Origin of the sequence: Halohasta litorea, assembly GCF_024494645.1 — an archaeon.
Classification (GTDB): domain Archaea; phylum Halobacteriota; class Halobacteria; order Halobacteriales; family Haloferacaceae; genus Halohasta; species Halohasta litorea.
This window is the reverse complement of sequence record NZ_JANHDJ010000009.1, coordinates 1-56,577: the sequence shown is the minus strand read 5'-3', so window position 1 is coordinate 56,577 and position 56,577 is coordinate 1. Positions and strand designations below refer to the sequence as shown.

Genomic DNA, 56,577 nt, shown 5'->3' with positions numbered 1-56,577 from the left:
ACGCTGTCACGAGCATCTGCGTTGAATGTGGAGGTTGGCCGATAAATAGTTTCTGCGGGAGATGATCCGATGTTACTAATCAGTCAAGTGTTTCTTCTTCACCATGACGACGATTACGCTTACCGAAGAAGACGGGTGGTGGGTGATCACGGACGAAGAATCCGGGTGACCACGCAGGGCGAAACCAAACTGGAAGTGCTTCTCATGTTGGCTGCAAGCGATGCTGGAAAGATCGATAAAATCGGCTACTAAGTCCCGTACCGAACGATTTCGGAGCCCCGGTAGCTAACTCGTTCAGGGACAATATCGACCATCTACAGACAACACACAACCTCGGAGGATATATTTGATGCGTGCCTTCGAATCAGTTCGAAATGAACTGGAAATAAATCATAGTTGACCTCTTGTACCCCGTCAATATCGACGGCACCGACAGGGCGCTCCGACGACTCATACAACGGCATAGATGTGTCCGTAGACGTTGCCGCAGATTATGACTGATGGGTCACGGTCGGTTCTCCAACGACTTCAGAGGCTGTGGAGATCGATATCGACCATTGGAAACACGATTACCTTGCTCCATATGGCAGTTGACGCGGGATGGGCGAGATTCTTGTTTGAGTATTTGGGTTGGCGGTTGTAGCTCGATACTTGGACAACTCTGAGGGGATGGTTTGCGTGGGGTACTCTCATATCGATGTCGGCGAGTTAGGTGATGGCGCTACCAAGGTACCCAAGGAGCCCAACAGTATATCGCGGTAACTCTCATTACGAGTGTGAGGGGTACACCGCCGCGTTCATACCCCTTCGACGGAGAATAGGGTGGCGTCTCTGAGAACAGCCTGCACGCGGCGGTGCCAAGCGTCAGCGAAGGCCTCCCGTTGCTGGTCGCTTGCCGATCCGTCGAGAATCCTCTGGAGGTTCCCGATTGCGGGTCCACCGCTAGGAACGTCGCTGACGTGGTAGGCCACTTCGACGGTCTCGTCCGTGTCGGTTCGCCGGAACCGGAACGTCGGGTCCGCCGTGTCCGGGTCGAACCCGTCGAAGCACAGGAGGTCGCGGCGGCCGCCATAGCCGCCGGCGAGCCCGCTGAATCCGTCATCGCCGGTCGCGCCAGTCACGTACGAGATGATACGGCTCATCACGCCGTACGCAGCATCCTCCTGCGGGCCGGCCGTCTGGACCTCGATTTCGCTCCGGACTGGATAGTCGTCGGGATACAGGGCGTCGAGCCCGAGCTGGACGATCCGGTAGGCGCCCGAGGCAGTCGGACAGGAGTGTCCTGCCTCTTTCACCGCGTCCCGGTAGGTGACGACGAACGGCTCGCCCGGTTCGAGGACGCCGAGGGCCTCCGCGACGGGGTCGCGGATTTCGATCGGGTCGGCGTCGTAGTCGACCTGCCAATTGGTTCTCGTCTGGGTCGTGTCAGTCGCAGTCGAATTCGATGTCATGAGTTGTGGTTGTGATCGTGTCTCGTGGTCAGTAGCGGAGCAGTCGCATCCCGTTGAGGATGACGAGGAGGACGCTGGCCTCGTGGACCAGCATTCCCGACGCGAGGGTGACGTAGCTGGTGAGCACGCCCGCGAGGAGGACGGTCACGGTCAGCACCGCGAGCCCGACGTTCTCGAGGACGTTCCAGCGCGTCGCCTTGCTGAGTTTGACCGCGTACGGGATGCGTTCGAGGTCGTCGGCCATCAACGCCATGTCAGCCGTTTCGATAGCGGTGTCCGTTCCCGCAGCACCCATCGCGATGCCGACATCGGCAGTGGCCAGCGATGGCGCGTCGTTGATGCCGTCGCCGACCATCGCGACGACGTGGCCGTCGGCCTGGTAGCCCTCGATGACGGACTGCTTGTCCTCGGGGAGGAGTTCGGCACGGTACTCGTCGATACCGACCTCCTCGGCAACGGCAGCGGCCGTCCGCTCGTTGTCGCCGGTGAGCATCACCGTCTCGATGCCAGCGTCTTGGAGCGCCGCGACGACCCCAGGAGCGGCCTCCCGGAGCTCGTCCCGCATCGCAATCGCGCCGATGATGTCCCCGTCCCGAACGACGTGGACGACTGTCTCGCCGCGCCCCTCACGCTCGCGGACGTAGTCGGCGACCCGATCGGGGACATCGACGTCGCGGTCGTCCAGCAGCGCGCGGTTGCCGACGACGACTTCCTGGCCATCGGCATGGGCGATGACGCCCTTGCCGGCGACCACGTCGAAGTCGTCGGGATCGGGGACCGACCTGCGCCCCACGTCCGTATCGTCCGCTTGGGCGACCGTCGCTCCACCGTCCGTCGCAGCCGTCTGGCGTTCGCGGGCCATGTCGACGATGGCGTCCGCGAGGTGGTGTTCGCTCTTCTTCTCGGCGGTCGCTGCGAGCGAGAGGACGTCGGCGGCGGCGACGCCGAACCCCTCGATACCGGAGACGGTGGTCTCGCCCTTCGTGAGCGTCCCCGTCTTGTCGAAGGCGACGAGATCGATCTTGCCGGCGCGTTCGAGGTGTTCGCCGCCCTTCATCAGCACGCCCGACCGGGCGGCGTTACCGATGGCCGAGACGATGCTGACCGGTGGCCCGATGACCAGCGCGCCCGGACAGCCGATGACCAGCAGCGTCAGCGACAGGATCGCGTTCTGCGTGACCGCGTACGCGCCGATAGCCAGGGCAATGACGGCCGGCGTGTAGTACTTCGCGAACCGGTCGATGAGACTCTCCGTGGGCGACTGAGCCTCCTGGGCCTCCTCGACGCGACGGATGATCCGTTCGAGAGTCGTATCCGATCCCGCTCCCGTCGTCCGGATTTCTAGCGCGCCCTCCTGGTTGACCGTCCCGGCGTACACCTCGTCGCTGTCGGCCTTGTGGACGGGCGCGCTCTCGCCGGTGACCGGCGCCTGGTTGACTGCGCTCTCGCCGTCGACGACGGTTCCGTCGACCGGGATCTTCCCGCCCGGCTTTACGACGACGACTTCGCCCTCTTCGACATCGCGGGCGGAGACCTTTTGGAGTGTCCCGTCGCGACGGACGGTCGCCGTGTCGGGCGTCATCTCCAGTAGCTCCTGAAGTGCCGTCCGGGTCTTCCGCATCGTCCGGCCTTCGAGGTAGCTGCCAAGGCTGAACAGGAAGACGACGGCGGCGGCTTCCCAGTACTCCCCGATGACGATAGCACCGATGGCGGCCAGCGTCACCAGCGTCTTGATGCCGAGCGTCCGGTTGGTGACCTCGTGGTAAGCGGTCTTGGCGATGTCGTAGCCACCCACGACCGTCGCGAGGACGAGGATGGCGGCGCTTGCCATCTCGAAACTCGTGAGGTAGCCGAGACTCCAGCCACCGCCGTACAGCAGGCCGCTTGTCGCCGTGACGATGGCCTTCCGGTGGTTCCGGTAGTACTGCGTGATCGATTGTTTGTTCATAGTGTTAGGCGGGCTGGGGAGTGTACCCCTGGTTTTCGATGGTCTCTGCGAAGGCGTCGGGGTCAGTGACGCTGTCGTCGTACTCGATCTCGACGCGGCCGGTCGCGTAGTGGACTTCGACGTGCTGGACGCCGTCGACGTTCGACAGGGCGCGTTCGACGGTACTCGCGCAGGTCGGGCAGTCGAAGTCGAGGACGCGGAATTGGGTTGTGTCGCTCATTACAGTTTGAGATAGTGCCCGTACCTCAATAAGTATTTTTTAGATGATATGTTTGAATTCGGATACGGGTCGTTGGAACAGTCAAACGGGTCGTCTAGGGCTTTCGCTATCGCGGGTCCATCCTGTACTGGATACCTCGACAGACACCTACCCGACTCCTGCCCCGCTACCTTTTCCCGCGTGCTCGCGCTCAGTTCTCGTATGAGTGATTCCGATACCGACCACCGTCTCGACGACATCGCGGTGCGAGACACTCGGATTTCGGACGCCATCGACGAGCCGATGCGGGCGATGGTCCTCGACATTCTGTCCGAGGAAGCCCTAACTGCGACCGAGGTCCACGAACGCCTCGACGATCGCGGCATCGACCGGACGGAGAACACGGTCCGCCATCACATCAACGAGCTCCGGGATGCGGGCCTCGTCGACGTCGTTCGCTTCGAGGAGGGGCGTGGTGGGACGACGAAGTACTACCACGCGAACACGATCGTCCTCTCGTACTCACTACCAGATTCGGCCGACGCCGCCGTCGAGGAGATGATCGACGCTGCCCAGCCCCAGATCACGGACGCGCTCACTACGCTCACCGACGAGTACGACGACGCTATTGAGGAGATCGTCGAGGATATGCAGCCCTGCGAGCACTGCCAGACCCAGAAGTACGAGACGTACGTTCTTCTGACCGTCCTGCGACGTGCGTTCGTTCGCGCCCACAGAAATTCCTGAGGGGGAACCACCCCTACGCTGGCAGGGTCTTAGAAGGAGAACCGATCACGCGCGGATTGCATCGCGAGGCGAGTCAGGAGTCGCGCAGGGCCACGCTTTGGGAGGTCCCGTACAGTCTCGATGCTGGTCGGCGGTTCACTACCACCAATGTCTAACTCCCAGCCTGTCTCGTCCATGAAGCGTTCGACAGCCTGATTTACTCGCTGTCGCACGTCGTCCGAGTCCATTGTCTCGGGCACACCATTCCGGAGGACGACGTCGCCGTCAACGATCACTGTCTCGACGTCGGCCGGCACCGCGTTGTTCACGACCTGTGCAGGAATATTGGTCCGTGGCGTGAACTTCGGTTTGTCGACGTCGAGGAGGATAATATCCGCGCGCTTTCCCGCTTCAATACTGCCGATCTCGTCGCCCATCCCCAGCGCGCGTGCGCCTTCAATAGTGAGCATTCGTATCAGTTCCATCGAGTCGAACTGCCCGGCTGAACGCTTGAGATTTGCCGCCAGCCGAGCTTGCCGCGCTTCACCGAACATGCTGTACGAGTCGTGCCAGTAGTGGTCGTCAATCCCTACTCCGACGTCGACGCCGGCGGCTCGAAGCTCGGGAACGGGCGTCCACTGCGTCTCCCCGTCCGGATTCCAGTAACAGAAGACGGACGGGCAGTGCGCAACAGCCGCGTCCGCCTCGGCGGTTCGCTGGATGTCCTCTTCGTCGGCGAGGCGGAAGTGAGCAGCGACCAGTCGGTCGTCCAGGAGTCCAACGTCGTCGAGCAATCCCACCGAGTCCTCGCCACCGTTCGCTCGTGCCATCGTGTTACTCTCCTCGAGTTCGAGCAAGTGCGTGTGGACGAGCAGGTCCGGGTACTCTGCGGCGAGGGACGCGGTCCGTTCCCACAGCTGCCTGGTACACGACCAGTCGTCGTGCGGGCAGATCGTCGCCCTGATTCGGCCCTCGTACGTGTCGTGGTACGTTTCGACGAACTCGCGAGCACGGGAGAACTGCTGATCGACTGGTTGGTCCCAGAAGAGGTCCGAGATCGCCGGGCCGAAAAATCCGCGGAGCCCTGCTTCCCCGAACGCCTCTGCACCTGCGGCAGGCCGTGCGTCCATCGAGTTCACGGTCGTGACACCGCCCAAGAGGAAATTGAGCGCTGCGAGCTCGACGCCTGCCTCGACGAGGTACTCGAATTCGCCGTTCCCTAATCTGTTAAACAAGGCCGTCCCACTCCCAAGCATCTCCGTCAGCTCGAGTTCGCTAAACGCACCGATGAGCGGTGTCATCTCCAAGTGCGTGTGGGCGTTAACCAACCCCGGCATCACCAGTTTCCCGTTCCCGTCGATAACGGTGGACGCTTCTAATTCTCCGTCTCCTGCACGTGATGGTCGGACTTCTTCGATACAGCCATCGGTGATGCATACTGTGCCGCGCTCGTACAGGCGGTTCCGCTCGTCGGCTGTGAGAACGAGTGCATCATGGATTGCCAGATCGACAGCCATCGTAAATTAGGAAGTGGATGTGACAGTTACCGTACTGGACAACCGAGCAGGCCGGCGAAGGCTGTTCTTCCAGGTGGTGTTCCCCTCATTTGGGATATCATCGGTCTCTACTGGTCCCATTAGCCTCTAATACGTCGGCGTGATTTAATCAGATTCCCCTTTTGAATCTGAAGTCGGATTCCGTGGAGCTTGTGGAGGTTTGCAATGTTTTCCCCTCTTCACGATAGATCATCTATGGCCGACGGTTACGATGCCATAGTACTGATACCCTCATAGGCAGTATATTCTAATCAAAACCGCAATAGATGATCCCTACAATGATACACCTATGCAGGCGACGATAATCGACGGAGTTCTTGAATCCCTTCGTATCGGTGTCGGATTTCTCTGGACGGCGGCGTGGGCGATCATCATGGGCCTCACGATTACGAGTCTGGTCCAGGTCTACGTCTCGAAGGAGCGGATGGCACAGGTGCTGGGTGAGGGCGATCTAACTGGACTTACCAAGGCGACTGTGTTCGGAGCAGCAAGCAGTGGCTGTAGCTTCGGCGCCGTCGCCATCGGGAAGGGCCTGTTCAAGAAGGGGGCGCACGCGGTGAACTTCCTCGCGTTCATGTTCGCGTCGACGAACCTCATCGTCGAACTAGGGCTGATGATTCTCATCCTGCTTGGCTGGGAGTTCCTCGTCGCGGAACTGCTCGGCGGCCTGATTCTCATCGCCGTCATGGCCGCCATCGTCCACCTTACGCTTCCCGAAAACCTGTTTAACGAAGTCCGCGAGAAGCTCAACGAGCGCGACCGCCAGGCGGGCGTCACGGAAGATCCCACCTGCGGGATGGAGGGGAAAGACGAGTACACGCTCACGACCGACGGCGGTGAGACGCTCAAATTCTGCTCGGAGGGCTGTATGGAGACCTATCGCCAGGAGACGTCGAGTAGCGGCGGGTGGCGTGACGAGTTGCTGTCGTGGGGTGGCTGGTACAAGGTCGGGAATCAGTACCGCAAGGAGTGGTCGATGATCTGGAAAGACATCGTCGCCGGCTTCCTTATTTCTGGGTTCGTCATCGTCTTCGTCCCGCAGTGGGTGTGGAACACGCTGTTCATTCAGGGCGACGGCCTGCTCGTGACTGCCGAGAACGCCGTCATGGGCGTCATCATCGCCGTCCTCAGTTTCGTCGGCAGTATGGGCAACGTCCCGTTCGCCGTCGCGCTGTGGGGCGGTGGCGTCAGCTTCGCCGGGATCATCGCGTTCGTCTACGCCGACCTCATCACCGTGCCCGTGCTGAACGTCTACCGGAAGTACTACGGCTGGAAGATCATGCTGTACATCCTTGGCGTCTTCTTCGTGACGATGGCGTTCACTGGCTTCCTCATGGAGTTGCTGTTCGACGCCCTCGGCATCGTACCAGATCTGGCCGGTGGCGAGACGGCGACCGAACAGACGTACTTCGAGCTCAACTACACGTTCTACCTCAATATTATCGCCTTCGCGCTCTCCGGGTTCCTCCTGTATGTCTACCGACGTGGAATCGGCGCACCAGGTCAGTATCGTGATCCGGTGTGTGGCATGCGGACCGACGATGAGGGGCCGAGTGCGTCCAATGATGGGATGACGTACTATTTTTGCTCGAAGACCTGTAAGCGGGCATTCGAGGAAGAGCCCACGGAATTTGCTGATCAAAGCCCGCAGATAACAAACCACGATCACGATCACTGATAGATGTACTGTGGTTCATCCGCTGTGAAGCACTTCATCATCACAGTTTCAATCCGCAATTGTCACACCTACTGCGCTCAAATAGACGGTATGAATAGTCAAATCCCGCAACTCGGGGCTGTCATATGAATCGCCGTCGAGCAGATACTGTCGTCGGTGTGCTTCTCGGGTTCGTTCTCCTGGCCGGCGGGGTACTCAGTTGGCGGGCCTATCAACAGCGTCGGGCTATCGAGCAATCGATGGGGTCAATGATGGGTTCATCTATGGGAACGATGCACGGCCCAGACCCCCTCTGGTACGTGGTTGGAACCCTGCTGGTTGCTGGCGTTATCGGTGGCGTCTATTACGTGGTCCGGGGAGAACTCACCGATCCAGAAGTGGCCGACACAACGGCGCCTGTCGATCCTGCACAGACATCGGCGGCAACAGCTACGTCGATGGATGATGACGCTGCACCGGCGACGTCTATCAATCCTGAATCGGACCCCCAAGCACGCGTTCTCGATCTCTTACCGGATGATGAACGACGCGTCCTCGAACCCGTCCTGAACTCCCCCGGAATCACGCAGATTGAACTTCGGGATCGATCTGAGTTCTCGAAGAGTAAAGTAAGCCAGACCGTGAGTTCACTCGAGGAGCGAGGTCTGCTGTATCGGGAACGACAGGGTCGGACCTATCGTGTGTATCCGAGTGATGACCTTCGGCAGCAACAACCGGGAAAATAGTCGCTATCTATCGGGCGCTCTCCCTCTCGAATTCCGTAGGTATGAACGGTCTCCCTCGAGCAAAACGGTTAGAAGATGTTATAGACGTTCTCGAACGTTCTCCTGTATGGATTCACACCCATGTCGATAACTCCCGAGCAGGCCTACGAGTAACCGAGGAGAGAGACAATGACCAACTTCAAACTCGGCCGGTGGCTGCTCGTGGCGCTCGCGATTGTCGGACTCGCGTTCGCCGCACCAGCAGTCAGCGCACACGACAACGCAACGACCGCTGACGACGCGCCTACGGACAATGCCACCGCAGATGAATGGGCCACTTGGATGGAGGCACAGATGACCGAACACATGGGCCCGGGTAGCGTCGAGTGGATGGAGTCGCACATGGGTGTGACCGTCGACGAGATGGCCCAGGACATGGCTGACGGGGAATACCACGACGGGGCTGACGACGGCTACAACGGCGGGATGTACGGGCAGGGCCACTGCTGACGGCTCTGGCCGTTTCGATCGCTCCAATCGAACACCACAACTCACCAACGCAAGATAATGACGCAACTCACCACTCACATCGGACGCACTGCTCGGCGACTCGCGATCCTCGCCGTCCCGCTGCTAGTTGCGGCGACTGGACCGGCTGTTGCCCACGGTAGTGGGAGCTACGGCGGCGGCATGATGGGGGGCGGCTGGGGCCTCTTCGGTGGAGCGATGGGGCTCTGGGGGTTCCTCTGGATGGGGCTCCTCATCGCCGTTCCGCTCTACATTGTCTATGCGCTCCTCAATCGAGGCTCCGGTGGGAACGAAGAGCAGTCGCTGTCGGTTCTCCGTGAGCGCTACGCCCGCGGAGAGCTCTCGGATGACGAATTCGATCGGCGGCGAGAACAGCTCGAACGCACCGGATGACTGGAGCAGCTGCTGTTCCAGCCGATACATCATATTCCCAACGGCCGCCGTTGCGGCACCCAACCGTTAACCCCGTAGACGGGGTATGATACTTCATGGAATACACAATACAGACTTCAGTCACCGGTGAGTTCGACGACGTCGTCGACACGACGATTGCGGCGCTCAAAGACGAAGGATTCGGCGTCCTCTGTGACATCGACGTCCAAGCGACGCTCGAGGAGAAACTCGGCGAGGAGTTTCGACAGTACTGCATCCTCGGTGCGTGCAACCCGGGGCTGGCACACGAGGGCCTGAACGAAGAGATCGAACTCGGCGCACTCCTCCCGTGTAACGTCATTGTCTACGAAACCGACGGCGGCGAGGTCATGGTGAGTGCCGTCGACCCACAACAGCTCGTCGGCATCGCCGACAACGAGGCACTCGACTCGATCGCGAACGAGGTCCACGACCGGTTCGAACGCGTTCTCGCCAGCGTCGCGGACGAACTCGAATCATCGACCGAGATCTGAACCATGACATCATCAAACCAACTCGACACCACAACCATCGTCCTCCTCATCCTCGGGGCGATCATCGTCCTCCCCTTGCTCACGATGGGGATGGGATTCGGCGGGATGATGGGATACGGTGGAATGATGGGTGGATACGGGACGACCAGCGGCTGGTGGCCACTCGTCGGGATGCTCGTCCAGCTGGTCTTCCTCCTCCTCCTGCTCGGTGGCGGATATCTCGTCTTCCGTCGCGTGACGGCATCGCAGTCGTCGCGGAATCCCGCAATGGAGGAGCTGCGTATGGCATACGCCCGCGGAGATCTCACCGAGGAAGAGTTCGAGGCGCGTCGGAACAAGCTCGAACGCTCGGAGTGACGGCCCGACCACCAACCTCCGGCGTTACTCACGTCCGGCCCCTTGGAATCCGAAATCTGTGACCCTCACAGCTTTCGGATGTGAATAGAAGTGTGCTAAAAGCATAAGACCATACTAGCTACTATGACGGAAGTTATCCTGTTCACACAGGAGACTTGTGGAGCGTGCGCAACGCAGCGAGAGAAAAACGAGGGTATCGAAGATGCGTATCCGGATGTCGAGTTCCGGGAGGTCGACATCCAGACCGATCTGGAGACGGCCGAGGAGTACGGTGTCCGAAAGACGCCAACGACGCTCGTGTATGCAAACGGGGAACAGACGGCCGAGTTCATCGGCATCGTCGACCGGGACGAATTGGAGGCTGCCATCGAGAGCGCCGGCCAGCAATCGCCCGGACTCACGAACCGGCTCGCCAGCATCATCCGTGGATAACAGAAGCCAACCAGCTACAATGACAGACTACAGTAGACGCCAGTTCCTGGGAGCGCTCGGTGCTGGCACAGTCGCGAGTGCGGGATTCACCCAACCAGTCGCCGCACAGGAGACGCCCGTCGTGAAGATGGGCAACAACTACTTCGACCCGATCGGGCTCCACGTCGAACCTGGCACGACCGTCCGCTTCGAGATAGCAGCCGGAGCTCACTCGGCGACGGCCTATCCGGACCGCGTTCCCGCCGACGCCACCGCCTTCGACAGCGGGACCATCTCGCAGGGGAGCTTCGAGCACACGTTCGAGGTGCCCGGAACGTACGACTACTACTGCATCCCTCACAAGACGGTCGGCATGGTCGGTCGCATCGTCGTTGGTAGCCCTGGCGGTCCAGCTGAAGACAGCCCGATCCCGGACGGCGAGGTCCCAGACAGCGAAACGATCGTCCAGAACGGCGCCGTTGCCGTCGGCTCGGACGTCGACGGCAGTGGGAGTACCGATGGCGGAATGATGGGTCCAGGGATGATGCACGGCCGGAACGGTGGATGGTTCGGTGGGCTGCCGTTCGTCGGCGGGGCACTCGGGATGCTGGGGCTGGTCGGCGGCTTCCTCTACTGGGCAATGGGTCGAGGCGATGCACCTCCAGAGAGTGACGATTCCGCTATGGAAACCCTCCAACGTCGTTACGCACGAGGCGAGATCGACGAAGAAGAGTTCCAGAAGCGTCGTGAACGGTTGGAGACTGGGAGTGAAGACCCATCTCGGTAAGGCGCGGTGTCGTCGCCATTTCTACACGCCTGAGGTCCCTCGCTCAGGAGTCCTTCGAAGACCTGTTCCTACGCCGCGGCACTTCTCCGCGGAACGTAAGCCGCACTCATCGGTGCCCAGAGAACGAGGGACACAGCAGCAACCAGAGTCCACCGAACCGTTTGCCCGATCAGACGGTCGTAGTGAAATCCGAGTCAAACTATCCAATTGAGCGAAGCTGGATATAGTGCTGTTTGGCTCTGTTGAAATCCTCAGAGAGTTACATGTTCGCCGTGTAATTCGACGAGATGAAGGCCCTCCCGAAGTCGCAGATTCTCCGGTTTACTGAGAAGGCGATCCATTTGGCACGCCGAGCGGTTTCTCGATACTCCTCAAAGTTCTCCAAACATCGCTATACACTTCCCCAGCACGTTGTTTTGCTGTGTCTCAAAGTTCGGAAGAACACGACCTATCGTGGCCTGCTTGACGAACTGATCGAGATGCCACGCATTCGTCACGCCCTCGGATTAGCTGAACTTCCTACGCCATCAACGCTTTGTAAGGCGTTCAACCGGCTTGATATGGCTGTCTGGCGTGCCATATTGACTCTCTCAGCGACGCTACTTCCGACGAGCGGTGTCGTTGGAGTTGATGCGTCAGGATTCGACCGCAGTCACGCCTCAAAACACTACACGAAACGAGCCGAACTCACGATTCAGCAGCTCAAAGTGACGTTGCTGGTCGATACGAAAGTGAACGCAATCCTCGATCTCCACGTGACGACAACACGAAAACACGATAGCCAGATTGCGCCGTCGTTGATCAAGCGCAACCCCAAGGATATTGGCATTCTACTCGGTGACAAGGGCTACGACGACCAGAAGATCAGGCAACTTGCCCGGCAACACGAGGTTCGGCCACTGATAAAGCATCGTGAGTTTACATCGCTCCACAAGGCATGGAACGCGCGCTTAGACGCTGATCTCTACGGCCAGCGGAGTCAATCCGAGGCGGTCAACTCAACGCTCAAGCGGAAGTACGGTGCGTTTGTTCGCTCCCGACGATGGTGGAAGCAGTTCCGTGAACTCACTATTGCTTGTCTCAGTCACAACATTGACCGATCACTCTGAACGGTCAATACAGGTAATTAAGTGGGTTCGCTAAGATTGTACTGCTACCCTCACCCAGATGAGCTGGAACATTGCTGATCTTTTTAAAAATGAGGACAGGAATCATCCACCAGTAGATATTCTCAGCTTTGTAGCTGGATTAGTGGTGTTCGCAGTCATTTCGTTTTGGTTAGCCTTTCTGGTTCCATTCTCAGGGCCGGCCATTGAAGCGGGAAGCAGCTATCAGGTACTTGCCGGCTTACAATGGGTTGTCGCAGGGGCTATATTCATTTTCTTAGCAGTTCGAATATATCAGCAGAGGCGTATCGGTTGGTATGGGACGCTCGTAGTTGCGGTATTTACGCTAATTCGAGCGACATTTGACAGTTTTACTTTTGGGTTAGTCCCGGTAGTCTATATCGCAATACCGCTGGTAGCAATCGTATTCTTGCTGGTTCGTCGTGGTCTATTTTTGAACGGATAGATTCACACCCTTCAGCGACCGGCTGTTTCATGTGTGAAAATGTCTGAAGAATAGGATTTCAACAGAGCCGGTTAAGTTTATCCTCTGTCGAACACCGGTCTAATCGACGACTTTGGGTAGGAGAATACCACTCCGTTCGTTTCGTGTGTCTTGGATATATATGGCCATAGCTTACGAGAGTAATAGTTAAGACAGTACAGTGAGAATTTCCATGTATGTCTGAATCAGATCGGGATGGAGGTGGACGGTACTCACCATCGGTCACAGATGCTGACATTCTTGGAATTCTTGAACGCGCATCGGCACCGGTGATGACTGCCACTGAGATCGCAGATGAGCTCCCAATTGGGCGGAGTGCTGTTCGAAAGCGACTCGTCGACCTTCACGAACGGAGAATCATCGAGCGAAAAAGCGTTGGTGCTCGATCAGTCGTCTGGTGGATCGTCGACGAAGACGATGAGACTCCTGATTTCAAAAGCGGATTTGGATCATTCGCTGAAACTGATCTCGAAGAGCAGGTTGAGAAAGCAAGTGACGAGTTCGACCAGGGGGTCGAGGAGCGACAAGATGCTTTGTTTGGACACTAGCTTTCTCATTGACTACCTTCAGGGTCGAGATCACGCACTGACGTTTCTCGAAGAGCGACCAAATGCTGAGTATGGTGTTCCAACGTTGGCATTGTGGGAACTCTATGCCGGGGCAGAACGATCTGATAAGAAGGGAGATTCGATTGCAGCGATTGATGACTCACTCGATTGGATCGATGTGATCGGATTCAGTCGAAGTGCAGCCCAAGAAGGTGCTCGGATTCGCGCTCGGCTATTCGATCAGGGTACACAAATCAATGCAGTTGATGTCCTCATAGCGGGTGTTGCTCGAGATAGTGGTGCAGACCTTGTCGCGATGGATCGAGATTTCGACAATGTTGACAGACTCAATGTTCTCTATCCTAACGATCTGTATTCGAAGTAATTGACTTGGACAACTCTCTGTGTGTGCGTGCAAAATGGATGAGATGGATTGGAGATCTGTGTGCATGCAAAATGGAATTCAGTGATAGAGCTTCCAATACCGGGGTAAAACAGATTTGGTGAAAAAGATCGGTTCCGCGTGCGTGCAAAATGGATTAATTGTCTGTTACAGCTAGTTAATCTTAATATTAATAATAAGATTAGAGTCAGATTGGACGTAAGAGAGCTATTGGTCGGTTTTGTTATATCGACATATTTCTCATGTCGTGAGGAGGTTCTATCAGCTCACTCGAGGTAGATCTAAAGTACGTGAAATTCGGACTAGTAGGCATGGACGATCAACCGACACGTCACTTCGCCCAGACGGGGGCACTTCGTTCCCCCATACGCCACCGAGAGACTTCTTGAACGAGGAGACGCTCAGGCCGGAGTTCCTCGCCGAGAATGCACCTGGCCTCGAAACACTCGTGAAACTCCTCAACCAACCGGCTCTCGCTCGCGTCTGCGTCTACGTCTGTTACTGGGGCCCAGTGTCGCCACCAGAGGTCATAGCCGATCTTGATCTCTCGAAATCGACCGCCTATGATTACGTCGACCGGTTGGTCGATCTCGCTCGCCGTGGGTAACTGATCTCTGTCGCCGATAGATGTAGCTACAAAAATAAGGCAATCCATCGACGCAATAGAATTTCGTGTGAGAGAGTGCGCCGCAGCGGAGAGAGCACGGTCGCCAAGGAGAGCACTGCAAACCGCGCGGAGGAGAGTAACTATTCCTCGATCCGCTTTTCACCTGAGATACTTACAAAAATTAATCATCACCGTTCAGGGATTCGATGGCTTGGATATCTTTTTTGAGACCGGCGAGTTTGGCATTCGTTTCTTCACGCAAGTCATTGAGCTCTGATTCGAGATTTTCGATATGATTAATAACTTTCATAAAGTCCTTCTTTGTCGGCTCTTCTGGCACCTCGCCAGTCAAATCTACACTCAATACAATTGGTCGCATTGCTGGAATGCTACCCTTTGACAGTTGATAGTGTACTCCATTATCCTCCAAATGTTCGTTGTACTCCACATGGCCATCGTCTACAAGCATATCCATTCGGTATCGAACTTGGTCTTTTGATAGATTGGTCTGATCTGCTATTTCTTTTAATTTCAGCCAATGTCGGCGAGGACCCTCTGGCCACAGTGCGACCAGAATTTCTTCTGTTTTGTCTGGGTACTGACCAATGTCAAACTCATTGAAATACTCACTAGAGGCGAAGTCGTCAACCATGATAAGTATGTAATGGCCGCGTAAAAATAGATTCCGCACTTCTTTACGCACCACTCAAATGTGCGTAAACCAGTGCTGAAATTCCACACTTTTACCGAATATACCGACCCGCGTCTATAATAGAGACAACACCCCCCCTACGCTGGCCAAGATTGCATTTGGATGGCCAACACCCCCTCCGGGTGTGTAGGATGAGGATTTCACACCTCAACCAGCAATCTGTAAGGCATCTCTAGGACAATTTGTTTTCGGAGATTGGTGGCCGGTGTCGACGGTGGTCTCGTCACGGGGTCCCTAGGTGGGCACGATAGCTTCGATCGTGCTGTTCACGCTGATCACGACGTGTGGGATCAAGGGGTTCGGCGATAACCAACACTCACGAGCCGAGGGCTTATGGTACCAAGCCATTAGTGGTCGGCTCGCCGAAGCGATCCAGCTGGCTCCCCGGAGGGAGCGAACGGATAAAGTATCGGTCACCCGTTTGGTATTATATCGTAGTGCCCATATCGAATGGGGGGTCTCCTCGAGTCGTCGGGCACTTAGGTGTGATTAGATTCGAAAATGGACTCGCTGCGCTGAGAGCACTCTATCCATATTGAACGGCAGCAATCACGCGATAAATTGCGCGAAGAGGGTGTGAAACCGTTGATTAATCATCGTGAGTTCCGACCCATCGACTGCGCGCATAACGCGCGCATCGATGGATCTCTATACAGCCAAAGGGTACTATCTGAGACCGTCTTCTCGACGATCCAGCGGACGCTCGGCCACGCGGTGCGTGCCCGAGCGTGGTACCGCGAATTTCGTGAGATCGTTTTGATGTGTGCGGTCTACAACATCAAGCGAGCCGTAAAACAGTGAAATCAAACGCCGTCTGGCGATTTACCAGAGCCGACGACGCTTATTCGTTGACGAGCAGGATCTTCCCGCGGAAGTCGCCCGCTTCGCCAAGTCGGTGTGCGTCCGCGACGTCTTCGAAGGCGAACCGCTCGTCGACGTGGGGCTCGACGACGCCGTCGTCGACGAGCGACGCGATGTCGGCGAGTTCCTCACCGATGCGCGCCTGTCGATCGCCGAGCAGCACCGGCAGGATGACGAGCACGACGCCGAGTTCGAGCGAGTTGGCGTGCAGCGCCGAGATGTCCTGGATCGAACTCGACTCCGTTGTGACGACGGCGCCGAACGGTCGGACCGCCTCGAACGCCGTCTGAAGGTGGTCGTCGCCGACCGGGTCGAACACCACGTCGAAGCCGTCGCCGTCGGCGTACTCTTCGACGTACGCCTCGACGTCGGTCGCCGTGTAGTCGACGGTGTGGTCCGCACCGAGTTTCTCGGCGAAGTCGCGCTTCTCCTCGGTCGAGCCCGTCGCCGTCACGTCCGCGCCGAACCATCTGCCGAGCTGGACGCCGATGTGGCCGACGCCGCCGCTGGCGCCGTAGACGAGCAGGTCGTCGTCGATGCTGACCGTCGCTTTGTCGGTGAGCAGTTCCCACGCGGTGAGTGCGACGACTGGGAGCGACGCGGCGTCCTCGAGCGGGATCGACTCCGGCGCACGAGCGAACGTGCCGGCGTGCCCGACGACGTAGTCGGCAAGCGCGCCCTGCCGCCCCGCACCGCCGGGCATCCCGTACACCTCGTCGCCCGGCTCGAACTGTTCGACGTCCTCACCGACGGCGTCGACGACGCCGGAGACGTCGCAGTGGAGCGTCGCGGGGAACTCGGGCGTGAAGTCGGGGATCTCGCCCTGACGGATCTTGTAGTCGACGGGATTGAGGCTGGAGGCGGCGACGTCGACCCGGAGTTCGTCGGCAGCCGGCTCGGGGACCTTGCGGGTCGTTCGTTCGAAGACGTCGGGGTCGCCGTACGATTCGATCACGAACGCGGTCATCTCGGTGGCCATGTCGTAACGGCGGGCCGCTGGAGGGGAATAGTCGCCGGTCGTCGGACCGAGCGCAGCCTCTCAGTCTACGGTGAATTTCGTGAGCTTGCCTTGATGTGTGTGGTTCACAACATCAAGAGATCTCTGAACCCGTGAAATCACGCTACGGCTAGCGATTCACCACGGCCTATTGAACTGAACTGCTTCTCGAGTGGGCGAGCTCTATGCGAGTGCGTGAAAACTACCGAAAGTGATCACTCGTAGCCTCGATTAACTCCTCCGTTGTGATAGGAGATCCCGAATGGTATACCTTCTACTGGGCTCTCGTGCTGTTTCTGCAGTATCATTTAAAGAATCAACCCTACGATATAGACATATTCGCAATATTGATTGCGGCGTTCATATCGGTGTGGTCCTCGTACCCCATCTTCGACACTCAAAATCGATGCCGTCACGGGATTTAGCCGTTTCTGGCCGTATTTCCGGCAGATGATACTCGTATACCGTGGTCGACATATTCAATCGTGATTCCCCTGACGGTCGGTTTGAAGCTGACCTTCTCCTTTAGCTTGGGGTAGGGCTAATGATGAACCGGATCGTCGGCAGTCTCGCGGGTTTGTAGGCTGGCAACTCAAACTACTAGGCAATACTTTAAGTCATTCCATCTCACAAACTAAGCCAACAGCTAAGGGAAACAATAAACCGAGAAAGCAGGCGGTTGGACATCTCCTGCTTTTTGTTGGATGAACATAAGCGTTTGCCTTCAGAGAGCTTCTGCTCTGTCTCTCAGCATAGAGAGCGGGTAAGGATGAACTCGCTGAGCAAGCTTAGTGTCGACCACACAAACACCACTACTAACAGAAACTGAACACAATACATATGACTCAAGAGTGTAGTTCCAAACGACAATCCGGGCGTGAAGTTCCTAAGCCTCGCCCCGGATGTCGTTCTGCAGTATTCCTCAAGCGGATCAGTGAAGTGATCCTGCAAGGAGCGTGTGACTGAATGCTCCTACAGAGAAAGTTACCCCACAGATTCAAAGCCTTTTCGGCCTTCTCTGATTGCAGATTCTCTTTCACAGTGTCCGCTTCGCCAAATAGCGGGCAATATGAAATTAACCCACGAATCCGAAAATAGGCGCTCAAATGTTCGGAAGGTAGGTCCTAATGGATCTCTGACAGATGTGGGTCTCGTTATCACCGACGTCTCGCCGAGAGTCACTGACTGGATTCCGCAGCTGCTCGACGAACTACTCCCGTCTAGTCTCCACACAATTCGGAAGTTCATCTGCGAGATTGATCCACAGATCTTCACACACGAGCGCTATGGGTCGGTGTTGCCCGCTCTCCAAGACAAGATCCTCGGGTTTGAGCAGCAAAAATTGCAGGACACCACAGAAGTTTGGAGCGACAGTGAGGTAGAAGCCGTCGACTACCTGAACTCGTTGGTAGAGTTCGCGATCAAATACGCTGAGTCGTCAAAGGATGATCTCTCGACGTATCATCAGCAGCGATATGAAAAGTTCGAACAGTTGCTGACGACTGTCGGGACTGGCAAGGGATCGATGAATGGTGGCCTCGAAGCGCTCGCTAAGGGTCCTGTTCGTCTTCACCAGGAACTCGACGAGACGGCCCAGCCAATCACGCTCATACTCGATGGAGAGTCCTGGACGAATCTCGATGATCGGTCGACGGGTGTGAGAGCTCTCGCTGCAATCACTGTGCTTGGATCGGCATTTGATATTCGACTTGTTATCTCACCGGGTTTAGAGACCGAACTCCGTCGACGCTATCCCAAGTGGTATGATGCACATCTTGGTCTTACTGAGACCCCTGATAGGTCCGTACAGGAGACTGTAGCAGAGGCTGATCGATCACCGGAGGTGACCCGTCGACACGCGTGGGAAGCACTCCAAGAACTCCCAGAAGGATCTGGACGACTACGCCTACTTGGAAACCTCTCAGTCGACGGCTACCGAGACTACCGCGACCTCAAGCAGGACGACGAGATTGGCGTCAAATCTGGGACTGTCGGACGTTACGTGCTTGATCTCGAAGAGTTGGGTCTTGTCTCTATTGACCGCTGTGGGAAGTACAACAGTGCGTCTCTCACGTCGCTTGGACGGCTTGCTGTCGAGGAGTTTGTGACCGAGGACTACCGGACGATTCACCCTGCCCAATCGACCTTGGAGACGGCTCTTACGCTGACCCCTCAGTCCGATGCAGGTACAGTGTATAGGGCGCAGGCAAGCACGGAAGGGGGGGGATGGGTCACCTCCGACAGCAACCGCCGAAGACTGGCTCGCGACAACCGGCTCCCCAGCGAACGGCGACAGCTACGTCCAGTGGCTCAACGGCCCCTCAGAGGTCCTCGACGCCTGGGGAATGCACCAGCGATACCGTGCTGGCCGCCGAAACCCCGGAGTTAACCTCGCTGATGACCACCTCTCGAAGTTCGATGACGGTCGAATTTCCTATCTCAGTTGTTTCGACGACGATCTGCTCGTTATCTCTCAGTGGGGTGGACCACTCCCCACACTGGGACGTATCGCGGGAGCCTTACTGAGCAACAAAGCACTGAGTAAGATTCTCTCTCCGTCTGCCCTCGGTAACGAGTTCGAGGAGATCGATGATGCTGTGGTCGACAAACTCGACGAAAAGGCAGGAGATATTCTCCGGTGGGGCCATCAGATCGGGTGGTTCAGCGAGGACGAAGAACAGTATGATGACTGGAAAGACCGCATCAGCACTGTTCGGAGCCTCTGCCTCGAGAAAGTTGGAGAACTCACCAACAGCGACGATGTTGAGGCTCGAACTGAGTTGTTCCGAGACCTCCAGGGACTGATCGCTTCAGCAACCCAGCTATACTACGCCATTGACGTCGACGTGACGATCAACGTCCGAATTCCGGATACTGGGATGTTGGTTCGAGACGACAAACGCCTGAATGACTTCCTCGATTTCGCTCGGTACACGGTTCCCAAACAGTCTGTCTACGGGATCCACTCGGGATACCGAATGCTCCTGGAAGATCGCGAGCAGAAACTGAAAATGCGGCTGCCGTATGATGTTGATGAGGCCGATCCAACGATGCACCTGACCGCCTCATGGGTGTTTTCGGGGCCGACGATGACGGATCTCAAAGCGGACATAGAGGAGGCCATCGAACGGGAAGCAAGTGAGATTCGAGAAGCCATCGCTGACGGAACGGAGACTGCACCGGTGATGGAGATTCCAGTGCAGATCTCGAACACCTACACGGCAACTCGTGAGCTCATCGAGGAGTTCGCGACCTCGAAAGGCTACGAGGTGTCTTATCGCGGCGATATCCATGAACGAGACGACGATCTAGAGCGTCTGACTCGGCTCTTTCTCCGGGTCCTGGGGACTGCTGATCGGCCTCACCGAGCGTGTCCTTCGGATGTTGCCGAAGCAATGTTGCATATTGCTCGGTCGACTCGGAGCTTTGATTTCATCAGCATCAAAGACATCTCTTATGGGCTGTATCAGCTCCCAGCAGATCGGTTGCTTCCCGAACTCCCACCGACAGCGACGAAACTCCTGAAAACACTGCTCAATTCTCCGGATCCACTGGGCCGATCAGCAATCATCGAGAAGGCTGGAATCTCTGGGAGTAGCTACGATCGGTACATCAACGAACTTGCGGCGTGGGACATCATCGAGTCGACCGAATCCGGAGGTCGACGGCGGTGGGAAGGGCACTTAGAGCCGTGGTGGAGCCCACAAAGCCATCTCGAGGAACCGTTTGGTGACCCAGATCCGGACACAGCGATCATTGACGCAACGTTCGCTCGTGATATTGGGAGTCGAGTTTTGTGCCACTACATCACACATTACGATCTTCCAGAGTTAGAGGAGGTGTATATGAGTGGTTTATGCCCAATTAGTCCAGATGACGACATCCAAGCGTTATTCACTCATCATGATCGGTTATCTCGGTGGTGGGCGTTCCTGTGGGGAGCGTATGCCGATGAGAGTGAGCTGAAGACTGGTCCTTCGGAGGTTTCTCCATCGTCAACAGGTATGATCCGCTTAGGTCGATTGGAAGTCGACACTCCTCAATCGAACCTCCGAGAAGTTTCATTGATGCCATCTGACTGAGTATGTTTCAATACATCCTCTTTGCCAGAATGATAATAGAGGTTCTGAAGTGGTTGGTATCTGCTCTTTCGCCAGTAAATTATACTGAGCGTAGTTTCGTTGGCTCGTTCAACAAGAACAGCGGAAGTAGTGGTGTGTGGCTCTATCTATACGCTGGAATTCCTGCTTGAGAAGTCATTTACCTGTATTTTACTCCGGAAGTAGTGGTGTGTGATATATATGTCAAAATTAATATCTTAGTACAACTGACACCCCTCGTGCAGGGTGGAACCATTCACATCTGCTGATACAGTAGGGACACCCCTCGCGCAGGGTGGAGACATCTATATTGACGAGTCTTAGGGATCAAGCAGCGTGATCTCATTTGTCGATAACTGGTGTAGACACCCCTCGTGCAGGGTGGAACTTTGGTGAGGAGACACTCCTCGTACAGGGTGGAAAACCTGATGGCGGGTATGCAAGACTGCGCTCGCATGTGTTTCATTAGTCTAAGAGAGATAAGACCTCCTAGATGGGCAACACACCCCTCATATCGAATGTAAATGTGCTGATTACGAGCGTTAGAAACGCTGTATAGTAGATGTTCTATGATCGTATAGATATTTTCCCACGTGATTCAAGATATATTCCTCGCTTGGTTAGATGTTTATCTATGGCAAGCCGTGCTCACCACTACATTTATCCATGGTAAAGACGTGGTTTTAGATACGCATGGCCACAGAAAAACCACGCTCTGACGAACCACTTGATGATGAAGATCGTGTCATCGAAGAGCGTGCAGAGAAACTCGACGATGAAGATAATCTCGTCGACGTCGAAGACTTCCTCGACGATATCTGAGATTTATTTGCCGGTCCTAATTGACCTTTTTTATACCCTCACCGAGAAGATAGCAGCAATTGATGGGCATCTCGGAGTTCAAAGTTCTTGATGAAGATGTGTCGCAGGATCTTGCAGGATTCCAAGCCCACGAAGTCGACCGGATTAAATCGAAAATACAGGACATCAACACTGCTTGTGTTTTAGGTTCACGAGATCCACGTTTTCATCACGATTACACGAAGCTCGCTGGTGGCAGTGATAAATACACGTTCTATCGGAAGTGGGTTGGTCGTGATAAGTTCCGCCTCATCTTCGAAGTTTCTGGTGAGCGAATGGTGTTGGTCGCAGTCCTAAAAAAGGATGATCACGCCTACAATCCATCAGAGTACTCTCAAAGAATGAGCGAATTCGAGAGTGAGAGATAGACGAGGCGAAATACCTTGATCTGGCGAGAATGTGTGTAGTCGGTCTGATTTGCTCAACAGACGACGGAAACGTGGGGTGGGGTTCCCTGATGCTAAATAGGTGGTATGACAATTATAGCACCCAATATTAGCACTCTAACAGCGGAAACGTGCTCTTCTCTCCCAACTCAAATTCTCATTGTACGTGCGTGAGATGTGATATTTTATTTCGGTAATCACAGCGCCCACACACCACATCCGAAGTGTATCTGCTGACATATTTTGGTCCGCTCAATGAGAACAGCGGAAGTAGTGGTGTCCCATCTGTGAGAAAAAACACTGGAAGTAATATGGTGTAGGTGATCGCGAGAGCACTGGAACCAGTGGGGTAGATTACTTATAAAAGAATGGGTGCATAGGAAACATTGGAAGTGGTGGTGTAGTAGATCGCTGTAAGAACCTATCACTCTAGCAACGAAAATAGTGGTATGTATTTCTTATATTATGACCGACACCGACTGCGATAACGTCGCTGGTGTCGAAGATCCTGATATACACAAGCGATATCTATCGATCTCGCGCGTCCGGAACCGAATCAACGAAGAACTAGCTAGGGATGTCGAGATCCTCGAAGAGCATCACTCTGAGCTCCTGGAAGAGCTGAAGGATGTCGTCTGCCTCGAAACAGATGGCGAAAATGCTGACTGAGATTATCGAAGAGCACGCCCACGGTGTAAGATTGTTCGCGAGCCCTGTCGACGGTGACGAGGACCGTTATCACTACGAGGGTCTGATGGATCGAATCAAGAGTTTCTATACTCCCGACAAGGCGCGGCTGTTTGCCGATGTGCAGACTGCTGTCGGCGACTTCCGAGAGGAGAAACCGGTGAACGGGGTGTACTACCCTCTGTTGCACAGTCCCGCAAAGATGTGCTGATGACCTACTACATGCTCAACCTACAATGTCAATCCAGTGGATCCTCAGACAATTCGATCTCCCTGAGGAGCGGGTTCGAGAGTACTAGCCTCACTTCGAGATCGTGCCGAGAAGCACTGAGAGAATGCTACCGATGAGTAACCGATCTGCTTCGGGGCAAATGTATCTCAGACAAAGAAATAGCTGAGTCCGACGCCGGTGTGTGATTTCTAGAAGAAACTTGTTACCAGGAAAGTTTATTTGCCTTTCGTGTGAATGTTAATATATGTCTGAGGACACACAAAACCTCACAGACGAAATAATCTGGAATGCCTTCGACCGGATTGAGGGGTGTGTCCCTGATAGTGCAAAGCCTGAGACAGAGGCTATAGTCAGGCAGGTTTTTGCCCTGTGTGTTGAACGAACCAGTGCCTCAGATCCAAGAAAAATCACGACAGCGCAGGAAATAATGCATAATTGCTCTGTAGAGACACCAGATACTGGCCGTCAGTATATGCACCGGATGGCTGGTCGACGGGATGGCTGGGAATGTATACCTGGTTTCGATGTTCGGCGTAATCAGAAAGCGTACGACTGGCCCCATGGCAAGCTGGAGCTCTTATTCAATCGAGAGGCCTACTACGAAGGTCGAACGCTGCCCGGGGGTTACACGATCCGATACAAACACCTCGAAGACGTCTAATCGTCATTGCAAGTTCTATATGTCTCCACTCTGTATTCACATATGAGCGCAGAGGTGCTGCGTGGAGCCTGTGTGACCATGGCCCGCAAGCCCGGCCGTGCAAACCAAAGGGCGTAGAAGACGGACGTGGGCGCAGGAAATGCACCTGATACTATACTTCTGAGAGTCGCTTCGCCAACTCGTCATAGCCACACCGTTTGGCATAATTTACGATTGGTTTTATTGACCCGTCTGTGGGGTAAGGGTCCCCGCCGCCCATATACCCCTCAAACCAGCAGTTCATACGTGCTCGAACTTTTTCTGCTCGACGGTGGGTAAGAGGTTCGATCTATATATCCTTTGATAACTACAGTGCCCACCCACCACATCCGAAGTGTATGTGCTGATCTGTCTGTCTCTGAGGGTTTCAACAGAGCCACAATAATATAAAACTAGTATTCCCTGAAAGAACCGAACATCGAAAGAGAATACCTTCTCTCTCACCTGATCAAAAACAGGCAGATCAATGGAAATTTCTGAGCAACTCACGAGTTTGTTTTCAGCACCTGTCGAGGAGACCGCAGAATCGTACGTCATCGAAGTCCCGTATAGAGAGGTCACCGAGGGTTTTGTCGATCGAGACGCGGCCTACCAGGTCGCGCTGCTGTCGACTGAGAAGATGTCTGTAAACGATGGTTCACCTTCTGAATCACCGAATCATAATTCCCCGACCGAGGAAAGTGAGCATCAGGACCCACCGGTGAGTGAGGGCGAAGAGCGAATAGTCGAAATAACGGAGATGGGTGACCAGGGTGACGGTCTCACACGTGTCGAGCGTGGATTCGTCGTAATAGTCCCAGAGACAGAGGTGGGAGAACGTGTTCAGATACACATAGAGACCGTTCATGACACCGTTGCATTTGGAGAAGTCGTCCAACGGTACCGGTATTAGAGATTCTTGATTAGGTCTGTGAGAGTCAGACTGCTCAGGGCTCAATCTTGAGAGAGTAGAGCTTTTGTCGGGCATCAGCGAGTGAGATTTCAGATTCGACAACACCGGCGTCTTCGAGCTTCTGTGTGCCCTGTCTTGTAGTTCGTGGTGAGAGCCGTGACCTCTCTACGAGTTCTGATTGCGTGAGCGTTCCATTGTATTCGAGAACTTTAGCAATCAGTTTTGCACTGGGTGGAAGGTCACTAACAGCGTCCCACATCTCAGCGGTCGTTGTGATGACCGACTCATTAGCGGTCGACATACTGGAAAACAACAGTCTCACTCTCAAAATGCTACTGATTTGTTCACTTCAGATACTTCTACGTGCCTGTTGACCCGGTAGGTACTCTCTATCGATCATACACTTGTAAGAAATACTTATACTCATCAAAATAAAACTCTCAATTATGCACGAATTAACAGGTTTTCAGCGCGATATGATATACTGTATCGCCGCACTCGATAAGCCATATGGATTAGAGATTGGTCGTGAACTCGAAGAATACTCGTCGACTGAAGTCAACCACGGACGTCTCTACCCGAATCTGAATCAGCTCGTCGAGGAAGGGTTGGTGAAAAAGGACCAAAAAGACGATCGAACGAATCTGTATACGCTCACCCCTCTGGGAAGGGAACTCATTGTAGAGCGTCGACAGTGGGAAGACGACAAACTGCAAGCGACTGAAATCAATTTCGACTGACCTCCCGTCTGATACATAGTGCAAGCGCATACCTGCGTCTTCAGGTGCGGGAGGAGGTCAAGTGTGCCGTCTACAACATCAAGCATGCCGTCAACTAGCTAAATCAAGCGCAGTATGGCGATTCACCACGGCTATCTGTTCCAAACCATTATATAATCCTCCGAGAACAACCCTGTATCTGAATAATGAATCCCCTCCTTCTAGGTCACGTCATAATTTTCTCACTATCTGCGATTGCCTGCGTGGCGACTATTCCACAAGCACGGAAGATACAGCATCCGGAGACACGTGAAGGACTGATCGTCTTCCTCGGTTCCGTTGCTATATGGTCTGGAGGGTACATTGGCTATCTTCTCGCACCGACACGTGCGGGGAAACTCGCTTTCTATATATTTGGCTTCACCTTTGCGTTCGTCGCCGTTGGGGCCTGGCTCTACTTTTGTGCTGCATATACCGGTCGGCCACCTCGACACGTCCCATTCCGAAACCTCATACTGGGGACGTTCCTCTTTTTCACCGCCCTCAAAGTCACGAATCCACTCCACAATCTCTACTTTACGACGGAATGGGTCACAGAACCATTCCCGCACCTCGTGATCCATCACGAACTGCTCTACTGGATCGTCTTGGGGCTATCATATGCCGCTATCGCTGTCGGATTCTTCGTATTGATGGAGCGGTTCCATCATACTAGCAGTGACAGCCGTCCGCTCGTCGTGCTCGTTGGACTCTCGGGCCTCCCAGCTGTTGCAACGATTATTGGCGGTCAGGTCGACTGGCTGCTCCCATTAATGTATGAGCCACCTGGCGTCGCCCTCTTCGCTGTTGGAACGCTCTTGTTCTACAGACAGCGGTTTGAGGCAATCCGATTAACCGGGGAGTCAGATAAACCTGCAATCTTCCTCGACCAAGAAACCCGGATCCAAGATTATAATCAAGCGGCTCGCAAACTTTTCCCAGCCCTTGAGGATTCCCTTGGCGAACCGCTTGAGGCTGTGAATACTGCACTCGCAGACCATCTCACCAAACAAGATATCCTGGCAGTTACGCAGGATAGTGAAACATGGTATTATGACGTGTCGAGCACGCCATTCTTAGCAGGTGAGGTAACGACCGGCCAATTAGTGACGGTTTCCGATGTAACTGAACGCGAGTCATATCGACAGCGACTCGAAGAGAAAACCGAACAACTCGAGGCCCTAAATCGCGTGGTTCGGCACGATGTCCGGAACGATATGACCGTGATTCTCGGATGGGCCGAGATCCTCAAAGACCATATTGATGAAGATGGGGAAGACGCCCTGGACCGAGTGTTACAGAAGTCCCGGCACGTAATCCAGTTCACAGAGGTCGCACGTGAGTTCGTTGAATCACTCTCGAAAGAAGGAACAGCTGAATTAGAAGAAATCCAGCTTCAGCCACTTCTTGACGCTGAGCTCGCTGCAGTACGTGATTCGTTCCCGAACGCGCAGTTTCACGTATCGGGTGAACTCTGCGACGTGTCGGTACAGGCAAATGAGATGCTTTCTTCGGTTTTCCGGAATATCCTCGAGAATGCGGTCCGACACAACGACAAAGAGACCCCTGAGATCACCGTCTCCTGTGAAGAGAATTCAGAGACTGTCCGGTACCGGATTGCAGATAATGGGCCTAGCATCCCTGACCACCAGAAAGAACAAATCTTCGGGAAAGGGGAGAAAGGATTGGACAGTCCAGGATCGGGGATTGGTCTATATCTCGTCCATCTCCTGACTGACCAATTCGGTGGTGACGTGTGGGTCGAGGACAACGACCCAACTGGTTCAGTCTTCGTCGTCGAACTGCCTATTCATAAACCGTCGAACAAGGCGTCATAGGTTCGGCGTCCAGTATAAAACGAAACCCTGGCAATAGAATTTCAAGCGGGGTTGGAAGCGGTGGAACATCCAGACGAGCAATAGCGCGTGGATTGCCAAGCCATGCTGTCGCTTACACCCGCCCCTAAAGGGTGGGCTTCCGCTCGCTACGTGTCACCTTGCGACCGATACGCCCAGCGATGTCGACTGGTTCGACGAGTTCCTCGAGTACCTCATCACGGTCGGCTTCGCGGACAAACGCCACGAGCTCCGCTGACCGACAAAGCGGTTTTTTGAACGCCCTGAAGGGTGCGGCGCGGTCTGAACAGACGCAGTCGCCGTGACTACCGGCGACTCAGTATAATTATACGGGCTTTCCGCGTTTCTACATAAGAGTGAGTCTGTTCATTGTTATACTACGAGCGCATACCTTCTACGGGTGAGTTTGACCGGGCCATCGAGATCGGTCAGTATAGGCGGAATTCTTATCGCTGAGTTGAATAGATGGCCAAAACATATCTGTGAGTACTAGATACATATATTAATATGGCTACAGAGTTATCGCGAGAGGAGATTGATTTATTGCTCTGTGAATCGGGCGTTGGGGTTTTAGCGCTCACTAACGGCTCAGAGGCGTATTCGATTCCCGAATCCTTCGGCTACGACGGTGAGACACTATACTTTCAGTTTGTCTTCACATCAGGTAGCAAGAAAATGGCATTGCTCGAAACGACAGATACAGCATCGTTCACAGTCTACGACGAACAGCCAGCTCAGAGCGTCCTTGTACAAGGTCCGGTCGAGTCTGTCCCTGAGGGAAACGAACCAAAGGCCGCCACAGCAATCGCAGAAAACGCTTCGATCCCAACCCTGAATGTCTACCCGGACACTCCACCAGACGAGTTCACAATGGAGTTCTACCGCTTACGGCCAACTGCAGTTACCGGCCGACAGTTCAGCGCATTCACTCCGACGCCCGACGATCAATAACACACCTTTGCCCGGGTAATATTGATTATTCCCCATCACCACCACTACTCTACTTCCCCCTGAGAAGCGGTTTCTTTACTTGAAACCCTTTGTTTCCGCCTTTGATATTAATTCGGGACTATACTTTCGATATGTATCCTTGATATCTGGACTATATATTAAATAGTAGCTATGATATATAGTGTAATGAAATATACGCCTTTAGGGGTACACTTTTAATCTATAGTACGGTAATCGAATTGCCGAGAGAGACTTTGCCCCCGTGAAGGTGCCCCCAGCTCTCTCGGCATTTCGTATTAGGATTAACAGGATATATGATTTTCCATGGTTCAATTATTATGAAATGATCTCTTCTATCGTGTAATATTGTTTACGTCTCAACTGCCAAGCCAAACTTTGGTGTCTTCGTATAAACTCTGAATCCAATCTTGATTACAACTTTCACAGCTCGACCCACTGATGCGAGTCGCCTTTGCTCACATACGATTAACTGTCGTTTGTCTAATTGAGACTGTGATGAAGTACGTCGACTGTACAGTGAACGTCAAGGACAGCTTGTGATTCTGTATCGATAAGAGCGGTCGCTTTGAGTGTTTGAACGCGATAATTTGTCCGGCGGCAGTAGTGCTTGCTGGCGTTTTCGCGGTCGAAGAACGTAGCGTCGATGGCGGCGTGACCTGAGAGGTCGTGCAGCTGCGCCGACAGGCGCAGCAGCACTCGCCAGATCTTCATCTCGAACCTATCAAACGCCTTTACCAACGTCGAGTGATCTGGGAGATCGCCCTCTTCGAGGCCGATCTCCCCAAGAATATGCGGCATCTCACTCAGGAGATCAAGTGCGTTGCGGTACGATTTGTCGAGATAAACCGCAGACAGTGCAGCGATACGAGGGCGTAGTCGGCGAAGCCGCCACCCCCCTTCGGGGGCGGCGACTTCACCTCGTCCACCAACAACATTTTTAGCCAACGTGACCGCCTTGCTTGTGAAGCGGGAGATCTTCGACATAACCACCGCGGGTTTCCCGCTTCACTTCCTTTGATTTGACGACCTATCCTACCGCAGTACAGCGATTCACCAGAGTCGAATAATGTCTAAATACAATAGAGGCAGAACTCGGTGACGTTGCTACCGAAGCCTTAGAACAGATCGATTGATAAATACCTTCGTTCTGTTCGCTTCGAAGTGAATCATCTCGCAGTTAATTCGCGGTGGTCTCCTTGGCCGCCAGGTACATTATCAATATTGAAATTTTGGGCGGAAGTCATTTGTGTTCATTGGATAGAGTATCTTTCGTCAAAGATAAACACTCTCGGGCAGAGCCAGACTGTTCGGGACTTACTTGGTTGCCCGGAATTCTGATGCCACATATATTGTGAAATAGCCGGGAGATATACCCCACACACTAGTTTTAGCAAACAAAATAAACAGTATAAATGAAATATTCGGATCTACTTTCCAAAGTTAGTATTCTATTTCTCGAAGAAAACGACGTACAACGAGACTTATTTTCACAGTGGATAACTACTGTCTCGACAAAGTTCGGTACAGAACCAAAAGATGTGTTTCAGGAATTCGATTCAAGCGTAGCCTTGGTCATTCTCTCTCAGACGGCACTTAACGATCAAGGTTCCGAAATTCAGAGATATATTATGACACGCAACCCTTCTTGTCAGATTGTATTAATTACTACGTCGGCAGTAGACGAGGCGCTCTATGAAGAAGAGTATGATGCAACTGTCACTCGACCCGTTTCGAAACAAGAGCTTACAACTATGATTGAAAAACGCCTCCGATACGGGATCTATAGCGCGCTTATCGAAGAGTTCTACGCATTGAATTCCCGGTTGTTTACGCTTGAGCGAAGTGATTCGGAGTCAGATGATGAGCTTAAGAAAACAATCCAAGATCGCATCAAAAAAGTGGGAATCCCAATCCAACATATTGGTTCAACAATCAATCACGAAGACACTCAAGAGTTGCTCAAAAGCCTCAGTCTACACAAAGAGTTCTTGAATAGCCCCTCAAGCGAGAAGGAGGCCAGTACAACCTCGAAGTATCTACCGGACCAATGTCCAAACTGCTCACTTACTTGGGGTGTTGACCATGGCAACCAACTTGGACATGGATATACACAAATGGGTGCCGACGTTTGGAAATGCACAGACTGTGGCTATTCTGCTCATAGTAATGACGCGAGTCATCGATATATATATCTTAGCTCTGACATTATTTTGATGGGGAATTGCGTGTTGAAGACTAAGGTTGCATCCTCCCAGAGTACCATTAATTTCAGTGTCTTTTCTCTTGAATCGTCTGGGAGAATGAGCGTGCGTATGTAACGATGCCTGTGCTCAGATGTATCGAGACGTGGAACGATACTGGCGATTTAGTGGCCACCAGAAGCGAAGTGGAGACCGACGATGCCGACGACGATTACGCCGATGAACAGAATTCGAGTGAGGGAGGCTGGTTCGTCAAAGAGGATGATTCCAAGTGTGGCTGTCCCAACGGCTCCGATACCTGTCCAGACAGCGTATGCAGTGCCTATGGGGAGGTTTTTGACAGCCTGTGCCAGCAGTACCATACTAATGATGAGGGCAATACCGGTGCCGAGGGCCGGCACTGTTTTCGAGAGTCCGTCCGAGTATTCAAGTCCGATTGCCCAGCAGATCTCGAACAAGCTTGCGAGTATCAGGATATACCACGACATTTCAACGCTATCTACTCACCTAGTTTGTCTATAGCTTCTGTTATCCACCGTGAAGATGAGTGGGTTGATCTCTACGGTACCAATCGCATCTCTTGTATAAAGCACTGTGGAGCGCAAACCACGCTCCGTTCTAGGCAGCGTTGCAGACGCCATGGTCAACACGCACACCTACCTAATGGCTATTCCAGCGAGGCAAATGTTGGAACGATAGGATTTCAACAGAGCCTCATTACTCTATCATGGCTGATCCAATGAAACAACAGAATGTCTGGTGAATTGCTACCAGTTAGCGTGCAAGATATAGAGGTGCAGTCTTGGACGTCCTTTGTTAGTTTTGACTGGCTTGTTTGAAGAATGCGATTGCAGCACCAAGGAGCGTGAGATTCTGGAGGAATGACGTAAGCTCCTCACCACGTGATTCGGAGTCGACAGCCCAAAAGTCGTGCATGGCTGGTGTGACTCCAATAAAGAATGCAGCAACACTCCCGGCTGCAAGTTTCGGGAGTTTCCAGAGCCCAACCCCAAGACTCCCGCCGAGGAGGAGTCCACTTGATACTGGGACAAGTTTGTCTGCAGCTGGGACTCCTTTAGCCTCCGCATAGGCAACCCGTCCATCGAGGTTTGTGAGGTTACGAACTGCAAGGATTGTGAGTCCACATGCAAAGAGAACTCTCCCTAACGTCGACGGTGCATTTTCATCAGTAGTGTCAGTATCTGACATCACTAAAACCAACGAGTCTTGGAGATTTAATGCTCACCCTTTGAACTCGCATGAACAGCTAGATTTACTCAGACCATCTACATTGAAGTCACATAGCTAGTGAACTACCCCACCCTACTCAGCGGCTACTGCCGCTTTCTTGAGGGTGGGGTTTCCTGCTTCCACGACGCGCTTTGCAGATACGGGTGTATCCACAGGGAGCGCAGTCTCCACAGGCGTTCCTTCGGAGTGTCCCTCTCCTAACTGCTTGATGCCGCGAGAATGGTTGTTCCATGCCGCGTTCGCGTCCCTGTTGGCCTTGAACCATATGCCGGACAGGTTGGATTAGTAAGTGCAGAACGTTGTGTTTAACAACACTTCCACAAGTCCCATACTCGATATGGAGAAACCACAACTGCGGCGAGTCCTCGGGGTTGTAATGGTCGCCATAGGTCTCCTGCAAGCAGGTCTTGGCAGTCTCAACAATAATCTTGTCTTTGCCCTTCTTGGCTTGGCATACGCTTTGATCGGTGTTGCATATCTCTGGTTCGAGGGGGACGCTTTCGAGCGGTGAGCTTTCGTACGTCACCGTTAATTAGAATATGAGCTCGGAATAGAAAATCCACACAGCGCTGATCACAGACTCTAAGTATATCATTGAGTCAAATAATTGGGCTTAAAATAATTCGATTACTGGGTATTGGGAGATCAACAACAGCTCTTTTTGCTAAATTGATATAATAAACACGTCATATTGTCTATCGTGGATCAATTTTTTACGTCTCTATGCAGACAGGATCTTTGGATGGGTCAGATTGGTTTCCGTAATGCCTTAATCAATCACTAACCCATCTAAGACACTCCTATTCCATCAGAGAGTAGATATTTCGAATTCTCGAAAAGTACTCATATGAATTAATTAATACCAGAAATCAGGCCACCTACAATCACGATTACAAAATAAAGCCACTCCGTGATTTCTTCTGGTCGTGTCTCAAGTTGAAGATCAACTGTTTGTTCAGCCCCATCACGCAGTATATTCCACTCCACTGTGTCTCTTGGATGAGTCTGTAGTGCAAGGTAACTTCCGAGATCTTCCTCTGTGAGGAGTTCTGTCCCATCGATTGCGGTCATAACGTCGCCACCGACTGGAACGAGTGTATTGTCGACGACTTGTGTCTCCTCACTCACCTGGAGTGCGCCTTCGATATCGGAGCGCTCTCGCATCCGATCGTCGACGTGTTCCCGGTTCTTTGGGGAGACGCCGATATTGGGTTCCTGTTATGGCCGGTGATCGCGGTTGAGCCATACGAAAACGGCCCACCGGCAGTTAGCAACCTACTGATCCGCTTTGATCAAGATTATTTGAGCCGCTTCCTGGATGGGTAAACCAGACACCCGAGACGACTCGAACATCCGGTTCTAACCCGACAATCGAAGTGCAATCGTACAGCGGTGTCGAGTCATATGCAGGCCACTCGACGTGCTGGTGTGCGATTCGTCGAAAGACGCTGTGCCAAGACTCGCGAGTCGTAACCATTACAGAAGAATACCCGGAGACGCTCAAGAGTCCGTCTAACCGACCAGTAGAGATTGTCCTGTGGCTCTGTTGGATTCCTCAATCGCGAGTAGGGGTGATACAGCTAATCGTTAGATGTAGAGTGTGGCAATACACATCGGTCAGAAGTCCATTCATATTCTGACAGTAGTGGCGTGCCAGATTTAGAGCGACTATCATCAGGTGCCAACGGCTCTCGACAGTTTCTGTATTCAGCAACGACACATCCGCATTGGTGATTCCGAGGATGAAACCATGTCCCGGCTGTTTTAAGAATCGGGTCCTTTCCTGACACACAATGTCCCTGACTGACTCTCTGCTGGGCACCAGCCCCGTTCGCCGTGCCGCCTACGCCGTGGGGCTGATCGCGCTGTTCGGTATCGCGTTCGGTTTCACTTGGTCGCAGGCAATCGTCGTCACAGTTGTCGTGCTCGTGGGTGAATCCGCCGAACTCGCACGTCCGCTGCCCGGACTGGATGAACGCCATTTCCGACTCATGCTCGGCCTCGTTGCCGTAGCTGCCGGTGGGGTTGCCTATTGGGCGCAAGGAGACGCGACAGTCGCCGCGGTCGGAGTCGGCGGCGGTAGCTGGCTTATGTTGGACGCACTCTATAGCCTCCGGGAAGGCATCTGGTCGGGCGAAGACGGGATGGCTGACGCCGACTCCAGTGATGTATTTCTGTCGATGCAGGTCGGCCACCTCGTCGCCGAGGAACTGAAGGACGGCCCGAAGACGGTCCCGGAGCTTGCTGATGCCTGTGACATGACCGAGTCACGTGTCCGCAGGGCACTGGACTACCACGAGCAGGCGAATACCGCCTACAGGGAGGGCAGTCAGTGGCATCTCGACGAGTCGAAAATCGGGGCGTGGGCGTTCGTCAGGGACAACACCCGGCGCGCTCTGGCCCGGTTTTTTCGTCCGTTCCGGCTATTCGTACCGTCGTGACTACTTCTCATCAATTCCTCCGACTGTGCGGGCTGCGGTGTGACTTCCGTCGCGAGATACGCGCTCTAAGTAGAGCAACTCGTTCAGCAGATCAGTCGTTGGTATGTAACTTCCCTCTTGTCGTAGAATGAGAAGTTCTCCGACAACCAGATCTAACCCATCGACTGCCGGGATATACTGACTCAAAACCTGTTATTTCGCTCTATTTCGGGTGGTAATCAGACTCTCTGATTTGGTGACTAATGTCAACTAATACAGGAATAGGGGTAACAGTCTAATATTCAGATAGTAGTGGAAGCGTGAACTTGACAACGCTTCCCCGTGGTTCGTTGTCCTCAACGTTAACATAGCCACCCAGGGATTCAGCACAAAACTTGATAATCCATAATCCGATCCCAGAGCTGTGCGAGACGCTCGTCAGTTCATCTTCGTTCTCAAAGATTTGTGACTCGACATCTGGCATACCCGGCCCATTGTCAGCAATCTCAATTTGAGCCTGCTCACGCTCTTCAAGTTTATTGATTGTTACCGATAGTGTTGGTTGCTCACGATCATTGTGCTCAACTGCATTATCGAGGATCTGTCTGAATGCAACACGGAGATTATCATCAGCATTCACCCATACATCTTCAGCGCCGCTAGTAGTTACTGTGATCTGTGGATGGGATTCACGGAACTCTGATGCAACATCTTCAATTACAGTCATAACCTTGGTTGGTGATCGATCAGCGAGTGTTCGATTCGTTATTTGCTCGATCTCAGTTACGGAATCACTCAAGGATGCGACTTTTTTTGCTGTATTATTTATCGTTTGAATCTGCATTTCGAGATCGTCATCCTCGATCGCTTGCTCAAGCTGCTCGGAGTATCCGAGAATGATGTTCATGTCGTTCCGAAGGTTGTGTCGGAATATTCGATAAAATAATCTGAGACGGCGTTCTTTTTCTTTGAATGTGGTGATCTCTTGGCTAGTGGCGACGACGCACTCTCTACCATCAATAGAACAAGCGTGTAATTGAACATGAGCCCAAAACAACTTCCCGTTAGGTCGTTTAACGTGCCATTCGAACGATTGTGGAGTTCCGCTCGCAGCAGCGTTTATTAGCTGTGTCGCTTGTTCATGTGTGAATTTAGCATCATCTGCACTATAGTCTCCGACTGTCATATCGAGGAACTCGTCTTCGGAGTATCCGTACAGTCGTTCTTTGGCAGTATTAACGCCCAAAATAGCTCCAGTCTTTGGATGATGGATAGTAACAGCAATATCAAGTGTATTTAGAATAGTGGGGGGTGATATTTTATCCATTGTCACTAATTAGCTAATAAGCCAATTTTAGTAATAAAGGTATATTAAAAGGACCAGTTATTTATAATTCAATTGCATAATGGGCTATCAATTTAATATTGTACCCGAAATCTGTCGCCCAGAACACCCTGTGTTCCACTGATTACAGTCTATATGTTGGTCCTGTTAGATTTTCTAACATGGAGTGCCAACAATCACCTACGTAACTGGGGCAGACTGTAGGATTCGTTCACGACTTGTACAACAAGTCGGTGATCCGTGTACGATCCATTCCGGGTCGTAGGATGGTGTATTCTCCGACAAGCAGAACTACCCCATCGTTCGCGCGGTCTGTGACGAGAAGGTTGCAAGACTGCGAACGCGTATTTTGCACATTGCCCGCATTCAATAGCGAGATTTGCTGTACGATATCAGGGTGACGCTTTCCCGATACACGATTTGGAACGCGAGCTAAATGCAGACGTCATCGTCGATACTGAGTGTTGGGATATTCCAAACGAACTCATATCCAGTATCCGCTCTTCTCTGAGAGTGGAATGAGTGTGAGAATGTTTGAATCTGAACGACGTGCTATTGAGAAGCGGGCAGGGTATCCATGAGTTCGCCACTGTTCTCCCCATTAGAGCTCCGTGGGACGACGATCCCGAATCGGATCATGGTCTCGCCAATGTGCCAGTACTCTGCTGAGGATCGTGATGGTATTGCAACTGATTGGCATCACGTCCACCTTGGGTCCCGGGCCGTCGGCGGTGCCGGGATCGTGATGGCTGAAGCAGCCGCTGTTGAGAAACGGGGACGGATCACACCATATGATCTGGGTATCTGGAGTCAAGAACACGCTGATTCGCTCGCTTCAACAACTGAGTTCATCAGTAATCAGGGCAGTATCCCTGCGATCCAACTTGCTCATGCGGGCCGAAAGGCGAGCAAGAGCCGACCGTGGGAGGGAAGCGCTCCCCTCCAACCTGATGAGGGCGGGTGGGAAGTGCTTGCTCCGAGCGAAGAGCCTTATCCCTACGAGAGCGAGTCACCAGAACTGCGGAAGATGACGCAAGCGGACATCGAAGCGTTCGTCGAGAACTATCGACAAGGAGCCGAGTATGCGCTTGATGCGGGGTTCGAAATCGTGGAAATCCATGCCGCTCACGGGTACTTGCTCCACGAATTTCTCTCGCCGGTTACGAACAAACGCGATGACGACTACGGCGGGAGCTTCACGAACCGGACCCGTCTCGTCCGACAAGTTGCGGAGACTGTTCGTGATGTATGGCCCGAGGACAAACCCGTCTTCGTCCGGATTTCCGGGACTGATTGGCTTCCTGATAGGGACTCGTGGACGATTGAGGAATCGGTCGAACTGACGAGCCAGCTCTCCGAAATCGGTGTAGACCTGATCGATGTCTCCAGTGGTGAGCTGCATCCCGATGAGCAGCTCCCGAACGTGGGATCGGTTTCCCAATTGCCGCTTGCCGAACAAGTGCGTGAGGAAACTGGGTCCGATATCGCAGTCGGGACAGTTGGAGGGATCACCACCCCTGAGCAAGCCGAGGAAATCATCGGCAACGACCGTGCTGACCTCACTATCCTTGCTCGTGAACACCTCCGGGACCCGTACTTCTCACTTCACGCTGCACAAGCCCTCGACGCGACAGAAGAAATCCAGGGACCGCCACAATACCGTCGCGGGCTCGGGTTCTAAGCGCATCCCACCGCATCACGGCCATCAACCCTGTTGGTAGTACTCTATCGTGGCGCGTTCACATAACGGGACTCGGTTGGTATATTCCAAAAGAAGCTAAAGGGTTGTAGCCCATAATTGGTACTTGTGCGCGAGTTCGCTTTCACTGTCGAATACGAGAAAGGAGTTGACGAGTTCATGGACCACTTCATCGAGAATTCGAACCTCCATTCTCAGACAATCGCTATCCATGCGACAACGGAATCCATGTGGCGGCTTGACCGAATGTCCGGTCCACCTGACGTGCTTGAGGAGTTCGATGAGCGCCTCAACCACGCTAGCGTCTGTAACGAAGTAATCGGGATGTGCGGGTCGCCAGCCATCGAGAGTACTCACGAGATCCTTGCAAGGACGCCTGACAGCCGGATTGTCTACGCTTGCCGTAAGGAGAGAGACGGCGTCCGGTCGATACCGTATGTAGCCGCGAAACACATCGGTGATGGTCTCCTCATGCAGGCCGAGCGCCGGGGGCATCAGTATCAGTGGCGACTCCTTATTGACGATGAGGAGACTGTCGGTGCGATTTACGAGGAGCTGAATGACGGGTTGCAGGACGGTCTCTCACTCAGCGTCCAGCGACTCAGCGACCCAGAGTGCTGGGTCAACACAGGTATCGGTATAAATGAAGATGGACTTCCGCCTGAACAGCAGGCAGCACTGGAAGCAGCTGTCGAATACGGGTACTATCAAAAGCCGAGAAAGCACACAGTTCAGGAGATCTCGGAGAAACTCGATGTGCCGAATTCGACGCTCCAGTACCGCCTGACACGAGCCGAAGCGTGGCTCGCCACGCAGTTTGTCTCCGACGTACTCAGTCCGGAGGAGCAACAGACCAAGACGGTGAACATCGAACTCGAAGTGTGAACGGTAGGTGCTCGAACGAAGCGGGCAGAACCCGGCTATATCGATTCGTCATGCCCTCTTTGCTGAATACAGTCTCTAAGTGTTGTAAAGCTTGATTAGATCGCTCCATCATCTCTACCGATCTCCCAAAACCAATCTCACCCCGATTAGGCCATTCTGAATCTTGCGCTGCAGGGATCTCATTCCTATTTTGTACTCCACGAAAGCGATTCGACGGTTGGGAACTGTTTTTTCGCTTTCTGTGGTGGGTTGTAGTACCGTGATTCAATATCGTAGTACCCGAATTCAGGAGGAATACGGGCGCAAGCCTGAGCCAGAGCCGTATCTGCTGTGTGAGTGACAATGCGGATTCGAGTGTTTTGTTCAAACAATCGTACAGCCAACGCAACCACAGATGCGTCTCGCCAGTTATTCGTATTTGGATACTTGCTCTGTTGGTTCAAATACTCATCTGCGAGGTGCTGTGCCTGTTCAATAGGGTCTGTAACCGATTCAAATGTGGTGTTCCGATTATTCGGTAGCGAAGTTGACACGCGAATCCATCCTTCCTCAATGCCTGTATCAAGATACGGATTCCTTGGGGGGTCCTCACCGTAGTTCGTCAACTCACGGTAGATCGATGGTGAAACCCAGAGTTCTGTGCCTGCCCCAGCGATGGCTCGTTTCAACGACCGTAACTGAGGGCTTGGTGATTTACCCAGACTTCGAAAGATGACTGTATCCACAATATTCGCCGTGTACAGTTGCTCTGACCGAGTCATCTATTCGTCGGTCAACTCTGACTGCAAATCGTCGTCGACCACGTCATCGGGAGTATATGTAGTTGGACTAGGCTCGTCGCCACCGAGATCGTGAATCTCGTAGAGTGCTTCGAGGAGATCGTAGGTTGTACCGTGTGAGAGATCGGCCAGCGTAGCAATTTGTCGAATCGTGACATCGCCGTCGCTATGTGCGTTGATCAGATCGTGAGCAAGTGCAAATGTCACAAATCCGTGTTCATCACAGACACGCTTGATGATCGGATACTCATCAGACTGTGCAATGACTGCAACGAGCTTGGGAGTGATCGTGATCTCTATCCCACGAATCGTGAGTGTCAGTTCAAACTCCTCTGCGTCGTAAGCACTTGTGCCGCCGCTATTTTCTGTTTCACTAATTAGCCCTGCACGTTCTAACCTATGTAGATACTCGTAGACCGTCTTTTTTGAGACCGCTACTTGATCGATGAGTTCGGGAGCAGTCACACCTGGCGACTGGCGAATAACGGTGTACAGGTCAGCGAGGTTCGTATTTGTGAGTAGGTCTGTGAACGTAGGAAGCCCAGTAATCATCGTGGGACCGTTGCCCGCATTGCGCACGTGTTCGGTATCGTAACTCATTGTGTAGAGTTACGAAACTCGAAACAATAAACGTTCGTATCAATCAAGCTGGATAGTTTCTGAAAGATATGGGTCGTACGTGATTGCATTATCAAGTACATTTTCAAGCGCGGAAAAGATGGTCATCGCATCAACTAAATGGACATCGAGCTTTGAGGCTGCAGCCCGTTGGGTGAGTTCTGCATTCCGGATTCGAACAGCATAGTGCAGTGCTGCCGCGAGTTTTGGCACGCCTTGTCGATCAACGAAGACTCGAATATCATCTGTGTCGAGTTGTCGACCAATCGCATCAATCAATGCTGGAGATGCGACGAGACCATTGCCATCTGTATCGCTAAATAAACGAATTGGCTCGGCAGTAACCGGCGGCGGGCGATCATCCTCATGTCGGGCAAGGAGATCCATCTCTTCGAGTTGATCAATGTATTTAGGACGTTGAATGGGCCATCTCAAGATCTGTTTTGATAGTGTCGACACCCACCGATAACCCAATTAGATCTATTACTCAGATAGTTATTATTGGTAGAATTTTTAACCATGAATCATCATCTGTAAGTAATGCTAACCGATAGACAAAAGAAAATAATTGAAAATTGGGATGATCAGGACGAAGGCAAAAAGAAGCCAATACGTGAAAAATTTAGAAAATCCATTGCAGACCTCCCCTTCCTTCGAGAAATACCCCCTGAAGAAGCAAGAGAGATCGTGCAATCTGCAATTATGAACTATGCAGATATAGATGAGAGATCTAAACTAACAGATCATGATGAAAAGGCAGCAAGAGACGGTTTGAACGATCTAGTGGTGCATGAGAGATATGATTTCCCATTTATAAAAAATGTGACCTCAATCTTATTCAATTCTGTTTCTGAAAATAATTTTCAAAGAGGAATTAACAAGGGAGTAGAAAACACAGTGACTTGGTGGCGTAATAATGATGTTGGCGAATTTTTTAGCCTAATGGAATATGGAAAAAAGCATCGTATAGAAAATGAAGCAACAAAAAACAAACTACAATACCCAAATAGAACGATCTCTCTAGCCACGCCTCCTAAAAATAAGACAGAACAATTAATTCGAATCCTTGCCCATGAGTCTAAAGAAGGCTTAGCTAGACCTTCTCTTCTTAGCTTCTACCTAGAAAATAATGTATTTGAGTTAGATATCCAAAAAATAAAACAAGATCTCGGGAGAGGTGTCAATGACATAGAAGAAGTTCCATTAGACACGATACAGGATGATTTGTCAATCCCTTATACGAAAGTTAGTAAACTTCTTGAAGTAAAAAAGGCCATAAATAGGAATCAAAAGAAAGCTAAGAAAATAGCATATCATATAAATCACCCCAAAAATAACTCCTTTAATACAGCTTTAAGCTTTAGCTTTAGAGAAAATCCAGCAGAATTTAGATGGATACAAAGAGAATTAATAGAATTACATAGGGAGTATCTAATTGAGGAAGGAATAATGCCAGATGAAGAAAAACTTCCAGAATATCCAGATGTATTTATAGGAGTTCCCAGACCATCACAATTGAACCTCCGAAGTTGGAATACAAAAGCAGATTTTACAGAAGGGTGAGACATAGTGAATGAAATAGATATTTCCTATTCCACTAATTCACTAGTTGTGATTTTCCACTCATCATCAATAGTTTCTAGCTCGAAACGGAATGTTGTCGTCATGAGACCATTCGTAGTATCGAAACCAGCAACTGCTTCAATGACAACGTAATCCTTCGATTCTTCGAGAAGTGTTACTCCTTCAGTTTCTGCATTGCCTGGCTCTGCCAACGAACCCTGTTCGATGATGAATGATCTGGTCAGCTCGCCATCGAGATCTCCTTCAACGTACGATGTTGCTTCTTCGTAATCACCGTCGAAAAGTGCTGAATAATAGTCTTCTACGACTTGCTCTGGGGAATCTCTCCCACCAGTACAACCTGCTAAAGAGACTGTTGTACTTGCTGCTGCGACCGTTGTAAGGAAATTTCTTCGATTCATATTTGGAACCCATATTTATAATTTTCCCCAAAAATAATTCCATAGTTTTTCTTTTCTAAATTTATTTTTAGTTTGAATGAATTTAATGGCGCACAATCTCAGAACGTGAGTTCAAGCAACTCAACGGAGACCGCAGAGAAACTGTCAATACAAGACGTACAGGCCTTATTGAATGAATTTGGCGATCTCCATTCAATCACACCTGAAGAAGCCATAAGCTTATATATACAGTCGCGTGAAGGAGATGTTTCGACAAAAACTAAAAAAGAATACAAAAGAAAATTAGAAAATTTAGAAACTTACTGTAAAAAGGAAGATATAAAAAATCTAAATGATTTCGGAGGGAGAGAAATTGCGGGTTATTCAAAATGGCGTAAAAATGAATCCTCAGAGAAGGTCGATAAATTGGCTAAGAAAACGATGCGCGATGAACTCTACCTTCTTAGGGATTTTCTCAACTATCTCGAATCAATTGATGGTGTAAAACGGGACACTGCAGACAAAGTAAATCCACCTACTCTCAAAAATGGAGAAGGAGTTCGGGATGTCGAATTAGAGATTGATTATCTCCGAGATGTCACATCCTATCTGGCACAATATCACTATGCCTCGCGCGAACATGTTTCGATCAAGATTTTCGAAGTAACAGGACGACGTCTCGGTGGTGTTCACTCACTTGACCTATGTGATGCCCATGTAAATCAATCGAGTCCGTATCTCGATTTTAAACATCACGACGATGGTTATACCCGCCTAAAAAATAATGAAAAGAGTGAGCAACAGGTCAATATCAGCAAAGAACTTGCAGAGCTGATCGGAGATTATATCAAGAATCAACGGATTGAAAAAGAGATTGATGGGCGTAAACCATTGCTGACAACATCTCAAGGAAGACTTGCTAAGAGCACGATTCGAACATACTTCTACAAGTGGACGCGTCCGTGTAAGATCGGAAAATCATGCCCGGACAACCGTGATCCAGAGGATTGCCAAGCTGCCAGCTCAAAAGATCACGCATCAAAGTGTCCGGATAGCGAAGCTCCCCACGCTACCAAGCATGGTTACTTGACCCACATGATGAGGGAGGGTGTACCAAAAGAGGTACTCAGCGACCGCTGTGATGTCAGTGAAGAAATCATAGAAAAGCACTATGATGAGCGAACTACAGAAGAGAAACGCGAACTCCGTCGAAAGATTATAGCAGAAACTCTTGGAGAGGGAGACGATTCCTGATGTCCTCCAAAACGGTCTGTGAACAGCTCTCGTCTACCTCTCTGTCCAAAATTTTTATACTAGCTATGATTTTGCTACTGTACGGCAGTCTCGATTTCGCAGTGAACAACGTCGCCGCTGGAGCCGATCGCGCGCCGGTAACCGACATCTCCGAGAAAGATTGGGATCGTGTCACCAGCATCTCCCAGAAAGGCGTGTGGCTCGGGCTGAAACACGAGATACCGGCTCTTCTGGACTCCGGTGGTGGGGCTATCGTCAACACTGCCTCACACGCCGGGATACGGGGCAGTCCAGGTCGGACGCCCTACAGCGCGAGCAAACACGGTGTTGTTGGGCTCACGCGATCGGTCGCGCTCGAATTCGCCACAGACGGTATTAGAGTTAATGCGGTCTGCCCAACAATTGTGAACACACCTGCCCTCCGATCGATGTCTCCCGAGGAACAGGATGAAGTCACCGCTGGCGTGCCGATGGGTCGACCGGCCGATCCCGCCGAAGTGGCGAGCGTGATCATGTGGCTCTGCTCGGACGACGCTTCGTTCGTCACTGGGCACGCGCTTCCTGTCGATGGTGGCCAGACACAGCGGTGAGTGACGGATGCAGCCGGTCTCGAGAGATGGTACTGTCCGTCGTGCAACTGTTCGAACTCGTCGAGGAGATCCGGTGGACGGCTAACTGAAGGGCAGTTTTCGTTGGTTGTTGTTCGAAACCAGTTGGGTGGTCGTCGAACGACACTACGAGCGTGCCTCCGAGGAAACATTCACAAAATCACAGTTGATGCTTGGCGATTGACCGTTCAGTCTGAGTGTGCGGGAGATCCAAGTTGATCGTTGCCTTCGCTAGAGTCGGTCGCAGCCACCTGATCTCCGTTCGCCGAGAGCAGGCGGCGCTTCGAGTTGAAGACGACGATGAGACTACTGACCGCCATCATAACGGCGGCGATCAACGGCGTGATCACGCCAGTCATTGCCAGTGGAAGCGCGATCGCGTTGTAGCCAGCCGCCCAGAGCAGGTTCTGTTTGATTCGGCCTCGTGTTTCACTCGCCAGCTCGAAGACCTCGGGAACCGCGTTGAGACGGTCGTCCAGTACCACCGCGTCGGCCGCCTCGATCGCCAGATCGGTGCCGCTCGAGACCGCGATCCCGAGGTCTGCGCTCGCGAGGGCGGGCGCGTCGTTCGTTCCATCGCCGATCATTGTCGTCGTCCCGCGCTCCCGGAAACCCTGGACGATCGCTTCCTTGGACTCGGGGCGCACGCCTGCAAATATGTGATCGATCGCTGGATGGTTTGCAAATGTTTCGGTCATCCGTTCGTCGTCGCCGGTCAGCACGACGATTTCCCGGTCCGCATCCGTGAGATCGGAAACCACGCGTTCCCAGTTCTCACGCGGCGTATCTCGGACCGAGACGATCCCCTGGACGACACCGTCCCAGGCAACCGCCGTGGGATGAGTGCCCGATTCGTAGGCGTCCGTGACGGCTGTCTCGATCTCCGCAGGTATCGTCCACTCGTCGGCGTCAAAGGAGTCTGGATGGCCGATAACTACGCGGGTATCGTCGACGAGCGCTGACACGGTACGGTCGGTGCTCTCGAAGCTCGACACCGAGCGCGTGGTCGGCGGGGCGGCATCGTCGATCGCAGCGGCGATGGGGTGGCTTGACCGGCGTTCGACGGCGGCCGCCATCGCAAGCACTTCGTCAGGATCGTCGCCAGCGACGTCCACAAGCTCCATCTCCCCCGTGGTGAGCGTCCCAGTCTTGTCGAACACGACGACCGCGGAGTCGTCGATCCGCTCGAGCACTGTCTCGTTGAGAACGAGTATGCGATTATCGGTGGCATCGCGGGTGGCCGCCGCGAGAGCAAGCGGGGTCGCGATCCCGAGCGAGCACGGACACGAGACCACTAACACAGAGACACCGGCCATTATAGCTGTGTTTAGGTCGTTGCCGAGGACGAACCAGCCAATGGCAGTTAGCACGGCAAGCCCGAGTACGAACGGAACGAACAGTACCGCAAAGCGGTTGACCATATGCTGGACACCCGTCGCAGAACTCTTGACGTTCCAGAGGAGTTCGACGAGGCGATCCATCGTACTGGTGTTTTCTGGACCAACTTCGACGACAACCGCATTGTCTGTGAGGATCGACCCGCCGAGTACGTCGTCCCCGACGGATTTCCGTTGCGGGAGAGATTCACCTGTGATGAGTGCCTCGTCGATCGCGGCAGTCCCGTCGACGATCTGGCCGTCGACTGGGATCCGTTCGCCAGGTTTGACTAACAGCTGATCGCCAGGCTCACACGCTGCAATGTCGATAGTTTCGGTGGCCTCGCTGTCGTCGTCGAGTCGGCGGGCGTCATCGACGCGTGAATCCGTGAGGTCAGCGCGGTTCCCGAGCGCAGCGCGTTTGACCCGTGACTCGAGATGGTTGCCGATAGTGACGATTGCAAGGACCATCACTGCGACGTCGAAGTATGGGTCGCGCCCGCCCGTGAGGTAGGTGGCCAGCGAGTAGAGATACGCTGCGAGCACCGCGATGGCGATCAACACGTCCATGTTCGGGCGCCCGACTTTCAGGCTCACGTAGGCCCCACGGAAGATGGGGTATCCGAGCCCGATAACGATGAGTGTGCTCCAGACCGCGAGCGGCCCGAACACCATCGCCTCGACGGTACTTCCGTAGAGGAAGCTCTCGGGATAGATGCCGAGATACACCGGATAGATGAACAGGACGTAGAGGATCAACACGGGCATCATCAGTACCGCCGCGAGCACCGCACGGTATTTGCCGAACTCGACGCGCGAACGCAGCGAGTCGTTTTCCTCGTCGGGATCGCGGGCCTGATAGCCCAGTCGACTGAGTGCCGCAGCGATCGCGTTGCGATCGATCTGGGCCGGATCGTACACCACCTGCGCCATTTCGGTCGCGTAGCTCGCACGCGCCTCGTGAACACCGTCCTCTTCCTCGGCAAGGAGTTCGATGAATCCTTCGCAGGTCTGACAGTGCATACCGTCGATCGAGAGGTAGGCCGTTTCGGCGCCCTCGGGGACATCTGGTCGAGAATCCTCAGCCTCGACGCGGTCACGGACGGCCGCAATCGAGAGGTCGGCGTCCTCACCGTTGTCAACCAGGCGTGCGACCTCCAGACAGCCCCGACAGCAGAATTCGCCGTCGATGGCCTCGTCGATGATTGGGTCTTCGGCGGGGAGGTCACAGAGTGTACAGGTGGACATGTTACGCAACCGCCTCCGAGCCGGCGATTGGTTGATAGTACGGGATGTCGGGCAACGGGAGCACGACGCCAAACCGCATGAGCCCCATCGCTAACATGACGTATCCGAGCCCAATGAACAACACACCGAGTCCATAGTGGACCACCTGTCGCTGGCGGGCGCTCACTGACTGGATCACCGTTCCGTAGAGGAACACGCTAGGAATCGTCCCGAGCCCAAGCGCGGCGAGCGAGAGGAGACCATATACAGGCGAGCCCTGTGCGAACGCATACAGGAATGCGGGATAGAGCAGCATACACGGCAACAATCCATGGAGGGCGCCGAGGCCGACGATGCCGATGCCGTTGACCCAGCGGTCGATCCGTGTCGAGATCACTGTGTATGTTCGCGCGAATACTGATCCGATACCAGTATCGGCAATCACACCTTCGACGGCTCCTTGTTGGTAGCCGGCCAATCGGGTGATCCCCATCCCGAGGATTGCCACGCCGATGCAGATGCCGACGACACCTTGGACTGGCCCGAGAATCCCGGCGAGCTCGATGGTCCCGTAGAGGAGCGCGCCAGCAGCCCCGAAGACAGCCCCGATGAGGGCGTAGCTCATCGTCCGGCCGAGGTTGAACAGCGCGTGCTGCCGCACTTCATGGAGAGTGAGTGCGCCAGACCAGCGGTCGTCGGTTTCCATACGCTCGGCGTAGGTTGCAACGAGCGGTCCGCACATTCCAATACAGTGTGCGCCGCCGAGGAGGCCAATCAGAAAAAACACCACCAGTCCATAGCCACTCGCGATGCCGATCTCACTCAGTTGTACTAGAACTGCCGAAATCATACTCACGGCTGGCAAAGCCAGCATAGATTAGAGTATACCACCCGTCCTGTGTTGTTGGTTTCGGTTCAGGCCGTGACTTCGAAGGTCACTGATGAGATTGAACGTTACCCCGCGCACGGTGGCGCGGGGAATCCTGCTCTCACGAGGGCAAGCTTGCTGTTTCGATGACGTGACGTGCAGACACAGACTCAAACTGAGTCGTGTCCGTAGCGGTCACAGTCTCCACCTTTGAGAATTCTGCTACCTGAACTAACCACCATTAGCGATATAATGATTTGGGGCCGGGCATTGTTCAGATTAGCTGATTGAAGCAGACGGCGAACGCTTGCAGCCTTATTTCTGCGGTTTCAGGACGGGCGTGTCTGAAGTGGGTAGTGAAGGCTTGAGTTCGGCGTTTGAGCTCTTTGAATACACATTCGACGGCATTCCGATTCCGTGGGTGACATGTTGGAATCGGAGCGAGTGACGATGGCAGGCCGCCTGTAGTCAGGGTGCGCCATCGACCAGAAAGATTGCATCGTCGACGAGATGTTTCTCGCGGAGTTCTGCGAGGAACATCTCGGTCAATGCTTGGGTTCTGGTCGGGAAGAGTCGCACGTGTAACAGGCGACTTGTGTCGGGATCGACCGCCGCAAACGGTCAGTAGCGTTGGCCATTCACTCGAATTACAGTTTCGTCGATCGCAACGTAATTCGGATTTTGCCCCTCTGTCGGCTGTAGAACGGCCTTCTAAATCCAGGTATGAGCGGTAGAACGACACCGTTCGACACCCAGGCCAGCGAGGACTGAGACGATATCCGACAGTGTCAATCCTGCCATATGAAGTTGGATACCCAACTTTATCGACCGCTCGGGTGTCGCCTCTCGCTCCACAAACTCTAATTCCGGAAAGTTGCTATACTCGGTAAGGCGGTCTGGTTCTTGGATAGGCACCAACGAACTACGACCGCCTCACTTTTCCACCTTATCTGTACAGTGCCCTAACGTAGCTATCGTCACCTTCGTGATTGGGTTTGTGTACCGAGAACAGCGAAAGGCTTCTTTTCTGTTCTGAGTCTGATGATGGTTAGCCTGTCGGCGTGAGGTGTTGGCTCTGGCGGCTAAGCAAGCTCCAAGTGAATCGAAACTCCTTATTTCGGTGTCTGATTTGAATCTATATGGGTCAAATTAGAATCGTCTGGGGAATCGGAAATGCTTCAACCGAGAAGGCATCGTATGATGCAGCGCTAGCAGCTGCGAACGTTCATAATTACAATTTAGTTAGTGTCTCTTCAGTCATTCCGAGCGATGCTGCTCTTGAGGTTACCGGAACCGCTCCCGACTTGGGAGCAGTCGGCGATCGTCTGACTGTTGTTCAAAGTCGGAAAACGGTTAAATCCGGTGAGACAGCCGCTGCTGGGATCGGATGGGCACGCAGTAAATCCGGACGAGGTATTTTCTACGAGTCAACAGGCGATACAGAGAACACCGTCCGTGAGCGCATCAAGACTGGTTTGACTGCTGGGAAGGACCATCGAGACTGGGAATTTCTTAGTGATGGAGATGAAGTCGTGGCTGAGGCTGACCCTGATGTTGAAAATTACGCTACTGCCGTCGTACTGGCGATTTATGGGCGCTCTTCCCCTATTATGTAATGCTGTGAACTACCCCGCCCTGCTCGCGCTTCCGCGCTCGCTGAGGACGGGACTTCCTGCTTCCACGACGCACTTTGCAGGAACCGGAGTGGTTCCCGCAGGGAGCGCAGTCTCCACAGGCGTTCCTTCGGAGTGACCCACTCCTAGTTCGGTGAGTCCGCGAGAAAGAATGTTCCACGCCGCGTTTGCGTTTCTATCCCCCTTGAAATCACAGGCGGGACAGGCGTGTTCACGCACCCACAGCGGGGTTTCGACACTACACTGAGCGCATTCTTTAGTGGTGCCGTTGGGGTCAACTTCCACGAAGTGTGCGCCTTTACGTTCACACTTGTATTCGAGCATATTCGTGAAGGTGTTCCACGCCGCTGACGCTGTGTTGTGGCTGTTGCGCGGCGATTCCATCATCCCCTTCACGTTGAGGTTTTCGACGGCCACCAGTTCGTACTCCCGAGCATAGTAGTTCGAGAGTTTGTGGAGGAAGTCACGCCGCTTGCGCTTGATGTCAAGATGGCACTCTGCGACCGTCTGGCGTTGCTTTTCCCAATTGTTCGACTCGTACTCTTTGCGCGAGAGTTTCCGTTGCTCTCGTTCAAGTCTGTCGCGTTCGTCGGACAGGTCGAGTGACTTGACCGCCGTGCCGTCTGTGTCGTGAGCATACTTCAGGATCCCCACGTCGATGCCGACCATTTCCTCGGGATCAATATCGCCCAGCGGTGGCTTCGCTGGCGATTCTGTGTCCATCTCTATACCGAAGATAGCGAGCCACTCGCCGGTATTTTCCTTCGCTCTTGCGAAGTAGATTGTTGATAGCGAGAGCTGTGGCTGAAAGTCGAAGAGAGCAAGGGCACCGCGTCAGCGGTGCCCGACATATTCCCAGTAAGCCGGTTCGTGTCGGAATCGGCTGCAGCGGACCTGCTCCAACAGGTTCGCTGGCGTGATGGCGTCGAGTGCCCTCGCTGCCGTTCTGACCTGACGGTCAGAAACGGCAGCTACCGGGTGTATCAGCGGTATCTGTGTAAGAATTGCAGTCGGACGTTCAACGATAAGACCGGCACGATCATCGCTCACTCGAAGCTAAAGCTCAAAGAGTGGTACTTCACGATCTACGTGTTCTTGCGGTTTAACACGAGCATTCGGAAAATCGAGGCGGAACTCGATTTGTCGTATCGAACGGTGAGACGGCGCGTCGAGTGCTTCGCCAACGCGCTCGACGCGCCGTCGATCACGCTGTCTGGACCGGTTGAAATTGACGAAGTGTACGTCTCAGCGGGGTTGAAAGGCCGCGAGCGCGACCAGGCGTCGCGCTCGCGTGGCCTCTCCACGCGTGGACGAGGATCGTGCGACAGCGACAAACCACCGGTGTTCACGCTGGTCGATCGCGGCGCGGACGAGCGGTACGTCGTGCCAGCGAAATCCGCCGACGAATCGACCGTTCGACTCCTGCTCGCCGACCACGAACAGGAGTCATTGACCGTCTATACAGACGGATTTCGGGCCTACGAGCCGCTCGAAGACGACGACGCATTCGACCGCGAATACGTCGTCCACGGCGACGGCGACGTCAACAACTGCGAGAGCCACGCGTCGCTGACGCGACGGTGGCTCTCGCCCCACCGAGGAGTCTCGAAAGACAAGCTCACGCCGTATCTCAGAGCTTTCGAACTCCGCCGTGAACTCTACAGAAAATCAGGTGACGAAGCACTCAAACACGCTCTCGACGCCGCGCTCTGAAAATCAACAACGTGCTTCACAAGAGCGATTTTCCTATTTGAGCGTGACTTCCTTGACAGTGGCGTCATCGGGGAGTTGTCGATGAAATTCGATGGGAATATCCGCGAGTTTCGAGAGTGCCAACACGTTCTGACCACTCTTCTTGTCGAGTTCGAAGCCAGACTGGTTGTACGTGAAACTGCGGAACTCCCCGGGTGACTTCCATCGAAGCTCCCCAACGTTGTGGCCCTTTTCTTTGAGTTGGCCGATTCGGTTGATGTTTTTGGCAATCCGCATAACGGTGGGCTGGAGTACCTTCGAGTACACGTCGGTGAGTGCATCCCACCAGTCTTTGAGGTCGGGAAGTTCGTCACGAATCTTCCGGACACGCTGTTTGACGGTGCCCTCGTCTTCGGGAATCTGGTTGAAACGGTACAGGGCGTGGTTGTAGAGTTGTCTACAGGTATCGCGGTGATAGTCCAGCGTCTCACGCTGGCGTTTTGTCGGTTTGAGTCGATACCTGTAGTTGTAGTTCATCGGTTACTCGTCAGACTCAGAGGTTCTGACGATTTTCACGTCCGCGCCACGCCACCGTTTCGGGACGAGGACGTGTGCGCCGTTGCCGGTAGGTTTGACCTCGCCCTCGATGACTTCGTGGCCTTCGATTTCGTGCCGATCCATCGCTGCCTGTTTAGACATAGTTTCAACATACGTGTATCGGTACGTGGGCCCGTGGGGCCAGGAGTAGAATAGTGTATAGAAGATAATGACGGCGGTGTATTCCCTCCCTACTGCGCTACTCGGCCTACGGCCTGCATTGGTCCTTGAGGAAGGGGGCTTACCGCCTGTAATCAGCTAAAAATGCTCCTCTCGATAGGCTTCTTCGATTTCGCCTTCAAGTGATGTGACATAGTCATCCAGAATGTTTGGAATTTCATTGTTGAATCGGTCATTCTGGAATCGGTATGTCGGACCAATAACTGCAATCGCGCCAAGAATACTCTCATCCGGGTTTTTTACGATCCGACCGACTTCTCGTAACCCATTAACATATTCTTCGTCAGCAAACGCAACTCCCTGTTCCTTGATCGCATCCAGAGATTCATAGAGCGAGTCTTGATCGGTAATTGTTTTCTCAGTCTGTTCTTGTAACCCCCACTGGTCTACTATCTCCTCAACACGATCCCTCGGGTATTCAGCAAGCATCGCTTTTCCAGTTGCGACACTGTGAAGATAATAGTAGATACCAGCAGCTGTAATCGATTTGGACGTGTGAGAATCCTTTGAGTCAAACTGACTATCCGGATGGAATGATTCGTGAACAAGAATACCCCGACCGTTGTTTTCAACGACAAATTCTACCTCTTCATCAATCTGCTCAGAAAGATTGGATACAGTCTCTTCAGCAAGAACGTATGCCCGTTTCCGTGACCGCGCGTATTCGCCGTGGTTGAGAAATCGCAAACCAACGTGGTACATTTCACTCTCCTTCGTCAGATAGCCATGATCGATAAGCGTGCGAAGGTGCACATGTACCGTACTTCTCGCCATTGCCAGTTCGGTTGTTAATTCATCTAACGTCGCACCATCCAATCGCTGTATGGTATCTACTATGGAAAGCGAGCGAACAGTTGTTTTGGCTGTCTGATCACCCATACCTAGTCTTTCGAATGTCTAAACATAAAGATTCGGGTATAGTGGATTATTATATATTCTAGCTTTGGCGCTGTCACCATTGAGTGATCAGCGTAACTGCCGAAGACCAATCAGTAGAGCACCCGTTTTCGAGGAAGACCAGCTGAGGAATCGTTCGACAGCGACAGGAGAGCAACTACAGAAAGGGTCAAGATTGATGGGGCAGAACTATCCAGACTAATCACCGTAGACAGTTGCTACTACTGGATAAGAACAGACAGGATAACAATCCAGCAAATATCGTCTGTGTCATTAAAATGTCCGACCAGATATGAGATCGATGTTTGGCGGTGAAAGACGTATTGGAGCGAAGTCAAGATGTCGCATCACGAAGCGCCCATTGACATGATTATCTCATTCCTGAAAATCTAATTTCGCCAGCGCAAAAAATTATTTCCGAATTGGTAACCAATAAGTGAGGGGTGCACGTAGGAGAAGACGAGATGCGCACTCAGAGAAAGACCCAACAGAGCGCAGGCACTGTCGAAGAGAACGCACTCCGGCTCAAAAAGGAGAAAGCAGAACAGATAATCGACGCACTGAACATCGACCTCGCGGACGCGTACGTCCTCTATCACCAGCTCCACAAACACCACTGGAACGTCGAAGGCGCGGAATTCCGAGATATTCACGTGTTCCTCCAGGAAGTGTACGAGAACGTCGAGAACGCGGCCGACGAACTCGCAGAGCGGCTTCAGGCGCTCGGCGGCGTCCCGCACGCCAGTATGACAACACTCGCAGAGAACGCGACCGTCGTAGCCGAGGATGAGGATGTCTATGACATCCGGACGTCGCTCTCGAACGATCTGGAGATGATGGGTGACATCATCGAGAGCTACCGGGAACACATCGAACTCGCGGAAGGACTCGGTGACCACGCGACTGCACAGATGCTTCGTGAGCAGCTGGAACCAATCGAGGAACACACCCATCACGTCGAGCACTACCTCGAAGACGACACACTCGTCCTCGAGGCGGCGACGAATTAAGGAACAGAACTCATAATACCCGATGATTTCTAGATACTAATACCGGTAGGTTCAGGACACTTCGTTAGAGGTTGGTCATAACCCAAAATCGTCTCAGAAATTAGTGATGAATACTGAAACTTTGTTCGGATCTATAGCTGACGATAGTTCAACTAAGGATTCGATGCGGATTACGGTAATTGGTGCTGGTGGGGTCGGGAGAGCGATTGCTGCTACTCTTTCGGACCTTCACAAAGTAATCATCATTGAACGTGATCAGCGTATCGTAGAGGAACTTACGTATGCATACGATGTGCTTGCTGTACACGGAGACGGACGTGAGATCAAAACACTACAGCAGGCCAAAATCGAACAGGCAGACCTGGTTATTGCGTGTACCGATGATAACGAGGTGAATACTGTTATCTGCGCCACCGCAAAGCTGGTTTCTGATGCTTTCACTATCGCTCGGGTCAGACATCGCACTCTGCATGAAACGTGGGATGGGCATCCAGATGCTTTCGGTGTTGATCATATGATATGCACAAACCTACTGACGTCTGAAGCAATTTTCCGCATCTCTGGGCTTCCATCGGCTCGAGAGGTGGATACCTTTGCTAACGGCCTTGTACGAATGGCTACGTTCGAAATTGAGTCAGAGAGTCCTATTATCGAACGAACTGTGCGCGAGATAGACAGTGATAATTCATTAACGTTTGCGGCGATCTTCCGCAACGAGGAATTGCTAATCCCACGCGGGGAGACAGTCATTCAACCGGATGACCGCATAGTAGTTATCGGAAGTACCCAGGCTGTGGAAAATTTCGCCTCTGTGATTTCGAGGTCATTACGGAGCCAGACAGATGATATTATTATTGCTGGAGCAACTAAGGTCGGAATTCAAACGGCTAAGCTATTCGAAGAACATGGATATAACCCTCGTTTAGTCGAACAAAATAGTGATAAAACCCGTGAAGTTGCCGAAGCCCTCCCAAACACGACAGTGCTTCATGGGGATCCAACTGATATGTCTTTCTTAAATCGAGAGAAGATGGGGGAAGCTGATCTGATGATCTCTGCACTGGAACATGATGAACAAAATCTGCTCGTAACGTTGGTAGCACGTCAGCTTGGTGTTGACGAAACAGTAACTGTCGTCGAGAATCTAGAGTATACCGGATTATTCGAAACAGTCGGTGTCGACGTGACTGTCAACCCACGTGAGGAAACCGCTGAAGAGATCGTACGGTTTACTCGACTGAACCCTACTGAGAATATCGTTATGCTTGAACATAACCGTGCGGAAATGATTGAAGTTGAGGTTGCTCAGGATAGTATTCTCACAGACCGCAAGATTGCGAATTCGATAACTGATCTTCCAGATGGAGTTGTTATTGGAGCGATCGCTCGCGACGATGAACTCGTGGCTCCACGAGGCTCAACGATAATCAAATCAGAAGATCATATCATTTTATTCGTGGATGCTAATATACTCGACGAGGTTACTGAAGCGATTTAGAAACAACATTCGCTACAGTTTGAAAGCTCCAGCTACAAGTAATGGAAAGACGAGTGTGGCCTCTGCCTCGATCTGTGTATAGTTCGCCCGCTCTTCCTTGATTTTACCCCATGAGACCGCCTCGTTTGGCGGTGCACCTGACAGCGATCCATCTCCCTCCATACCCGTCGAGATGTAGACAACGTAATCCGCCCCACCGCGGAAGAGGTTCGTCATAATCGCATGGTGTTTCGGTACACCACCCCCAACCGCGATGAGCCCTGTCGTGTCTGCGAGCAAGCCGTCTTCGATGAGTGAGTCGTAGTCATCCAGAATCTCGATTCCGACGTCTGAATCGTAGCCCTGGCGATAGTAGTAGAGAAAGTTCCCGACTTCGGCATCGGTCAAAGCCGGGCAGTACACTGGAACGTCATTGTCCGCCGCTTGCTTTAACACTGAATCCTCGTCGTCGAGCGTCTCACCTAACTCACGTGCGAATGCCGTCGGTGTCCGAACTTTCTCCTCCGCGAAGAAGTCATCGAAGAAATCATATAGATATTCCTCCAGCCACACGTATCGATCAGAGGGAACGAAGAGATTACCAAGTCGGTTAATGCCTCGTTCCCGAAGTGCCGCCTCGTCTGCGTCCCAGTCTCCCATCTTGAACGGTTTTGCTGTCTTGATGACGTCCTCAGTTAGTGATCCGGATGTCGTAATGAGAACATCCACGTACCCTTCTCGGACGAGGTAGGCAACGGCCTCGCGCAACCCCGACGAGATAATATTTGATGTGAATGTGAGATAGATTGTTGCATCCGCTTCTTGCATACGTTCTGCGATATCGATGGCTTCTGCGAGCTGTGTTGCTTGGAATCCTGTTGACGCATAGGAGTCAAGCATCTCGTGGAAGTCGAATTCGCCGCGAAAGTCGTAGCCACGTACGTCTGGTGTATCAAGGTCTTCCTCACTCTCGGGTACGACGTAATCGTGAGAATCGTCGTTATCCATACGAGTGGATAACTCGACAAGGGATTTGAAGAACTCGGAATCTGTCGATCGGTTCTCGATACACCCAAGGTCATCAACACTGGATTATTCACTATGCCTAAGCCGAAGGTGGCTGTCCTCCGCCCTGACGACACTCGGATCGACGAAGCTGTCTGCTATCTTCAATCACTGGAAGTGTCGCCAATCGCAGATCCAATGCTGTCCATTTGTCCAACAGGGCAGGCTCCACAGCAGGCAGAATACTGCATCTTCACCAGTCCGACCGGGGTTAAATTCGCTGAGAAGCAGGGATGGCATCAAGATGGAACGACAGTATGTGCGGTAGGCCACCAGACAGCAACTGCGTTACGAAATTGCGGCTATTCAGTCGACGTGATTCCTTCGACATTTACTTCCACGGGACTCGTCGAAGAGTTGGCAGACGAAGTTGAAGGGAATACGGTGGAAATCGCTCGCAGTGCACACGGAAGTGATGTACTGATTCGGGGACTAAAAGAAGCGGGTGCATCTGTTCATGAAACCCATCTATATCGCTTGAAACGACCGGATACTGCTGGCCAGTCAGTTAAACTCGCCGTAGACGGTGAGTTAGACGGCATACTATTCACGTCACCGAAGACGGTCGAGCATTTTTTTGAGATCGCTACCGAACGTGACGCTCTCTCCTCGCTGCAATCCGAGCTAGAGGAGACGGTTATTGGTGCAATTGGGGCACCGACAGAGCGTGCTGTCCGTAGACATGGAGGTTCTGTCGACATTATACCAGCCAGAGCAGATTTTAGGCGGCTAGCTAAGGATGCGGTGAACCACATTCGAGAGATACAGCAATAACTTCGCTTCGTCTCTAAGGATCCAGGTGGAGAGATGTTTTGACATCCTCCTCCGCGTTTACGCGGAGGAATCCCGAGCGGTGGGAGTTGCAGGTGGGCAGTCCAGTCACCGGACTACCAGACCTTTCGGGCACAGGTAGTCCCACAGTATCGGACTGGTGGACTTCTGGCAGTCCAAACCGCCGTTACCCCTATCCTCAGTCGATCACATCGGGTTAGAGGAAGTGTCTGCTTGGACGTAGTGTGAAACCAAACCAAGCAGACAATCAGATCGAAGAAGAGCACCTGCTTAATTTTGTCGTCAACACTCTCAACGAGGAGCTT

56 protein-coding genes and 8 pseudogenes are annotated in these 56,577 nt (G+C 53.0%); 39 read left to right on the top strand and 25 right to left on the bottom strand.

Annotated features, from left to right (window positions below; translation table 11 throughout):
- Positions 1-484 precede the first annotated feature (484 nt).
- A pseudogene (locus NO877_RS17760) lies at positions 485-762 on the top strand (site-specific integrase); the annotation flags it as partial.
- Between the two features lie 35 nt (positions 763-797).
- On the opposite strand, the gene NO877_RS17755 reads toward NO877_RS17760, so the two are convergent.
- The 3 genes from NO877_RS17755 to NO877_RS17745 are packed head-to-tail and all read right to left on the bottom strand — an operon-like array spanning position 798 to position 3,619.
- Positions 798-1,451, bottom strand: a complete 654-nt coding sequence (locus NO877_RS17755) for a hypothetical protein (RefSeq protein WP_092817283.1) — start codon at positions 1,449-1,451, stop codon at positions 798-800.
- Between the two features lie 28 nt (positions 1,452-1,479).
- Entirely contained in the window at positions 1,480-3,399 is a 1,920-nt protein-coding gene (locus NO877_RS17750) for a heavy metal translocating P-type ATPase (protein ID WP_004594624.1), read from the bottom strand.
- Between the two features lie 4 nt (positions 3,400-3,403).
- Entirely contained in the window at positions 3,404-3,619 is a 216-nt protein-coding gene (locus NO877_RS17745) for a heavy-metal-associated domain-containing protein (protein ID WP_004048661.1), read from the bottom strand.
- A 201-nt stretch (positions 3,620-3,820) separates the two neighbouring features.
- Here NO877_RS17745 and NO877_RS17740 point away from each other — a divergent pair, with 201 nt between their 5' ends.
- Positions 3,821-4,345 carry an ArsR/SmtB family transcription factor gene (locus NO877_RS17740; protein WP_004048660.1) on the top strand — a complete coding sequence of 175 codons (525 nt, stop codon included), beginning with the start codon at positions 3,821-3,823 and terminating at the stop codon, positions 4,343-4,345.
- Between the two features lie 29 nt (positions 4,346-4,374).
- Here the strand turns inward: NO877_RS17740 and NO877_RS17735 are convergent, their stop codons facing one another.
- Entirely contained in the window at positions 4,375-5,841 is a 1,467-nt protein-coding gene (locus NO877_RS17735; RefSeq protein WP_050051507.1) for an amidohydrolase family protein, read from the bottom strand.
- Positions 5,842-6,169: 328 nt separating this feature from the next.
- On the opposite strand from NO877_RS17735, the gene NO877_RS17730 reads away from it, so the two are divergent.
- The 13 genes and pseudogenes from NO877_RS17730 to NO877_RS17670 form a co-directional block, all read left to right on the top strand.
- Positions 6,170-7,558 carry a permease gene (locus NO877_RS17730; RefSeq protein ID WP_049986199.1) on the top strand — a complete coding sequence of 463 codons (1,389 nt, stop codon included), beginning with the start codon at positions 6,170-6,172 and terminating at the stop codon, positions 7,556-7,558.
- A 125-nt stretch (positions 7,559-7,683) separates the two neighbouring features.
- Positions 7,684-8,283, top strand: a complete 600-nt coding sequence (locus tag NO877_RS17725; RefSeq protein WP_011222408.1) for a helix-turn-helix transcriptional regulator — start codon at positions 7,684-7,686, stop codon at positions 8,281-8,283.
- 168 nt (positions 8,284-8,451) lie between these two features.
- Positions 8,452-8,772: a hypothetical protein gene (locus NO877_RS17720; RefSeq protein ID WP_004594618.1), complete on the top strand. Its 321-nt coding sequence runs from the start codon at positions 8,452-8,454 to the stop codon at positions 8,770-8,772.
- Positions 8,773-8,829: 57 nt separating this feature from the next.
- The gene (locus tag NO877_RS17715; RefSeq protein WP_004594617.1) at positions 8,830-9,183 is read left to right on the top strand and encodes an SHOCT domain-containing protein; all 354 of its coding nucleotides are present in this window, start codon (positions 8,830-8,832) and stop codon (positions 9,181-9,183) included.
- Between the two features lie 95 nt (positions 9,184-9,278).
- The gene (locus tag NO877_RS17710) at positions 9,279-9,695 is read left to right on the top strand and encodes a DUF302 domain-containing protein (protein ID WP_004594616.1); all 417 of its coding nucleotides are present in this window, start codon (positions 9,279-9,281) and stop codon (positions 9,693-9,695) included.
- 3 nt (positions 9,696-9,698) lie between these two features.
- Positions 9,699-10,052: an SHOCT domain-containing protein gene (locus NO877_RS17705; protein ID WP_004594615.1), complete on the top strand. Its 354-nt coding sequence runs from the start codon at positions 9,699-9,701 to the stop codon at positions 10,050-10,052.
- A 123-nt stretch (positions 10,053-10,175) separates the two neighbouring features.
- Entirely contained in the window at positions 10,176-10,484 is a 309-nt protein-coding gene (locus tag NO877_RS17700; protein ID WP_004594614.1) for a thioredoxin family protein, read from the top strand.
- A gap of 19 nt (positions 10,485-10,503) precedes the next feature.
- Entirely contained in the window at positions 10,504-11,250 is a 747-nt protein-coding gene (locus NO877_RS17695) for a plastocyanin/azurin family copper-binding protein (protein ID WP_004594613.1), read from the top strand.
- A gap of 287 nt (positions 11,251-11,537) precedes the next feature.
- Complete coding sequence (locus NO877_RS17690; protein ID WP_256397677.1) at positions 11,538-12,359, top strand: IS5 family transposase; 822 nt, start codon at positions 11,538-11,540, stop codon at positions 12,357-12,359.
- A gap of 58 nt (positions 12,360-12,417) precedes the next feature.
- Positions 12,418-12,822 (top strand): hypothetical protein, encoded by a 405-nt coding sequence (locus tag NO877_RS17685; RefSeq protein ID WP_256397676.1) that lies wholly within the window; start codon positions 12,418-12,420, stop codon positions 12,820-12,822.
- A 215-nt stretch (positions 12,823-13,037) separates the two neighbouring features.
- Positions 13,038-13,409: a helix-turn-helix domain-containing protein gene (locus NO877_RS17680; RefSeq protein WP_256397675.1), complete on the top strand. Its 372-nt coding sequence runs from the start codon at positions 13,038-13,040 to the stop codon at positions 13,407-13,409.
- Positions 13,399-13,794 carry a PIN domain-containing protein gene (locus NO877_RS17675; protein ID WP_256397674.1) on the top strand — a complete coding sequence of 132 codons (396 nt, stop codon included), beginning with the start codon at positions 13,399-13,401 and terminating at the stop codon, positions 13,792-13,794. The genes NO877_RS17680 and NO877_RS17675 overlap by 11 nt, the downstream gene beginning before the upstream one ends.
- 313 nt (positions 13,795-14,107) lie before the next feature.
- Positions 14,108-14,404: pseudogene (locus NO877_RS17670) on the top strand (DUF7437 domain-containing protein); the annotation flags it as partial.
- A 196-nt stretch (positions 14,405-14,600) separates the two neighbouring features.
- On the opposite strand, the gene NO877_RS17665 reads toward NO877_RS17670, so the two are convergent.
- Entirely contained in the window at positions 14,601-15,071 is a 471-nt protein-coding gene (locus tag NO877_RS17665; RefSeq protein WP_256397672.1) for a hypothetical protein, read from the bottom strand.
- A 612-nt stretch (positions 15,072-15,683) separates the two neighbouring features.
- Between NO877_RS17665 and NO877_RS17660 the strand changes: the two are divergent.
- Positions 15,684-15,932, top strand: a pseudogene (locus tag NO877_RS17660) (transposase); the annotation flags it as partial.
- Positions 15,933-15,972: 40 nt separating this feature from the next.
- Here NO877_RS17660 and NO877_RS17655 read toward each other — a convergent pair.
- Positions 15,973-16,971 (bottom strand): zinc-binding dehydrogenase, encoded by a 999-nt coding sequence (locus tag NO877_RS17655; protein ID WP_256397671.1) that lies wholly within the window; start codon positions 16,969-16,971, stop codon positions 15,973-15,975.
- 1,162 nt (positions 16,972-18,133) lie between these two features.
- On the opposite strand from NO877_RS17655, the gene NO877_RS17650 reads away from it, so the two are divergent.
- The 8 genes from NO877_RS17650 to NO877_RS17615 all read left to right on the top strand — a co-directional run bounded on the left by NO877_RS17650 (position 18,134) and on the right by NO877_RS17615 (position 24,847).
- Positions 18,134-19,378, top strand: coding sequence for a hypothetical protein (locus tag NO877_RS17650; protein ID WP_256397670.1), 1,245 nt, complete (start codon positions 18,134-18,136; stop codon positions 19,376-19,378).
- The gene (locus NO877_RS17645) at positions 19,335-21,071 is read left to right on the top strand and encodes a hypothetical protein (protein WP_256397669.1); all 1,737 of its coding nucleotides are present in this window, start codon (positions 19,335-19,337) and stop codon (positions 21,069-21,071) included. The genes NO877_RS17650 and NO877_RS17645 overlap by 44 nt, the downstream gene beginning before the upstream one ends.
- Positions 21,072-21,782: 711 nt before the next feature.
- Positions 21,783-21,911 (top strand): hypothetical protein, encoded by a 129-nt coding sequence (locus NO877_RS17640; RefSeq protein WP_256397668.1) that lies wholly within the window; start codon positions 21,783-21,785, stop codon positions 21,909-21,911.
- 62 nt (positions 21,912-21,973) lie between these two features.
- A complete protein-coding gene (locus NO877_RS17635) occupies positions 21,974-22,318 on the top strand; it encodes a type II toxin-antitoxin system RelE/ParE family toxin (protein ID WP_256397667.1) in 345 nt (114 codons plus the stop codon).
- Between the two features lie 483 nt (positions 22,319-22,801).
- A complete protein-coding gene (locus tag NO877_RS17630) occupies positions 22,802-23,005 on the top strand; it encodes a hypothetical protein (RefSeq protein WP_256397666.1) in 204 nt (67 codons plus the stop codon).
- Positions 22,995-23,234: a hypothetical protein gene (locus NO877_RS17625; RefSeq protein ID WP_256397665.1), complete on the top strand. Its 240-nt coding sequence runs from the start codon at positions 22,995-22,997 to the stop codon at positions 23,232-23,234. Before NO877_RS17630 ends, NO877_RS17625 begins: the two co-directional genes overlap by 11 nt.
- A 265-nt stretch (positions 23,235-23,499) precedes the next feature.
- Positions 23,500-23,916 carry a hypothetical protein gene (locus NO877_RS17620; RefSeq protein ID WP_256397664.1) on the top strand — a complete coding sequence of 139 codons (417 nt, stop codon included), beginning with the start codon at positions 23,500-23,502 and terminating at the stop codon, positions 23,914-23,916.
- A gap of 505 nt (positions 23,917-24,421) precedes the next feature.
- On the top strand, positions 24,422-24,847 hold the full coding sequence (locus tag NO877_RS17615; protein WP_256397663.1) for a TRAM domain-containing protein: 426 nt from the start codon (positions 24,422-24,424) through the stop codon (positions 24,845-24,847).
- 34 nt (positions 24,848-24,881) lie between these two features.
- Here the strand turns inward: NO877_RS17615 and NO877_RS17610 are convergent, their stop codons facing one another.
- Complete coding sequence (locus NO877_RS17610; protein ID WP_256397662.1) at positions 24,882-25,148, bottom strand: MarR family transcriptional regulator; 267 nt, start codon at positions 25,146-25,148, stop codon at positions 24,882-24,884.
- 145 nt (positions 25,149-25,293) lie between these two features.
- Between NO877_RS17610 and NO877_RS17605 the strand changes: the two genes are divergently transcribed.
- The 3 genes from NO877_RS17605 (at position 25,294) to NO877_RS17595 (ending at position 28,412) form a co-directional block, all read left to right on the top strand.
- Positions 25,294-25,587 carry a PadR family transcriptional regulator gene (locus NO877_RS17605; RefSeq protein WP_256397661.1) on the top strand — a complete coding sequence of 98 codons (294 nt, stop codon included), beginning with the start codon at positions 25,294-25,296 and terminating at the stop codon, positions 25,585-25,587.
- A 185-nt stretch (positions 25,588-25,772) separates the two neighbouring features.
- Positions 25,773-27,443: a sensor histidine kinase gene (locus tag NO877_RS17600; protein WP_256397660.1), complete on the top strand. Its 1,671-nt coding sequence runs from the start codon at positions 25,773-25,775 to the stop codon at positions 27,441-27,443.
- Between the two features lie 525 nt (positions 27,444-27,968).
- A complete protein-coding gene (locus NO877_RS17595) occupies positions 27,969-28,412 on the top strand; it encodes a pyridoxamine 5'-phosphate oxidase family protein (protein WP_256397659.1) in 444 nt (147 codons plus the stop codon).
- Positions 28,413-28,928: 516 nt separating this feature from the next.
- Here NO877_RS17595 and NO877_RS17590 read toward each other — a convergent pair.
- Positions 28,929-29,417, bottom strand: a pseudogene (locus NO877_RS17590) (transposase); the annotation flags it as partial.
- Positions 29,418-29,845: 428 nt separating this feature from the next.
- On the opposite strand from NO877_RS17590, the gene NO877_RS17585 reads away from it, so the two are divergent.
- The gene (locus NO877_RS17585) at positions 29,846-30,751 is read left to right on the top strand and encodes a hypothetical protein (RefSeq protein WP_256397658.1); all 906 of its coding nucleotides are present in this window, start codon (positions 29,846-29,848) and stop codon (positions 30,749-30,751) included.
- Positions 30,752-30,798: 47 nt separating this feature from the next.
- Here NO877_RS17585 and sugE read toward each other — a convergent pair whose 3' ends face one another.
- The 4 genes and pseudogenes from sugE to NO877_RS17565 all read right to left on the bottom strand — a co-directional run bounded on the left by sugE (position 30,799) and on the right by NO877_RS17565 (position 33,091).
- Positions 30,799-31,122 (bottom strand): quaternary ammonium compound efflux SMR transporter SugE, encoded by a 324-nt coding sequence (gene sugE / locus NO877_RS17580; protein ID WP_256397657.1) that lies wholly within the window; start codon positions 31,120-31,122, stop codon positions 30,799-30,801.
- Positions 31,123-31,450: 328 nt separating this feature from the next.
- Positions 31,451-31,843: a DoxX family protein gene (locus NO877_RS17575; protein ID WP_256397656.1), complete on the bottom strand. Its 393-nt coding sequence runs from the start codon at positions 31,841-31,843 to the stop codon at positions 31,451-31,453.
- A gap of 114 nt (positions 31,844-31,957) precedes the next feature.
- Positions 31,958-32,146: pseudogene (locus NO877_RS17570) on the bottom strand (RNA-guided endonuclease TnpB family protein); the annotation flags it as partial.
- A gap of 591 nt (positions 32,147-32,737) precedes the next feature.
- Positions 32,738-33,091 (bottom strand): PDZ domain-containing protein, encoded by a 354-nt coding sequence (locus tag NO877_RS17565; protein WP_256397683.1) that lies wholly within the window; start codon positions 33,089-33,091, stop codon positions 32,738-32,740.
- A gap of 587 nt (positions 33,092-33,678) precedes the next feature.
- Here NO877_RS17565 and NO877_RS17560 point away from each other — a divergent pair.
- On the top strand, positions 33,679-34,326 hold the full coding sequence (locus NO877_RS17560; protein ID WP_256397655.1) for a hypothetical protein: 648 nt from the start codon (positions 33,679-33,681) through the stop codon (positions 34,324-34,326).
- Positions 34,327-34,600: 274 nt separating this feature from the next.
- Here the strand turns inward: NO877_RS17560 and NO877_RS17555 are convergent, their stop codons facing one another.
- Entirely contained in the window at positions 34,601-35,632 is a 1,032-nt protein-coding gene (locus NO877_RS17555) for a PAS domain-containing sensor histidine kinase (RefSeq protein WP_256397682.1), read from the bottom strand.
- 595 nt (positions 35,633-36,227) lie between these two features.
- Here NO877_RS17555 and NO877_RS17550 point away from each other — a divergent pair.
- Complete coding sequence (locus tag NO877_RS17550; protein ID WP_256397654.1) at positions 36,228-37,331, top strand: NADH:flavin oxidoreductase/NADH oxidase; 1,104 nt, start codon at positions 36,228-36,230, stop codon at positions 37,329-37,331.
- A gap of 126 nt (positions 37,332-37,457) precedes the next feature.
- Positions 37,458-38,234 (top strand): helix-turn-helix domain-containing protein, encoded by a 777-nt coding sequence (locus tag NO877_RS17545; RefSeq protein ID WP_256397653.1) that lies wholly within the window; start codon positions 37,458-37,460, stop codon positions 38,232-38,234.
- A 185-nt stretch (positions 38,235-38,419) separates the two neighbouring features.
- Here NO877_RS17545 and NO877_RS17540 read toward each other — a convergent pair whose 3' ends face one another.
- The 3 genes from NO877_RS17540 to NO877_RS17530 are packed head-to-tail and all read right to left on the bottom strand — an operon-like array spanning position 38,420 to position 40,018.
- Positions 38,420-38,995, bottom strand: a complete 576-nt coding sequence (locus NO877_RS17540) for a PIN domain-containing protein (RefSeq protein WP_256397652.1) — start codon at positions 38,993-38,995, stop codon at positions 38,420-38,422.
- Positions 38,996-39,613: an ArsR/SmtB family transcription factor gene (locus tag NO877_RS17535; RefSeq protein WP_256397651.1), complete on the bottom strand. Its 618-nt coding sequence runs from the start codon at positions 39,611-39,613 to the stop codon at positions 38,996-38,998. It lies immediately after the preceding gene.
- 39 nt (positions 39,614-39,652) lie between these two features.
- Positions 39,653-40,018: a DUF7437 domain-containing protein gene (locus tag NO877_RS17530; protein ID WP_256397650.1), complete on the bottom strand. Its 366-nt coding sequence runs from the start codon at positions 40,016-40,018 to the stop codon at positions 39,653-39,655.
- Between the two features lie 153 nt (positions 40,019-40,171).
- Here NO877_RS17530 and NO877_RS17525 point away from each other — a divergent pair, with 153 nt between their 5' ends.
- Positions 40,172-41,194, top strand: coding sequence for a hypothetical protein (locus NO877_RS17525; protein WP_256397649.1), 1,023 nt, complete (start codon positions 40,172-40,174; stop codon positions 41,192-41,194).
- A gap of 26 nt (positions 41,195-41,220) precedes the next feature.
- Here the strand turns inward: NO877_RS17525 and NO877_RS17520 are convergent, their stop codons facing one another.
- Positions 41,221-41,616, bottom strand: coding sequence for a hypothetical protein (locus NO877_RS17520; protein WP_256397648.1), 396 nt, complete (start codon positions 41,614-41,616; stop codon positions 41,221-41,223).
- A 105-nt stretch (positions 41,617-41,721) separates the two neighbouring features.
- Here NO877_RS17520 and NO877_RS17515 point away from each other — a divergent pair, with 105 nt between their 5' ends.
- Positions 41,722-42,849, top strand: a complete 1,128-nt coding sequence (locus tag NO877_RS17515) for a tyrosine-type recombinase/integrase (RefSeq protein ID WP_256397647.1) — start codon at positions 41,722-41,724, stop codon at positions 42,847-42,849.
- A gap of 65 nt (positions 42,850-42,914) precedes the next feature.
- The gene (locus NO877_RS17510) at positions 42,915-43,439 is read left to right on the top strand and encodes an SDR family oxidoreductase (protein ID WP_256397646.1); all 525 of its coding nucleotides are present in this window, start codon (positions 42,915-42,917) and stop codon (positions 43,437-43,439) included.
- A gap of 206 nt (positions 43,440-43,645) precedes the next feature.
- Here the strand turns inward: NO877_RS17510 and NO877_RS17505 are convergent, their stop codons facing one another.
- From NO877_RS17505 to NO877_RS17495, 3 genes and pseudogenes are all read right to left on the bottom strand, one after another.
- Positions 43,646-46,081: a heavy metal translocating P-type ATPase gene (locus NO877_RS17505; RefSeq protein WP_256397645.1), complete on the bottom strand. Its 2,436-nt coding sequence runs from the start codon at positions 46,079-46,081 to the stop codon at positions 43,646-43,648.
- Position 46,082: 1 nt separating this feature from the next.
- Positions 46,083-46,934 carry a sulfite exporter TauE/SafE family protein gene (locus NO877_RS17500; protein ID WP_379827596.1) on the bottom strand — a complete coding sequence of 284 codons (852 nt, stop codon included), beginning with the start codon at positions 46,932-46,934 and terminating at the stop codon, positions 46,083-46,085.
- Between the two features lie 268 nt (positions 46,935-47,202).
- Positions 47,203-47,837: pseudogene (locus NO877_RS17495) on the bottom strand (IS6 family transposase).
- Positions 47,838-48,067: 230 nt separating this feature from the next.
- On the opposite strand from NO877_RS17495, the gene NO877_RS17490 reads away from it, so the two are divergent.
- Entirely contained in the window at positions 48,068-48,544 is a 477-nt protein-coding gene (locus NO877_RS17490; RefSeq protein ID WP_256397643.1) for a pyruvoyl-dependent arginine decarboxylase, read from the top strand.
- Positions 48,545-48,553: 9 nt separating this feature from the next.
- On the opposite strand, the pseudogene NO877_RS17485 reads toward NO877_RS17490, so the two are convergent.
- Positions 48,554-49,327 (bottom strand): annotated as a pseudogene (locus NO877_RS17485) (RNA-guided endonuclease InsQ/TnpB family protein); the annotation flags it as partial.
- An 84-nt stretch (positions 49,328-49,411) separates the two neighbouring features.
- Between NO877_RS17485 and NO877_RS17480 the strand changes: the two are divergent.
- A complete protein-coding gene (locus tag NO877_RS17480) occupies positions 49,412-50,275 on the top strand; it encodes an IS1595 family transposase (RefSeq protein WP_256397681.1) in 864 nt (287 codons plus the stop codon).
- A 36-nt stretch (positions 50,276-50,311) separates the two neighbouring features.
- Here NO877_RS17480 and NO877_RS17475 read toward each other — a convergent pair.
- From NO877_RS17475 to NO877_RS17465, 3 genes and pseudogenes are all read right to left on the bottom strand, one after another.
- Positions 50,312-50,791: pseudogene (locus tag NO877_RS17475) on the bottom strand (RNA-guided endonuclease InsQ/TnpB family protein); the annotation flags it as partial.
- Positions 50,792-50,794: 3 nt separating this feature from the next.
- Positions 50,795-50,935 (bottom strand): DUF2080 family transposase-associated protein, encoded by a 141-nt coding sequence (locus tag NO877_RS17470; RefSeq protein WP_256397642.1) that lies wholly within the window; start codon positions 50,933-50,935, stop codon positions 50,795-50,797.
- Between the two features lie 174 nt (positions 50,936-51,109).
- The gene (locus tag NO877_RS17465; protein WP_256397641.1) at positions 51,110-51,910 is read right to left on the bottom strand and encodes an IclR family transcriptional regulator; all 801 of its coding nucleotides are present in this window, start codon (positions 51,908-51,910) and stop codon (positions 51,110-51,112) included.
- A 482-nt stretch (positions 51,911-52,392) separates the two neighbouring features.
- Here NO877_RS17465 and dpsA point away from each other — a divergent pair, with 482 nt between their 5' ends.
- Positions 52,393-52,938: a DNA starvation/stationary phase protection protein DpsA gene (gene dpsA / locus NO877_RS17460; RefSeq protein WP_256397640.1), complete on the top strand. Its 546-nt coding sequence runs from the start codon at positions 52,393-52,395 to the stop codon at positions 52,936-52,938.
- Positions 52,939-53,101: 163 nt separating this feature from the next.
- The gene (gene trkA / locus NO877_RS17455; RefSeq protein ID WP_256397680.1) at positions 53,102-54,436 is read left to right on the top strand and encodes a Trk system potassium transporter TrkA; all 1,335 of its coding nucleotides are present in this window, start codon (positions 53,102-53,104) and stop codon (positions 54,434-54,436) included.
- A gap of 12 nt (positions 54,437-54,448) precedes the next feature.
- On the opposite strand, the gene NO877_RS17450 is transcribed toward trkA, so the two are convergent.
- A complete protein-coding gene (locus tag NO877_RS17450) occupies positions 54,449-55,423 on the bottom strand; it encodes a deoxyhypusine synthase (RefSeq protein WP_256397639.1) in 975 nt (324 codons plus the stop codon).
- 93 nt (positions 55,424-55,516) lie between these two features.
- Between NO877_RS17450 and NO877_RS17445 the strand changes: the two genes are divergently transcribed.
- On the top strand, positions 55,517-56,254 hold the full coding sequence (locus NO877_RS17445; RefSeq protein ID WP_256397638.1) for a uroporphyrinogen-III synthase: 738 nt from the start codon (positions 55,517-55,519) through the stop codon (positions 56,252-56,254).
- The last annotated feature ends 323 nt before the right edge of the window (positions 56,255-56,577 follow it).

Excerpts from the sequence above, each read along its gene's own strand:
- NO877_RS17710 (WP_004594616.1), top strand. The coding sequence starts at position 9,279 with ATGGAATACACAATACAGACTTCAGTCACCGGTGAGTTCGACGACGTC.
- NO877_RS17695 (WP_004594613.1), top strand. The coding sequence starts at position 10,504 with ATGACAGACTACAGTAGACGCCAGTTCCTGGGAGCGCTCGGTGCTGGC.
- sugE (WP_256397657.1), bottom strand. The coding sequence starts at position 31,122 with ATGTCGTGGTATATCCTGATACTCGCAAGCTTGTTCGAGATCTGCTGG.
- NO877_RS17575 (WP_256397656.1), bottom strand. The coding sequence starts at position 31,843 with ATGTCAGATACTGACACTACTGATGAAAATGCACCGTCGACGTTAGGG.
- NO877_RS17755 (WP_092817283.1), bottom strand. The coding sequence starts at position 1,451 with ATGACATCGAATTCGACTGCGACTGACACGACCCAGACGAGAACCAAT.
- NO877_RS17530 (WP_256397650.1), bottom strand. The coding sequence starts at position 40,018 with ATGGATCTCCTTGCCCGACATGAGGATGATCGCCCGCCGCCGGTTACT.
- NO877_RS17645 (WP_256397669.1), top strand. The coding sequence starts at position 19,335 with ATGCACCAGCGATACCGTGCTGGCCGCCGAAACCCCGGAGTTAACCTC.
- NO877_RS17490 (WP_256397643.1), top strand. The coding sequence starts at position 48,068 with ATGGGTCAAATTAGAATCGTCTGGGGAATCGGAAATGCTTCAACCGAG.
- NO877_RS17680 (WP_256397675.1), top strand. The coding sequence starts at position 13,038 with ATGTCTGAATCAGATCGGGATGGAGGTGGACGGTACTCACCATCGGTC.
- NO877_RS17735 (WP_050051507.1), bottom strand. The coding sequence starts at position 5,841 with ATGGCTGTCGATCTGGCAATCCATGATGCACTCGTTCTCACAGCCGAC.
- NO877_RS17705 (WP_004594615.1), top strand. The coding sequence starts at position 9,699 with ATGACATCATCAAACCAACTCGACACCACAACCATCGTCCTCCTCATC.
- NO877_RS17560 (WP_256397655.1), top strand. The coding sequence starts at position 33,679 with ATGTCCCTGACTGACTCTCTGCTGGGCACCAGCCCCGTTCGCCGTGCC.
- NO877_RS17605 (WP_256397661.1), top strand. The coding sequence starts at position 25,294 with ATGCACGAATTAACAGGTTTTCAGCGCGATATGATATACTGTATCGCC.
- trkA (WP_256397680.1), top strand. The coding sequence starts at position 53,102 with ATGCGGATTACGGTAATTGGTGCTGGTGGGGTCGGGAGAGCGATTGCT.
- NO877_RS17550 (WP_256397654.1), top strand. The coding sequence starts at position 36,228 with ATGAGTTCGCCACTGTTCTCCCCATTAGAGCTCCGTGGGACGACGATC.
- NO877_RS17630 (WP_256397666.1), top strand. The coding sequence starts at position 22,802 with ATGACCGACACCGACTGCGATAACGTCGCTGGTGTCGAAGATCCTGAT.
- NO877_RS17535 (WP_256397651.1), bottom strand. The coding sequence starts at position 39,613 with ATGAGTTACGATACCGAACACGTGCGCAATGCGGGCAACGGTCCCACG.
- NO877_RS17585 (WP_256397658.1), top strand. The coding sequence starts at position 29,846 with ATGAAATATTCGGATCTACTTTCCAAAGTTAGTATTCTATTTCTCGAA.
- NO877_RS17470 (WP_256397642.1), bottom strand. The coding sequence starts at position 50,935 with ATGGATCGGCACGAAATCGAAGGCCACGAAGTCATCGAGGGCGAGGTC.
- NO877_RS17640 (WP_256397668.1), top strand. The coding sequence starts at position 21,783 with ATGGCCACAGAAAAACCACGCTCTGACGAACCACTTGATGATGAAGAT.
- NO877_RS17510 (WP_256397646.1), top strand. The coding sequence starts at position 42,915 with ATGATTTTGCTACTGTACGGCAGTCTCGATTTCGCAGTGAACAACGTC.
- NO877_RS17595 (WP_256397659.1), top strand. The coding sequence starts at position 27,969 with ATGGCTACAGAGTTATCGCGAGAGGAGATTGATTTATTGCTCTGTGAA.
- NO877_RS17505 (WP_256397645.1), bottom strand. The coding sequence starts at position 46,081 with ATGTCCACCTGTACACTCTGTGACCTCCCCGCCGAAGACCCAATCATC.
- NO877_RS17665 (WP_256397672.1), bottom strand. The coding sequence starts at position 15,071 with ATGGTTGACGACTTCGCCTCTAGTGAGTATTTCAATGAGTTTGACATT.
- NO877_RS17555 (WP_256397682.1), bottom strand. The coding sequence starts at position 35,632 with ATGGATAAAATATCACCCCCCACTATTCTAAATACACTTGATATTGCT.
- NO877_RS17450 (WP_256397639.1), bottom strand. The coding sequence starts at position 55,423 with ATGGATAACGACGATTCTCACGATTACGTCGTACCCGAGAGTGAGGAA.
- NO877_RS17690 (WP_256397677.1), top strand. The coding sequence starts at position 11,538 with ATGAAGGCCCTCCCGAAGTCGCAGATTCTCCGGTTTACTGAGAAGGCG.
- NO877_RS17600 (WP_256397660.1), top strand. The coding sequence starts at position 25,773 with ATGAATCCCCTCCTTCTAGGTCACGTCATAATTTTCTCACTATCTGCG.
- NO877_RS17525 (WP_256397649.1), top strand. The coding sequence starts at position 40,172 with ATGCTAACCGATAGACAAAAGAAAATAATTGAAAATTGGGATGATCAG.
- NO877_RS17625 (WP_256397665.1), top strand. The coding sequence starts at position 22,995 with ATGCTGACTGAGATTATCGAAGAGCACGCCCACGGTGTAAGATTGTTC.
- NO877_RS17520 (WP_256397648.1), bottom strand. The coding sequence starts at position 41,616 with ATGAATCGAAGAAATTTCCTTACAACGGTCGCAGCAGCAAGTACAACA.
- NO877_RS17715 (WP_004594617.1), top strand. The coding sequence starts at position 8,830 with ATGACGCAACTCACCACTCACATCGGACGCACTGCTCGGCGACTCGCG.
- NO877_RS17615 (WP_256397663.1), top strand. The coding sequence starts at position 24,422 with ATGGAAATTTCTGAGCAACTCACGAGTTTGTTTTCAGCACCTGTCGAG.
- NO877_RS17740 (WP_004048660.1), top strand. The coding sequence starts at position 3,821 with ATGAGTGATTCCGATACCGACCACCGTCTCGACGACATCGCGGTGCGA.
- NO877_RS17720 (WP_004594618.1), top strand. The coding sequence starts at position 8,452 with ATGACCAACTTCAAACTCGGCCGGTGGCTGCTCGTGGCGCTCGCGATT.
- NO877_RS17655 (WP_256397671.1), bottom strand. The coding sequence starts at position 16,971 with ATGGCCACCGAGATGACCGCGTTCGTGATCGAATCGTACGGCGACCCC.
- NO877_RS17620 (WP_256397664.1), top strand. The coding sequence starts at position 23,500 with ATGTCTGAGGACACACAAAACCTCACAGACGAAATAATCTGGAATGCC.
- NO877_RS17445 (WP_256397638.1), top strand. The coding sequence starts at position 55,517 with ATGCCTAAGCCGAAGGTGGCTGTCCTCCGCCCTGACGACACTCGGATC.
- dpsA (WP_256397640.1), top strand. The coding sequence starts at position 52,393 with ATGCGCACTCAGAGAAAGACCCAACAGAGCGCAGGCACTGTCGAAGAG.
- NO877_RS17685 (WP_256397676.1), top strand. The coding sequence starts at position 12,418 with ATGAGCTGGAACATTGCTGATCTTTTTAAAAATGAGGACAGGAATCAT.
- NO877_RS17465 (WP_256397641.1), bottom strand. The coding sequence starts at position 51,910 with ATGGGTGATCAGACAGCCAAAACAACTGTTCGCTCGCTTTCCATAGTA.
- NO877_RS17500 (WP_379827596.1), bottom strand. The coding sequence starts at position 46,934 with ATGCTGGCTTTGCCAGCCGTGAGTATGATTTCGGCAGTTCTAGTACAA.
- NO877_RS17725 (WP_011222408.1), top strand. The coding sequence starts at position 7,684 with ATGAATCGCCGTCGAGCAGATACTGTCGTCGGTGTGCTTCTCGGGTTC.
- NO877_RS17610 (WP_256397662.1), bottom strand. The coding sequence starts at position 25,148 with ATGTCGACCGCTAATGAGTCGGTCATCACAACGACCGCTGAGATGTGG.
- NO877_RS17540 (WP_256397652.1), bottom strand. The coding sequence starts at position 38,995 with ATGACTCGGTCAGAGCAACTGTACACGGCGAATATTGTGGATACAGTC.
- NO877_RS17635 (WP_256397667.1), top strand. The coding sequence starts at position 21,974 with ATGGGCATCTCGGAGTTCAAAGTTCTTGATGAAGATGTGTCGCAGGAT.
- NO877_RS17700 (WP_004594614.1), top strand. The coding sequence starts at position 10,176 with ATGACGGAAGTTATCCTGTTCACACAGGAGACTTGTGGAGCGTGCGCA.
- NO877_RS17730 (WP_049986199.1), top strand. The coding sequence starts at position 6,170 with ATGCAGGCGACGATAATCGACGGAGTTCTTGAATCCCTTCGTATCGGT.
- NO877_RS17750 (WP_004594624.1), bottom strand. The coding sequence starts at position 3,399 with ATGAACAAACAATCGATCACGCAGTACTACCGGAACCACCGGAAGGCC.
- NO877_RS17745 (WP_004048661.1), bottom strand. The coding sequence starts at position 3,619 with ATGAGCGACACAACCCAATTCCGCGTCCTCGACTTCGACTGCCCGACC.